This is a genomic window from Pedobacter sp. KBW01, from assembly GCF_003852395.1.
In the GTDB taxonomy this organism is placed as follows: Bacteria; Bacteroidota; Bacteroidia; order Sphingobacteriales; family Sphingobacteriaceae; genus Pedobacter.
The window spans coordinates 115,343-173,013 of the sequence record NZ_QAJQ01000001.1 but is presented as its reverse complement, the minus strand read 5'-3'; the positions used below and the strand labels follow the sequence as shown (position 1 = coordinate 173,013).

The window sequence follows — 57,671 nt, the reverse complement described above, 5'->3', positions numbered from 1 at the left end:
CGATATTTCGCCAGCAATGGTTACCGGTATATTAAATTTAACTTATCGCACAGCGGCGTACCGGTCGATCACCCACAGGATGTAACCGACCTCGAAACTTTTGCCAGCAACACCGTATCAAAAGAGCTGTTTGACTTGAATGCGGTACTGGATTTTATAGAAAAAGCCTATGGTACCGAAACAAAGGTGAATTTAATTGGTCATAGCCGCGGTGGTGGTTTATCGATTATTGAAGCTGCAAACGACTTAAGAATAGACAAACTGATTACCTGGAGTGCCATTGCTGATTTTAATAGTTTATGGAAAAAAGAGCAGGAAGCTGAATGGAAGAAAAACGGAAAAATCTTTGTAACCAATGCAAGAACTAAAGAGCAAATGCCACTAAACGTAACGCTGTTACAGGATTTGCAGGAAAACGCAATTACTCTAAACATTGTGGAAGCGGCCAAACGGATTAATATTCCCTGGTTAATTGTGCAAGGTGATGATGATGTAAATGTTCCTTTCGAAATGGCACAGCAACTGGCAGATGCCAATCCGGCCAGCAGACTGGTTAAAATTGAAGGCGCCAACCATGTTTATGGCGCCTCGCAACCTTATACGGGCGAAAACTTACCGCCACTTTTGTTTAAGGTCTGTGAGAAGGTTTTGATGTTTTTGGAGGAAGCGTAAATTACTTATCTTGGGCCATAATATTTTATGGCACAGGATAGAATTAACCTTTCGGATTTTAATAAAGCCACATTAAAGCAGACCATAATTGGCGTAACTTTATTTTTATGTTTGGTTGCTTTTCTGGATAGTAATTTTTCGCCGGTAAAATCAAACGTCGAATTTATTAGCGATTTTTGGGCTGATCGTTTAAACAGCGGAAAAGGATATAATTTCATTGCTCAGACACCTAATAAGAACTATAAGATTCCAGCCGAGCTCTTCAATGTAACCAATCCTAAAGATTCATTATTAATTTTTAAATCAAAAATAACGGGATTTATCCAATACTATGGCTTAAAAAAACCGAATGAGACGATCATCTGCAAATCACCGATAATTAAGGATTATTTTCTTGGACTAATTACAACAATCCTAGGTCTTTTGATTGCTACTATATTTTATTTCAATAAAAGATTAGCACAAAACACAACCCTCCAGGGAATTTTAGTCTTTTTAATTATTATTTCATTAATTTTCTTACGAAATTACTTCTTCAGAAATTACTAATTAGTTTTAACGCAAATACTAATCATCCCCTCTCCTAACAAAATTGCGCATATCGCTACCACTTGGGCTTTGGAAAATTTCTAGATCAAAATAAGGCACTGCAGCAAGTAAATGATCGAAAATATCGGCTGCTACCTCTTCAAATTTCTTCAGTCCTTTTTCTTTCGAAAACACATAAATTTCGATTGGTAAACCGTTTTCGGTAGCCTGCAGCTGGCGTACCATAAAAGTTAAATCTGTATTAATATAGGGATTGCTTTGAAGGTATTTCTCTGCATAAACCCTAAAAGTACCAATATTGGTCATGTGACGACCATTTACCAGGTTATTAGGGTTTACAGTATGTTCAGCATTAAAGGTTGCAATATGTTGCTGGGTTTCCTTTAAATAATCTTTCAAGAAATCGATGCTTTGCAAACGCCCAATTAGTTCTTCATCGCAGAACTTAATACTCGAAATTTTAATGTTAATATGTCGCTTAATTCTTCTTCCTTCGCTTTCTTCCATGGCCCTCCAGTTCTTAAACGATTCGCTAACAATGGCATAACTCGGTACAATGGTTACCGTTTTGTCCCAGTTGCGTACCTTAATGGTGGTTAAATTAATTTCGGTTACCTCGCCATCAGCACCATATTTTTCAACGGTAATCCAATCGCCTACCCGGACCAGATCGATAGCGCTCATTTGTACTGAGGCCACAAAACCTAAAATCGGATCGCGGAAAACGAGAATAAAAACAGCCGTTACAGCACCAAAACCACCAAATATATATAGTGGCGACTCATTCAGCAGAATAGATAGAATGAGTACAAAGCCCACAATGTAAAAAACAATTTTAGCAACCTGCTTATAGCTTCGAATGGGTTTATCAGCATACTTTTTCGATGCTTCCATGATGGAAACCAAAGCATTGAGAAAAGCATTTACAGCAAACATAACCGCCAAAACCATATAGATTTTAGCAAAAATCAGCGCATAAAAAAGCCAGTTTTTAAAATAAACAAATACATAAGGAACGGCATTGTAAATGATATAAGCACCAAAAATTAAGGCAAAGGCCCTGAATACCCTAAACTCAAACAAGGCTTTCTGCCAATCGGGTTTAGTTTTAGCGCTTTTAACCACGCCTATAAAAATTTGCCTGGTTAAGAAAATGGTTACGAATAAAAAAAGGACAACCCCAATAATGCCAATGAAAAAATATGAGTACACCAACTCGTTGCCAGAAAGGCCTCTGCAGGTAAGCCAATTTCGAAGTTCGTTAAACAAGGATTGAAACTCGGGAATATTCATCACAGCAATTTAGTATTTATTGATTAGAAAAGTAAATATTAGCTCAGTATGCCATCGACTGACTGGTACACTCAATTATAAAATTACTTTCGTATCTGCCAGTTTAATTTTCCCCGAATTTAATTCAGCCTCATTTGCAAAGGTATAACTGGCTGATTTTAATAAATGACGATCATCAAAATATGAAATGGTTATTAACGGATCCCTGAAGATGTTACCTTCATTAAAAGTTATAGCGTAAATATTCACCCTTGTGAACTCGTCGGGCTCCTCCCGCTTCAGAAATTTTAGTCGCAAATGAAAACATGCTTCAGTTAATAAAACATATCCCATAAAGAAATTAAAACCAAATAAAGAAAGTACTCCTATTGCAATCAAGCGTTGAAATAATAGAAACTTAAACTCAATTTTTGTTAATCTATTATCAGGCTCTTTAATACTTTCTAAAAAGATAATTAAACTAAGGGCAATCTGGATATAAATCATTAAATCGTTTAAAAATAAACTGAGGAAACCTACGCCTGCAATTACAAAAGGTTTCCATACGTGATCATAGCTAAAATCAGGACGATCGGTGATAAGAATCTTATCATCGTAAATCTGCATAACTTTCTTCTTCAGATCAACTTCAGGAGGAAGATAAAACTTACTTTTAGCGTCTTCAAACATTTAATTCTTATTAAACCTTCTCCACCCAGTTCCCATCATCTTTGATGATATCGATCAGCTCATCCAAAGCGTAGGCTGTGGTTACGTTTTTCTTTACTACTTCTTTACCACGATAAAGGGTAATTTTATCCGGACCGGTACCTACATAGCCGTAATCGGCATCGGCCATTTCGCCGGGTCCGTTTACTATACAGCCCATGATGCCAATTTTAATACCTTTCAAATGATCGGTACGCGAACGGATGAGTTGCGTAGTTTCCTGCAAATCAAAAAGTGTACGACCGCAACTTGGGCAGGAAATATATTCAGTTTTACTAATACGGGTACGGGTAGCCTGTAAAATACCAAAACTGGTTGAATTGATTAGTGCCAGGCTCTGTTTTTCAGCATCAATCCAAACCCCGTCACCGAAACCATCGGTAAGTAAGGCACCCAAGTCGGTTGCTGCATAAAGCATTAAATTATCTGCATCCAAATTTTGGTAAGTGCGCTTGATAATAACCGGAATTTGAATGTTCTGCTCTTGCAGGGCTACAAAAAATGCTCTTTGTTCGGCCATACCGTGTACAGCTGAAGTATTAAGTATCAGTACTACATGGGTTAAGTGGCTAACTGTTAAACTGGTTAACTGGTTGGCATCAACCTCAACAAAATTTAAAAATTCATCTTTATGATCAGCTTTACTAAATTCTTCCAGCGTAAACAAAGGGTGACAATTGTTCTGATCTTTCAGCTTAAGCCAGGTTTGGTAATTGTAAATCTGCTTTAAGTTGCCAGGGAAAGAAAATGAGGGCAGGTTATCGCCCAAATAAGCTAAATCGCAAGCCTGATCGGCTAAATTGTATTTATCTAAACCTGCACTGTAATTGTAACCTACAGCGCTTAGGAAATAAGGATCTTTTAAATTTTCTTTCGAAACATCAATCATCACTACCGGATGGTGATGCCCGCCAATATGCTGTACTGGTGTGGTAATGCGGCGGTTGTATTCATAAGGGGAATAAGTTTTGATGGATGGTGTATTATGTATGATGGAAGATGTGCCAATAGACTCAAGACTTGCAACTTCGGCCTTCTGACTCCTCAAACTATACCTATCAGCCAAAGCTTTTGCTACTGGTGCCTCAAATTCCGGATCTTCTGTTAACGAAACGCGAATAGTATCGCCCAAACCGTCTTCTAACAAAGTTCCGATACCGACAGCTGATTTAATGCGGCCATCTTCTCCATCTCCTGCCTCTGTTACACCAAGGTGCAACGGATAATTCATGCCTTCTTTAGCCATAGTGTCGACCAGTAAACGATAAGCCTGAACCATTACCTGGGTATTACTCGCTTTCATCGAAATGACCAGGTTGTAGTAATTCTGGTCTTCGCACATGCGGATAAACTCCATTGCCGATTCAACCATCCCCCGTGGTGTATCGCCGTAATGGCTCATAATACGGTCGGAAAGAGAACCATGGTTGGTACCGATACGCATAGCAGTACCGTATTCTTTACAGATTTTAACCAGCGGGATAAACTTTTTATAAATCCGGCTCAGCTCGGCATTATATGCATCCTGCGTGTATTCTATATTTTCGAATTTCTTTTTATCGGCGTAATTTCCCGGATTAACACGCACTTTTTCCACAATTCTTGCGGCCATTTCGGCAGCATTTGGTGTAAAATGGATATCGGCAATCAGGGGCACATTATAACCTCTAAAACGCAGTTCTTTTTTAATATTAGCCAGATTTTCGGCCTCTTTTATGCTTGGCGCAGTTATACGAACGTACTCACAGCCTGACTCTACCATGCGGATAGTTTGTTCAACAGTCCCCAGTGTATCCATCGTATCGGTTGTGGTCATCGATTGGATACGGATCGGGTTATGCCCGCCCAAAGCGATATCGCCGATATTTACTTCACGGGTTAAATACCTCGAATAGGTTGTTAAACTGTTGCAATATCCTCCTGCCAAATCGTGTTTTGCCAATATTTTTTCCATCTCGGTGCAAAGATAAGTATTGTAGGTAGGTTTTAATGTTGGAAAGTTTAGATTTATGGCACTAAAGAAATCGCTTTTTCCAGAATTTCATCTCTACCTTCTTTAATTCCGTTTACTGTAAGTTTAACTTTAAAATCAGGAACTATGCCAATTCTTTGCGTTTCTTTTCCGTTCGGATAATATACGCCAATTTGTGTAAAACCAGTACTTATCCCTCCCGGAAACGTTACAGGCATACCTACAGTACCGTCGGCGCCAGCTGTTTGACTACCTACAATTATAGTATTTGGTCTGGCACTTAGCGCCATTGCCGATAATTCAGCAAGGCTTTGGGTTTCTTCGTTAACCAAAACGATTACTTTTCCCGGATAAGGGGCATCTTTATTTTCCCCGATTTTTACATTTGCCATATATTCATCAGACATGTAGGTGAATAATCCAGGCGTTTCAACGCTTCCCTGCGTATATTTAGCTACATCCATAGGCTTTTGGAAAAGGTACTTACCGATATCCCACGCAAAACTTGTAGGGTTCGGATAGGTACGCATATCAATAATAATGGCTTTAGCCTTCAAAGCCTGGGGTATTACCGATTTAAGCTTCGTTTTAATCCGTCCTACGTTAAAGTAAGCAATATTATTAATCATTTTAAAACCACTATCTGCTGGCATGGGTGCGCGATAATTCATTCTGTTGTATGGAAAACATTTTAAAGTGGTGTTTTCAATTTTACCATTGCGACTATAAGTAACCCGCATTAAGGTATCATTTGTTCTTAAAAACTGTGACGCTAGCTTTCTATACTGGGTTGGCAGATTAGAGGCAGTAAAATAGGGCAGTTTTTCTTTAATCAGCTGCGTAACCGAAACCTGATTGATACTTTGGATAACATCACCTTTTTTAAGGGTATTTATTCCAACAATTTCATCGTTACTGTACTTAACAACTGGTAAATTATCAATAAAAATAATTTCCATATTTGGTTTAAACTTGCCATAAAACTCGATAAAAGCACGATCGTAAGGGGAAATATCTGAATGTGAATCTTTGGTTTCGGCAATAAATGCTGCCGCTGTAAGTTTGTAGTCTAGTTCATCTTTGGCCAATAAAAATTTGGGGACATATTCCTCCAATACATTTATCCAGGGTTTATCAATAACATTTTTGTAAGGAGAAAAATACTCATAAATGCTCCAGAACCTGAATAATGCTAGTAAACGATAACCATCATCAGGATATTTAAAACTGGCATAAGCATCTTCGTTTTTAAAAATAGCAACAGGTGTCTCTGTATCATACATCTTCACATAATAGCTTTCCGTTGTTCTATCAGCTTTTTTAATCAAATTTAACTGGTTAAGCAGTTTTTTACTAAATCCTGATTTATTGAACCAATCGAAATTAGGGTTGTATTTTACATTTCCCACCACAGTTTTTGTTTCAATGGTTTTAAAGACACCTAAACTACTAATCCAATTTGAAAATACTTCGTTTCTATCGTTATTCGTTTTGGCATCAAGTACTTTGGGAATAAGCCGAAACAGCTCAAAGTCCCAATTGTAATCTCCTTTGGCTACAGAGGGATGATAGTATTTTAAGAAACCCCATAATTTACCCAATGTTATTAAGCTTGTCGTTTGCGCAGAGGTTAAATTGTTTAGTTTAATTTTCGACCCTTCTATAAACGTTTTATCGAGTTTGGCTTTTTTATCTTTATCTACTGGGTTTTCTAACTGGGCAGTTGCCTTTATGGTGGTAAAAAGCAATAAGAGCATTAATAGTTTTTTCATTCCATTGAGATTAATTTACATATCGAAGATATAAAATAGCTCATTGATCTCCCCACCTTTAACAATCGTTAACAAATGCTATATCAATCTGTCTTTTATCACCAAAGTATTGGCAGTAATATCGTGCCAGCACTGGTTTTTCTTATTCAAAAAGCTGTAGAGATAACCAAAAAACACAGGGATTACCGATAAGATTTTAGAAAAATTACGGACTATGGAAATACCAAAAGAAACACGGCTCCCATCCATACCGGCCACCTTAATATTCAGCAGCTTTTTACCTATTGTAGCCTGACTTTTAGTTGCTTCGGCAATGCTGCCATAAATTAGCTTAACCACAAATATAATTGGGAAAGGAACTAAAAAAGTCATAATGCGCTGGTCTTTACCTTCAATAAAGATATAGCTGGTTAAAATAATAATGGTATAGAATCCAAAAATAATGAAATGATCGATTACTGAGGCCAGTAAGCGCTGATCGAATGCGGCAAAATACTGTGGGGCAGTTTTTTGATAACTGAAACCCAAAAGCTCACGCAATTCGGGGATTGCATGAGCTTCTTTATAATCATCCATCCCTGGTTTACGGATAAACGTATTCGGTTTTATATCTAAATCTTTAAGATCGGTTAAACTATATGGCCCTTGTGGCTTACCATTAATTACAACTGTGTACTCTTTATTGGGGTTCATTGGTTTTCAGGTTTGTTTGGATGTTAGGACTGTAAGATTAATGGCTAGGAATTTCCTTCCATTTTCCATCCCACATCTTCCATCCCCTAATATCTGCTCACCTCAAAGTTACTCAATCCACCATCTAAATTGATGAAGATTTTTTTGGTAGAGGTTTTATAGTTAGGAGTTTCGTATACTCCATCGCTCAGTTTTAAAAATCCATCAAAATCTTTGGCCGATAAACCTGTTTTTGTTTTAATTCTACAACCAGAGTTAGTAGGAACCTTAATTTTCACATCGGCAACGCCTGATTTTACCACCACATCTGTAATAGGTAACAAATCGCCAAAAGTTATATCAAGGGCTGCAGCACCACCATCAAAACGGAAAGTACGCACTTTATAATCTTTAAAATCGAAATTAGCTTCGCCTGCACCTAGTTTCATTATCACATCCCAATTGGCAGCTTTGTTTAATTTAAAGTTTACATCGTTACTGCCGTCTCCAAAATTCCATTTACCTTTTTTGTCGTCCATTTTAAAGGTAAGCACCGTAGCACTATCGGTTAGTAATTTCTTAAGTGAAAAATTGCCATGTTTTTTGGTGATATCGGCATTGATCAGTTCAGCCGTTTCGCCATCCAGGTTAAAAGAAATTCCGCCACCCGAAATATTTAAAATCGTTTTTTTTGCGTTGTCGGCTTCAACAAAAGGCTCTGTAAGTTTTAATTGGTTAAAAGCAGTATCATTGTTGTTGTCATCATCCCTATCGTTATCATCCAAATTAATATCTACATCTTTTTTAAAATGATGTCCCCACCAGTTACTCCTGTCAGGAACCTGCTGGCCCCTGTAAAACAGAAAAGATAAAGCCACCACTAAAACTGCAATCGAAATAATGCTTCCGGTTTGAGAGTTATTTTTGTTGAATAAAATATTTACACCTGCAATGATGAGAAATATTGGCCAGAAGCTCCAGATATTACGCCAGTAAAAATCAATAATACCAAAGTTTTCGAGTAGAAGTACACCGCCAATAAAAAGCAGTAAAATACCCCAAATTAATCTATCTAATTTCATTTTATTTATGCTTGAGGGTTAGGTGATGTTGAATTATCGTCGTTGCTGGCAGGTGTTTCGGGAGCTGATTCTACAATAGTTTCAGAGAAATCTGTTTTTTTCTGTTGTTCTGCTTCCTGTTGGGTTTGAAAAGCTGCCCAATCGTTTTTTCTTTTTGATTTAGCAATTACAGCAATACCTAAACCAATAAACACCAATGGCCACATAAATTTGAACAGATTGCGAAAACTAAACCAATAAGGTATAAAATCAAGTTCGCGCATCAGAAAAAAACAACCAATTACCAATAAAAGCAATCCGCCAATGGTGCGGCCAGTATCGTTTGATTTGTTAAAACCACTAAAATTGGCCTGAGTTTCAAATGGTGTTTTTTGTGTATCGCCAACAGGCTGTGTCCAGTTGGTATTTCCCGAGCCAACAGGACCGGTAAAAGAATCGCCTGTGCCAAATGGTGCACCTGGATTTTGTTTATTAAAATAATCGTTAAATTTCGAGAACCTTGCAGCCGGATCTGGATTTACCGGAACAATAATCCACATAATTATATAGGCAATTAAGCCGCCTCCAGCCATAAATATGGCCGATAGTGCAAACAATAATCTGATTATGGTAACCTCCACCTGCATGTAATCTGCAAGTCCCGAAGCTACACCGGCAATCATCTTATCGTGTTCGTTTCTAAAAAGCTTCTTTTCCATAACGCTGTTCATTTTTGTGTTTAAAAATCGAGCGGGGTAATTAAAACCTCATCTACGTTTACCCCTTTACTTAAGTTTAAAATGGTAAATAATGTTTCTGCAATATCTTCGGGTTGTACAAATTTTTCATCCGGAATGGTTGTCCCTTCCCAGGAAGAAGTTTTTGTTGAACCAGGCAAAAACGCAGTAACTTTAACGTTGTGAGGGGCTAACTCTTGCCGCAATACATGATTAAGACTTAACATCGCTGCTTTTGTTACACTATAACTGCCACCATTTTTTACCGGGGCTTTACTGGCTACTGAACAGATGTTAAATATATGGCCACGGCCTGCCGCACGCATCTTTTTACCTAAAAATTTACTGGTGTAGTAGCCTGCATTTACGTTCAAATTTTGCTGCTTTTCAAAGGTTTCGTCATCCTCATCGAGCATACTACCGGGTAAAAAAGTACCCACATTGTTTACCAGCACATCAATAAAACCTGCTTCGGCATCAGCCTGGTTTAAAAACTGATATACACTTGCCTTAACCGAAAAGTCGACCGGGTAAACAGCTATCGTTCTCCCGGCAGTCAACAAATCATCACGCAGGATTTCGAGTTCCTTCACATTCCGGGCGCCGAGTACCAAATCGAAACCATTTTCCCATAATTTAATGGCAATTGCCCTACCAATTCCTTTAGTTGCACCGGTTATTAAAGCTTTCATGTTTTTGTGGTTTAATTTTTGTTAACAAAAAACCATATTTATATTCAAAAGCACGAATATTTTTGCAATTAGCAAAGAGCGACAACTTTTTTATCGTTTCTTTGTAGTACTATATAATGATCATTTAAATTAAGCAACACCTACGGAATGAATTTTACCAATTTCGGCAGATACATCCTGCTACTCAAGTCTGTATTCAGAAAGCCGGAAAAGCTGAAAATATACCTTAAAGAGATCGTCAAACAAATGGATTATGTTGGCGTGGGTTCACTGGGGCTTATTGCCATTATCTCTACTTTTATCGGTGCAGTTATGACTTTACAGATTGCTTTCCAGCTGGTTAGCGATTTCATACCTAAAACCATCATTGGTTCGGTAAACCGCGATTCGAGTATACTGGAGTTAAGTCCAACCATTAGTGCAATTGTTTTGGCTGGTAAAATTGGTTCGGCCATTTCATCCGAAATTGGCTCAATGCGTGTAACTGAACAGATAGATGCCCTTGAAATTATGGGTATCAATGCACCGGGTTATTTAATACTTCCTAAAATTATTTCGGGAATTACCATGGTGCCTATGCTGGTTATTATTTCGATGTTTTTAAGCATTACCGGTGGATATATTGGTGGTTCTATTTCAGGTGCGGTAACTCCTGCAGAGTACATTCAGGGTATTACTACTGATTTTAACCCATATACCATCACCGTAGCACTGGTTAAAGCATTTGTTTTTGGCTTTATTATTACTTCGGTACCTGCTTACGAAGGTTTTTACGTTCGTGGTGGTGCATTAGAGGTGTCGCAGGCCAGTACAAGAGCCGTTGTTATCAGCTGTATTTCTATTTTAGCTTGCGATTATATCGTGACCCAATTGTTATTGTAATGATCGAAATTAAAGATATTTATAAATCATTTTCCGGAAACGATGTACTACAAGGCATTTCCGGCAAGTTTGAAGAAGGCGTAACCAACCTGATTATCGGTGGTTCTGGTTCTGGTAAAACTACTTTGCTTAAATGTATGGTGGGCTTGCACCAACCAGATTCGGGCTCGGTACTGTACGATGGCCGTGATTTTACACCAATGACCTACGAACAACGTATTGAGGTACGTAAAGAAATAGGTATGTTGTTTCAGGGATCGGCTCTTTTTGATAGTATGACTGTGGAGGATAACATTATGTTCCCATTGAATATGTTTACCGATCAAAGCCGTAAAGAGAAATTAGAGCGTGTAAATTTTTGCCTCGAAAGGGTTAACCTTGCAGGTAAAAACAAATTGTTTCCGGCAGAATTATCTGGTGGAATGAAAAAACGTGTGGGTATTGCCCGTGCCATTTCCATGAACCCAAAATATCTGTTTTGCGATGAGCCCAACTCTGGTTTGGATCCGAAAACCTCGATTGTTATTGATGAACTGATTCAGGAATTAACAGAAGAATACAAAACAACCACTATTGTAGTAACGCATGATATGAACTCGGTAATGGGAATTGGCGATTATATTTTATTCCTGCATGAAGGGAAAAAATTCTGGGAAGGCAGCAACAAAGAAATTGCCCATACCGACATTAAAGAGCTGAATGACTTTGTGTTCGCCAGCCGCTTTATGAAAGCTGCAAAAGATAAGTTTTAAAAAATTTGTATATTTGGGTATGACCGCGGCAACAAAAAATACCATTCATAAATTGGAAACCCTACCAGATAGCATGGTATACGAGGTAGAAGATTTTATTGATTTTTTAAAAGCCAAGCATGCCAAAAGCTTTCCCAAATCGGGAAGCAATGAAGTAAAATTAGTTGAAGAACCAAAAAGCTTGTATGGTGCCGCAAAAGGTCTATTTATCATCCCTAAAGATTTTAACGAACCATTAGATTTCTCTTAAAACCAAATCGTCATTGCGAGGCACGAAGCAATCTAATCACAAATCAATCGCATTAAGATTGCTTCGTACCTCGCAATGACGGCATACTATAAATTAAATGATACAATTACTTGCCCCCACCCACTGGAAAGATTACGAACTGATTGATTGTGGGGATTTTGAAAAATTAGAACGTTTTGGCAATGTTATTTTAATCCGTCCTGAACCACAGGCCGTATGGAAAAAAACCTTATCAGAGCAAGAATGGCGTAAAACCGCTAACATTACTTTTAAAGGCCGTTCGGCTACTTCTGGAGAGTGGGTAAAAAAAAACCTTTCTATTCCTGATCGCTGGCATGTAGAATACAAAAACAACGAAGCGGCCATTAAACTTCGTTTAGGCTTAACTTCTTTTAAGCATGTTGGTGTATTTCCGGAGCAAGCTGTAAACTGGGATTTTATTTCTTCATCGATCAAAAAGTTTAAAACGCCGCAACCTAAAGTATTAAACCTTTTCGCCTATACAGGTGCAGCTTCGTTAATTGCCAATGCTGCCGGTGCAGAAACTACACACGTAGATTCGATTAAACAGGTTGTAACCTGGGCCAATGAAAACCAGGAGCTATCAGGTTTAAAAGATACCCGATGGATGGTAGAAGATGCCTTGAAGTTTGTGAAAAAAGAGCTCAAAAGAGGCAAAAAATATAACGGTATTATCCTCGATCCACCTGCATATGGCCATGGCCCTAACGGCGAAAAATGGAAACTGGAAGACCATATACAGGAAATGATGCAGGATGTAGTACAGCTTCTAGATGAAAAAGAACACTTCCTGATCCTGAATACCTACTCTTTGGGTTTCTCTTCGGTAATTGTCGAAAACCTGATCCGTACTTCTTTCCCTGCGGTTAAAAACCTCGAAACAGGCGAATTATATTTACAGGCTACATCGGGAATTAAATTGCCACTGGGTGTTTTTGGTAAATTCTGTAATGTGTAAATGTTAATTACTTTATTTTAAACTACCAGATTTCCACCCTACTTTCATTCCAAAACAGAATCGGAAAACTGTCTAAACTTTAATTACCTTAATAATCTATGAAATTTCCTCAATTAGCAGGCACACTAATACTTGGTTTCGCCGCAATCAGCTTGTTTGCCAACTGTAATTCAGATGGTAAAACCAGCAGCAGTATCGGCAAAATATTTTCTTCTGATTCGACGAAGAAAAAAACCGATTCTACAGAGAACGTAATAAAACCTGTTGATCCTAAATTATATGACTCTTTAGCCAAAAAACTTGCCAATGGCGATACCACAGGGAGGTGGCCGGTAAAAAAACAACCCTATCCTTTAGCTGGTGCTATTTTACCTTTTAAACGTATTGTGGTTTATTACGGGAACCTTCACTCCAAAAAAATGGGTGCTTTGGGCGAGTATGCTCCAAAAGAAATGTGGCAACGCCTAAATGCCGAAGTTAAACACTGGGAAAAGGCGGACCCATCTACTCCTGTACAGCCAGGCTTACATTACATTGCAGCCGTGGCAAGCGGTACGCCAGGTAAAGATGGTAAATACATCAACAGAATGGGTAATAAACAGATCGATTCTGTTTTAAAAATCGCCAAAATGCAACCAAATACCATCGTGTTCTTAGATTTACAGGTTGCATTGAGTAACATTAAAGCTGAATTACCACACATCGAAAAATACCTTGAGCTCCCTTACGTGCATTTAGGTATCGACCCTGAGTTTTCGATGAAAGATGGTTCATTACCGGGCAAAAAAATTGGAACTTATGATGCTGCAGACATTAACTATGTATCGGGCTACCTTGCTGATATTGTAAAAAAATACAACTTGCCTCCAAAAGTATTTACCGTTCACCGTTTTACAAAGAAAATGGTAACTAACTCGCAAAACATCAAGTTGCGCCCGGAAGTTCAGATTGTAATGCACATGGACGGATGGGGTGAGCCTGAATTAAAAAAAGGAACATACAGGCACTTTATCCAAAGCGAGCCAGTGCAGTTTACAGGTTTTAAACTATTTTACAAAAACGACTTAAAAAAAGCACCTAACAGGCTAATGACTCCTGAAGAGTTATTAAAACTTACACCAAAACCGATTTATATTCAATATCAATAAATAAATTAACACAAAAGGCCCGTAATTTTACGGGCTTTTTGCTTAAACAGGTTTTTATCCATTATTTGCAATTCATATTAACCCTATTTAGTATCACATAACTACACAGGGTTAAAACTTTTAGGAATATTCGGCGAGCGACTATAATTAATATCAAAAAATATCGTTTTTTTGATTCAATTAATTAGTCGACTAGATTTTACAACAGGTAGGATATGCAAACAGCAACATTTGGCGGAGGCTGCTTTTGGTGCACCGAAGCCGTATTTCAGGCCCTGAGCGGAGTAACCAAGGTTACATCTGGCTATATGGGGGGAGATCTAAAGCATCCAACATACATGGAAATCTGCAATGGCGATACCGGGCATGCAGAGGTGGTTCAGCTCATTTTTGATGAAAACATCATTTCTTTCAACGAGCTTTTATTTATTTTTTTTAAAACCCACAACCCAACTACACGAAACAGGCAAGGCAATGATGTAGGCTCGCAATATCGTTCGGTAATATTTTACGAAAATGATGATCAAAAAACAAAAATTGATCAAATCATATCAGCCTTAACGCAGCAAAATGTTTTCGAAAAACCGATTATTACCGAAGTTATACCAACAACTGAATTTTATGAGGCCGAAGATTATCACCAGAATTATTTTAATGATAACCAGGGAAAACCTTACTGCTCTTTTGTAATACAACCCAAGTTAAATAAGTTTGCAATAGATTTCAGGAACAAAATCAAACCTGAGCTCCTCGAATAATTAAACCTCAAAAGTAAGCAACCCGTGTTGGCTGGCGGTGTGTATATCCCTCCATACCCGATTAATCTCCGATCCCTTTTTTGCCGCCTCTAAACCACAATACGGAAACAAAACACTTGCAGTACGCCAACAGGTATGAACCAATTTACGACTGATTGAACTGACCTTATTTAGTTTAGCATTGGTAATTTGACCATTGTTCATTAACTCAGTCCACGATTCATCAAATGCGGCATAGAATTGCGTTCTTAGTGTCTGCACCTCATGTTTGCACCGGTCTAACTCGGCAGTAAAGAACTGCATTTGTGCTTCGCTAAATCTCCGCAGGCTGGAGCGTGAATGGAATGATTGTTCTGCCAGTTGAATAAAATGGTTAGTCATCCCCAAACTGTTTACCGTTAGCGTGGTTTCTGCAAGCTGCAAAAACGGGTAGTCAAAGCCTGAATCCGCTACCAGGATATCTTTATTGATTATAAAGGTCCTGTTCTCTGGCACTTCGAGGTTTTTTACCTCAAAAGCATGGCTACCGGTTGCCATGAGACCGAAATAAGACCATCCTGGTAAAATATATACTTCTGCTTTTTTTAGGATAAATGATTTGATTACAGACTCGCCGTTTTCATCCAAAATATCCTCCCCATTTTCGTTTTTAAGGGTACAGTTGGCTGTAAATATGGTAGCGTGTAATGCACCACTGGCATAGTTCCATTGACCGTTTATAAGATAGCCCTTTTCCGTTTTCACAGCTTTGCCTCCTACTGCCCCACTTCCTGCGAAACAAACTTCCCGGTCGGCAAAAATATCGGCTGCCAGCTCCGGATTTAAAAAACCAGCAAACCATCCTGCTCCGGCGCATAAGGTAACCGTCCAGCCTAAACTGCCATCGGCTTCGGCCAACTGTTCTTCTAAACGCAGAATTTCAGGGAGCTTTTTATTCGCGCCGCCATAAACTTCGGGCACAAAAAGTTTGAACCAGTTTTCCTGGTAAGCCAGCTCCAGTATTGCGGGATGCAGTTTGCCCATTTCTTCTGAAAGGGCAGCATATTCGGCAACTTTTTCCTGCCAGGTAAAGGTTAAGGTATCTTCCATAATGCTGACAGCTTAAGATTGCGCCAATTTAAGTCTGCTTTTATTAATGATCTTCTTCCAGTCTAAAAAGCCGAAAATAGCCACAGTAAATAAAAACGTAGTTAAACAAGCCATTAAAGGCAGCTTTTTATGGAATAATAAGGGAATAGCTACAATGTTTGAAATATTTAGAAAAATCCAGTTTTCTATTTTACGTTTAGCCAGCAACCACATGCCCGCCCAGGCCGTAGCCGAAACAAAGGCATCGAAAAGAGGCACATCCGAATCGGTAAAATGCCGCAATACCAGATACAATACTACAAAACCAATTACCGAGATCGATACCGCAATGCTTAATTCATTGTTGTTTGACCACGACACCTGATTTTCGGCATCTTGTTTCCTTTTCTTCCAGATGATCCAACCATATACACTCATTACCAGATAATAGATGCTAAGCAGGGTTTCTGCATATAGTTTTACATTTAAGAGCAGAAACATAGACAAAAGAATGGAAATAATACCCGTAGGATAAAGCCAAATGCTGTTCTTTTTGGCCAGTAAAACTTCGGTCACACCAAAACCTACAGCCAGCCACTCGATAAAGGAAGTATGTGCAATCTGCTCCTGAAAAAGCTTAAACCAATCCTGAAAATTCATTTACAATATTTTGCTAATGCTAAAAATAATTGAAAACTGTTTTCGGGGCGAAACAGTATGGTAAAAGTTAACCTCCTTCCTACGTCGGTATTATCCGCATCAGGTACATGGTTTTAAAATTCCAATAAATATTTTAACAATAATCAAACGTCTGTACATTTTGATATTGATGTTTGGAATTTCTAAACCAACGGGTGTAATCTCAGCAAACTGGTTGAAAAGAATTTCTGAACCAATAAGCACCCCTTTGAGCAGGACAAATATAGGTTTAAAAACAGAAGGTTTTGTTTTTTATTCGATTTTGTGACGTTGAGGCTATTTGTTTTGGTTAACGATAAGTAGATCATCATTCCCAACTTGATTGGGAATAACGATCTACTGGAGTGTATGCCTCCGGTAATTAAAGTTTAAATGTGGTTAAAACAAACCAATTTGCCCTTTGTCATCAATATCGATGTCATCAGGGTTGGTAATTTCGAAGTCTACCTTTTTAACAGGTTTATCTTCAGTTTTCTCTTCTGCTTTAGCGCTTTCCTTTTGGGGTGGAGCCGGCGCAGGTTTTTCTGTTTTAGGTGCAGGAGCTTCTGTGCGTTCGAACTTTGGTTTTACCTTTTCTATAACAGGCTCATCGGCAGTTTTTTCTGCTGCTTCTGCAATTTCGTTCGTTTCTTCAGCAGCTTCTTCCTCACCTTCCTCATTGTTATTATCCTCTTCGGCAGGTATTTCTGCTACTTCCTCTTCTTCAATCTCAGGTTCTTCTAAAACAACTTTTTGTACATCATGTGGCGATAAACGATTACCGTTTGCCTTTAATCCTTTAACGTCAATCAGTTCGGCCAATACAAGATCCAGGGTTTCCGGAACCTGCGTTTTACCTTTCAATACATCGACTATAATTTTGGCGACAGGATTGGCAGTTAGGTGTAATAATCTCGATTTCTGCTCTTCGCTGATAAAAATCGTTTTCTTACCATTGGCCTGTAACTCGAATGCAAAACGCTTGATGAAATAATTCTGTGCTTTACCTTCAAAGTGAACTGCAGCAAAAACTCTTTCGGCATCAAACTTCTGAATCAACAACAGATTATCGTCAAAGTGGTTCGTTAAATCGAACGAACTCAACTCGTAGTAACCATCTTTGTGCACCTGTAAAATACGGTCGTCACCATCAAACTCGCCCAGATATTTACCACGTCCATCAACATTCAGGCGTTTTAACAAATCATCGTACCAAATTTTAAGTCCGGATAAGGTAGAAACACCTTTACTTTTTAAAATGATCTTTTTAACCGGATATTTCGATACAATATTACCTTGCGAACCACGGCCTTTAATGGCTACTTCAGCAAAATCCAGATCGAACTGTAGTTTACGTAATTTTGAATGTGGCTTTAAGGCAACATTTATAATTTCGGCTTCACCGTTAGGGTTAGCGGTAAAGTACAACACCTTCGAACCTTTTGATCCTTTGGTTAAATCGTATTCTTTATCGCGGGTTACCCCCACAACCGAAAAACGCTTAATGTACGATGTTCCACTGGCACCGTCTTTATAAACCATGTTATAAACGGTACGTTCATCGTTTTTCTTGAATACCTGTACGTGTATAATCCCCTTACCTACAAAGGTTTTATCGGCCACTTTAGTAATGGTGCATTTACCATCCTCGCGGAAAACGATAATTTCATCAATATCTGAGCAGTCTGCTACGAACTCATCTTTACGTAAACCAGAGCCAACAAAGCCATCAACACGGTTTACATATAATTTTACATTGGCTAATGCAACTTTCGAAGCCTCAACCCGATCGAACAAACGGATTTCAGTTTTGCGTTCTCTTCCTTTTCCGTACTTGTCTTTTAATTTTTGATACCAGGCAATGGCATAATCGGTAAGGTGTTTTAAATGGTTTTTAACCACTTTAATCTCATCTTCCAGATTTTTCATTTGCTCATCAGCCTTTTTCACATCAAAACGGGTGATGCTACTCATCGGCTTATCGATTAGTTTCTTAAAATCTTCGGGCAGGATTTCGCGGTAAAGCGAAGGTTTAAAAGGATCGAATAAAATATGTAAAACCTCTACTACCTTTTCAAAATTAGTTGAATTTTCGTATTCAGGATTTTTATACATCCCTTCCTGAATAAATATTTTTAACAGGGAACTGAAGAAAATTTTCTCCTGCAGCTCGTGTAAACGTATTTCAAGCTCCTTTTTAAGCAGGCTTTTTGTATGTTTTGTATTTTCGATCAGGATATCGTTCACACTTAAAAAGTGTGGCTTATCTCCCTGAATAATACAGGTATTGGGCGAAATAGAAACCTCGCAGGCTGTAAAAGCGTACAAGGCATCAATCGTTACATCCGGAGAAATACCAGGTGCCAGATGCACCACAATTTCTACATTGGCCGCAGTATTGTCTTCAATTTTTTTGATTTTGATCTTACCCTTATCGTTGGCCGATAAAATACTATCAATAACTGAACCTGTGGTAGTACTGAAAGGCACCTCACTAATCACTAAGGTCTTTTTATCCTTTTCGGTAATTTTTGCTCTTACGCGTATTTTACCACCCCGCTGACCTTCGTTATAGTTCGAAAAATCGGCCATACCGCCCGTAAAAAAATCGGGCATGATATTGGGGCGAACACCTTTCAATGCTTCTATTGATGCATCTAACAGCTCAATAAAATTGTGCGGCATTACTTTGGTAGCTAAACCTACGGCAATACCTTCGGCACCTTGAGCAAGTAATAAAGGAAATTTAACCGGCAAGGTAATGGGCTCGTTGTTACGGCCATCATAACTTAACTGCCATTCGGTAGTATCGGGATTGAACACCACATCGTTGGCAAATTTAGATAAACGTGCCTCAATATAACGTGGTGCCGCAGCACTATCACCTGTAACCGGATCTCCCCAGTTACCCTGCATATCAATCAACAAATCTTTTTGCCCAATTTGCACCATAGCATCGCCGATAGAGGCATCGCCATGCGGGTGGTATTTCATGGTGTTACCAATTACGTTGGCAGCCTTGTTAAAGCGGCCATCATCCATCTCCTTTAAGGAGTGCATGATGCGACGTTGAACGGGTTTTAATCCATCGTTAATGTGTGGAACCGCCCTGTCGAGAATTACATAAGACGCATAATCTAGAAACCAATTTTCGTATAAACCGTTAATTGGCGTTATGGTATGTTTGTGTTCTTCGTTGATGTTTGGGTCTAGTTCTTCACTCATTTATATACAAAAATTGGCAGCTGTAAATATAATAAAAAGGATAATACGGTTAAATATTGGTTATTCACATTTAGGGCTATGGCTATTCCGTCAGCTGGCGTCACACCCGTCGAATTTATACTTATCGGTCCTATTAGCCATATAAAATTTATAAGGCCATTTGCACTTACATTTCCTAAAATGCCTTATATGGTTAACAATATGAACCACATAAAAAGATCCTTCACTGCGTTCAGGATGACAGCGTAGTCGGTTATTCCGTACCCAGCAATACCCCTGAAACATTCCAGGCGCTTGAGCTCGATCCCTCAGGCTTACCCATAGGGATAGTAATTTTAATGGTGTGCTGACCGGCTTTTAAATCGCCAAGGCTAATCCAGTTGGGATTGGTAACTGTACCCGGGCACCAGTTAGACCGGCTTAAATCTGATGATGAAAGCCCTGTTTCGAAATTACCTGAAGCGGGGTTAGATAAGCGGTAAGAACCACAATCCTGTCGCCATGGGGTAAAAGCAAATGTTTCTTTATTATCCAACCATATTGTGTTTTTGCGGGGCACAAACTCATCGCCATTTCCCCAGCCACCATGGCCTGTGGTAATGTAACGCAATTTGGCATCTTTTACATCTTTATCAAGCGTGAAAGAAACTTCAAGCCCTTTTTCGCTGCTAAACATGGTGGCGTATTCTTGTCCGGCCATTTCCATTACATTGGTAGAATTGAATAGTGGCATAATTACTTCTTTTTTGCCTTCTCCACGACCGCCATTATGCAGCGTAATGTTCATCGAAACTTTGTGTCCGCCTTTATCGTAATTGCCGATAAAAACAGCAACCCAGGCTTCTTTTCCATTTACCAAAGGAAATAGCTCTGAAATATCCTGTCTGTAATACACCTTTTCGGCCCAGTTTTTATCTTTTAGTTTTAAAGTATTGTACTTGCCCACACCAAAAGGCGTAAAAAAGCGCATCAATTCAATTACCGGATTATAATTGGCCGTAGCCACTACGCCCTGGTATTTTTTCCCGTTTCCGTTATCATAAACCGGCAGTTCTTTTACCGAATTTTTCAGGGCATCCATCAAACTAATTGTTTTATCGGTTGGAATTACAAACACTGAACCCGTTCTGTCGTAGGCATCGCCATTTGATTGTTCTGTTAAATCAACAAAAACATTTGGGCTACCAGTATAAGCCGGAAATTTAACCTTTCGTGCAATAACGGTTCCACCGGCAAAACGGAAAACCGAATCGGTTGATAGAGGCTTATCGATAAAGTTGATGGTTTCGTTGTTAAACACATTTAAAGTGGTAAACCTGCTTTTCCACAAAAGGTCTTTATAAGTTAAACCATCACTTAGATTGGTACTTATTTTGGCTAAATCAATCTGTTTTACATTTTTAACAGTTTCGATTTTAGTTGCGGTAACATAACTGCTGCCATTGCGTACCTGCTCTAACACCAAACCCAGGTTTTGGCCTAAAACGGTAGGTGCGGCTTTAATGCTGGCATCGGTTGTGTACCATAAATCGATGCGGTTAGAGTTTACCACTGTGGTGGCTTTTTTACAGGTATACCCCAGTATCACTTTGGTATCGTTACTGTATTCAAAAACCTGTTTACCAATTGTTGCACTATCAACAGTTACAATTTGGCTGGCGGTGCTTAAATCGGCTATCTGAAACAAAATTTGCGCGGGTTTGGTTACCAGACTTTGCTCGTAAGGATACTTCGCCTTATTATCTAGAATATTGGCATTGCTGATTAAATTCTGTTTGGCATCTGCAATTACCACCGTAGCGTTACGGTCTTCCTTTGGTTTGCCATCGCCTGATCGGAAGTAAGTAATTTTATAAGTTGCGTTACTTTTTAGAACGCCCTGGGCCTGCAGGTTAAAAGATATAAAGGCCGAAAAAACGAGAATGTATAAATGTTTCATTGTGGTTAAAAAACCAAATATAATAGTTTGTACGATAAACGTTTGATTTTAACGAAATCCTATTTCCCCCCATCGACGGGGGCAGGGGAATGAAGCTGTAAACAATCAAATTAGAAAATCTAAAATTTCTATTCTATTATCATCCCCCTACCCCTTCAAAAGGGGGACTGAGTTTACCGCCTGACAATTAGAAACCGAATTTCTAAAAAATGTGCATCTAAACTTTCTCTTACCGCTCCAACCTATCTTCCGCAAAAGCAAAAGGCAATAAACTCTTTACGCTGGGCACTTTTAGTATCTCGCCGTTTAAGCAATAAAAAATCACATCAATCGGGCTTTGCTGTTTGCGTTCAAATTCGATCATTACCTGTAAGCAGCCTCCGCAAGAGGTAACCGGCTTTAAAATTTCGAAATGATCGGTTTGTGCGGTAATGGCCATGCTTTCGATAACCGCATCAGGGTATTTGGCACCAATTGCAAAAAGTGCTACACGTTCGGCGCATAGTCCTGATGGATAAGCCAGGTTTTCCTGGTTGCTGCCTAAAACTATTTCGCCCGAAGCCAAACGAATAGCCGTACCCACCCTAAATTTCGAATAAGGTGAATATGAGGTTGCCAAAGCCTGTTCGGCGTTTTGACATAATGTGCGGTCTTTTTCTATTAATTCATCAATACCCGCGTATTGTTCAAAAGATATATTTAGATTTATTGAATTCATTTTAAACTGTTTATTGCACCGCCTATGTTAAATTTTTATAGCGGGCGAACAATTTAGGTTATTTTTTGTATTAATTAGTAAAATGCCAGCTAAAATTAATTTAAACGGCATGCTTTTTGGCTTTTAACAAACACCAAACACACTCTGTTTTGAATAAATACGTACGCAAAAGTCTTAAAATTTTACTGTGGTTAATTGCCTCCATTATTATATTGGTGATTGGTTTAGCGCTGTCGCTAAATATTCCGGCCGTTCAAAATTTTGTTAAAGATAAGGCCATCAATTACCTGAAAACCAAAACCAAAACCGAAGTTAGCCTTGAAAGCATTAAAATAGCCCTGCCCAAAGATGTTGTACTCAACAAATTCTATATCGAAGACCGTAAAGGTGATACCCTGCTTTATGCAGAAAAACTGGCTGTAGATATCAGCTTATTTAAGTTGTTAAAAAACACTGTTGAGGTAAACAATATTGAGTTAAAAAATGTACGCGCAAATGTGAAGCGCATTAGCCCTGATACTACATTCAATTTTTCTTTTCTGGTTGATGCTTTTGCAAGTGATCAGAAAAAACCCGAAGAGAAAGTTAAAAAAGATACCACCTCTACCCTAAAATTTTCGGTCGATAAAGTTTCGTTTGAAGATATAGGCCTTAGCTACCGCGATGATGTGGCAGGCAACGATGTAAAGCTTTACCTGGGTGCCTTTAAAACCAAAATCAAAAATTTCGATCTGGCCAACCAGCACTATGTGATTAAGGAGCTGAGCTTAAATAATACGTCTTTACGGTACCTGCAGCAAAAACCTTTAGTTAAACTGGTGCAGCACATCACCAACAGTATGGATAGCAGTGAGAAGGAGCAGGGAAAACTGCCTTTAATAGAAGTGCAGAATTTTGTTTTCAGCAAGGTAAAAGTACATTACGACGATCAGATTTCGACTACCAAAGCTGTTGCCGATGTAAACGACCTTGGTTTGGTTAACTTAAAAGTAGATTTAACCAATAGCAAATACGCAGTTGATGATGCACATTTAAACAAATCGAACATCCTGTTTGCCTTTAAACCTGCGCCCAGTAACGATTTAAAAAAAGTAAAAGATACTGTATTACCCGAAAAATCGACCTTGGGGCTGCTGATCAAAAATATTAGCCTGGCCGATAATCAGGTGCAGTTCGATAACCTCGGCGCCAAACCTGCTGCAAAAGGAATGGATTTTAATCACCTCAAAATTGCCGGATTAAATTTAGGTGCGAGCGACGTATCTTACAGTGCAGCAGGGATAAAAGCCAATGTTAAAAATGGCTCGTTAAAAGAAAAAAGCGGTTTTGTATTAAATGAGTTGAAAGGCGATGCCGTGTACAATGACAAGCAGATTAAGCTGAGCAATTTTGTACTCAAAACCCCAAATACCACTATCGAAAATGCCACTGAGCTTAATTTTACTTCGATGGAGGATTTAACCAAACACCCCGAACGTGTAAAACTTAACCTGGCCTTTAAAAACACCACGATTGGTTTAAAGGATGCGGGCTATTTTAGCGATGCCATTCCGGCGAATTACCGTAACGAAAAAATAAAGCTCAATGCCGATGTTAACGGTTACTTAAATAACCTGAATATTCCACGCTTACAGGTTAGCGGATTAAAAAATACCCAGATCGATATCAGTGGAAAAGCAAAAGGCCTGCCCGATATCAAAAAAACCTTTCTGGATTTAAACATCAAAAAGCTCCATGTTACCAAAAGCGATATTTTGGTTGCCGTAACTAAAAAATCGCTCCCGCCTACCATCGAACTGCCCAATGTAATTGATGCAAAGGGTAATTTTAAAGGATCGATGACTGATTTTAACACCAACCTAAACATCCTAACCGATATGGGTGGTGCCAATGTAATAGCAGGAATGAAGGGGCCAAAAGGTAGGGAAAGTTACCAGGCCGATATTAGCCTGAACAATTTTAATGTTGGCCGTTTGTTAAAAATGCAGCCCAAATTGGGTCGCGTTTCAGCAAAAGCCAGGGTGGCAGGTACCGGTTTAGATCCCAAAAAAATCAATGCTAAATTTAATGCAAAGGTGTTAAGCGCTTACTACAATAAATATACTTACCGCAATTTAAATGTAGTCGGTACGTATGCCAACCAAAACGTTGTGGTAAAAAGCAGTATGCCCGATAGCAATGCCAACTTTGCCCTCGATGCTAAAGTGAACCTGGCCGGAAAATACCCAAGCATAAAAGCTGATTTGAATTTAAAACAGGTTAATCTACAGGCTTTAAATTTTAGTCCAACCGTATTAAGTGCAGCAGGTGTAGTTAAAGTAGACCTGGCTACCGCCGATGCCGATTATTTAAACGGGTCGGTTGATGTTACAGGCCTGCAGGTGGTAAAAGATAAACAGCGGATTAATGTAGATACCATTTCGGTACGCGCCAAAACAACGGCTACTGAAAATGAACTTACGCTGAATTCGGAAATTCTATCGGCCAAAATTGATGGTAAATATCAACTAACCAATATCAGTAGTGCCATTATAAACGAAATCAATAAATATTATGCTTTCGGTACCGTTACCAAAGTTCCCGATCAGCGTTTAAGGTTCTTTGTGCGTGTGTACGATTCAAAACTGTTAAAGAGTTTTGTACCCGAATTAACGGTGTTTAAACAATCTCAGTTTTACGGCTTAATTGATACCCAAAAAGACAGTCTTCAGATTAAAGGAAATTTCCCACAGGTTGTTTATGGCGATTTCAAAGTAGACACCACGGTTTTAAACATCAACAACGACAACAATAAACTCGATTACAGTTTAACTGTTAAAAGTTTACAAAGTCCATCCATTGCCCTTTTTAATACGGAGGTTACCGGCGATGCAGCCAACAATAATTTAGGCATAAACGTTTTCTTACGCGACAGGCAACGTAAAAACAAATATGTAATCGGTGGTAATTTCCAATCCATTAACAAAGATTTTAAATTTACCCTCGATCCGCAAAAACTGTTGCTCGATTACCAGAAATGGGTGGTTTCGCAAGATAATTACATCCAGTTCGGGGCTTCGGGTATTTTGGTCAACCAGTTTCAGATCAGTAATAGCGGCCAATCGCTGGCCATAAACAGCAACCCAACCGAGCCCAATGCACCTTTAGCAGTTGAGTTTAAAGATTTTCAATTGGAAACCCTTACCAAATTTGCCGAAACCGACACCACTTTGGTAGGCGGTCGTTTAAATGGAACAGCCAATGTGAAAGACCTGGCTACTACCCCGAAATTTGAGGCCAATCTCACCATCGATCAGTTGCGTTACCAGAAAGACCAGTTGGGTACCTTGCGCTTAGCCGTAAACAACAATACCGAAAATGCTTTTGAGGTAAACCTCGCATTAACCGGCGTGCACGAATTAAGGGCAAACGGTTTTTATTATACTGCACCACAAAGTGCATTAGATTTGACCGTAAATATCGATAAGATTGAAATGAAAAACATTGAGAGCTTATCGGCCGGACAGCTTAAACGTGGCACAGGCACCTTAACAGGAGCACTAACCGTTAAAGGGGCATTAACGGAACCAAAAATACTGGGCGATTTAACCTTCAATAATGCCGGATTTAACGTGGCCTATGTAAACTCTTATTTCCGGATGCCAAACGAAAAGATTTCGTTTACCGAAGAAGGGATCAGCTTTAACAACTTTACATTGATCGATTCTTTAAACCAGAAAGCCACCATTAACGGAAAAGTTTACACCAGCGATTTTAAGAATTACCGCTTCGGTTTGGATATTAAAACCAATAATTTCAGGGCACTGAATTCGACCGCAGCCGATAACGACATGATTTACGGAACGGTTTTCTTAACCAGCGATATCAAAGTGCGTGGCGATTTGAACCAGCCCGATGTAAACATGAACATTAAGGTAAACAAGGGCACCAAGTTTTTCTTTGCCTTGCCTGCCAACGATCCATCCATTATCGACCAGGAAGGTATTGTTCAGTTTATTGATGAAGACGCCCCGCCATTTAATGGCAAAAAGGCACTGAATGTAGATAGCATCAGCAAAGCGCCTATTAAAGGCTTAAACTTAGTTGCCGCAGTAAATATCGACCCTGAGGCTGAACTCAATGTGGTAGTAGATCCGGCCAGTGGCGATAACCTGAATGTAAAAGGCGATGCCGATTTAAATGTAACGATGGATCCCAGCGGTAAAATCAGCATGACAGGCCGTTACGAAATTGTAGATGGTTCGTACAACCTTACCCTTGCCGTGGTTAAGAAAGAATTTAAACTCGTAAAAGGTAGTACCATTATCTGGACTGGCGAACCAACATCGGCTAATGCCAATATAACAGCTTTGTATGAGGTGAATGCAGCTCCTATCGATTTGCTCAATCAGCCAGACCTTTACGAAGCCAGAACCAAATTACCTTTTCAGGTTTATTTAATGATGAAAGGCGAATTATTAAAGCCAACCATTTCATTTAAACTCGATTTACCCGAAAATGAGCGTGGCGCACTGAGCGGCCAGGTGTATACCAAGCTGATTAACGTAAACCGCGATGAAAGCGAACTGAACAAGCAGGTTTTTGCCTTGCTGGCTTTAAACCGGTTTATTGCTAATAATCCGTTCCAGAGTTTGGCTGGTGGTGGCGGTGGGGTTTCTACCCTTGCCCGCTCGAGTGTAAGTAAATTGCTAACTGAGCAGCTAAACAATTTAACTTCAGATTTGATACAAGGTGTAGACCTCAACTTCGGGGTAAATTCATCAGAAGATTACTCTACAGGTTCAATGCAGCAAAAAACCGATTTAGAAGTTGGTTTATCTAAAAAACTACTGAATGATCGCTTAACGGTTACTGTAGGTAGTTCGTTTGCGCTGGAAGGTCCGCAGGCACCAGGAGAAAAATCGACCAATATTGCCGGAAACGTAAATGTAGAATATGCACTTTCGGCGGATGGCCGCTACCGGTTAAGGGCTTACCGCCGCAACCAGAACGATGTGATTGTGCAAGGTCAGATTATCGAAACCGGCTTAGGGTTTACTTTGGTGGTAGACTACAATAAATTTAGAGAGATATTTCAGAAGAAACGCATTAGAAGAATAAGAAACATTGAACAGAAAGCACAAGATGAAAAAACTAACTAGACCGCTTTTATTTTTACTGGCCTGTTTAGTTTGGGCTTGCAGCAGTACCAAATCTTTAAAACCAGGACAGATTTTGTACACCGGTGCTGAAGTGAAAATCAATCCGGATTCTTCTGGGAAGATTGATAACGAAAAGCAGATTAAAAACGATCTCGAGGCTAAAACAAGGCCTCGTCCTAACAGTTCAATCCTGGGGATCAAATTCAAACTTGGCCTTTACAACCTTGCCGGCGAACCTAAAAAGCCAAAGGGTTTCAGGAACTGGCTACGCAAAAAAGGAGAAGCTCCGGTGCTGTTGAACGATGTAAAACTGAAATACAATAACGATGTACTTACCAGTTATCTCATTAGTGAAGGCTACCTGCAGGCCAATGTTACCGGCGATACCATAGTGAAAGAAAAAAAAGGTAAAGCCATTTATACCGCAGTTACTGGCCAGCGCTATAAAATCAATAAAGTAACTTTCCCGCCCGATACAGGTATTTTAACCAAAAACATCAATGTTAACAAGGATAAAACCTTGTTAAAAGTGGGTGATTTTTATGATATTGACACCTATAAAAACGAACGGATCAGGATTGATAATGACCTGAAAGAAATTGGTTATTTCTATTTCAGTCCCGATTACCTGATTATACAGGTTGATAGTACCATCGGCAAAAACCTGGTTAACATTAAGGTAAAAGTTAAAGATATTGCGCCTGATGCGGCGATAAAGCCTTACACCGTTAAAAACATCAATATTTACCCTAACTATTCGTTGCGGAGAGATAGTGCTTTAAGGAAGCTAAATCCGTTGGTATATAACGATTTTAACATTTACGATAACCGCAATACGTTTAAACCTAAACTTTTCGACCGTCTGGTATTTTTTCAAAAAGGAGAAGCCTATAACCGTAAAGATCATAACCAATCGTTAAACAGGATGGTAAATGTAGGTGCATTTCAAGATGTTAGGGTGGAGTTTTTGCCTGTAGATAGTTTTAGGAACAATCAACTTGACCTGAATATCTATTTAACCCCTTTAAAGAAAAATTCGCTTACTTTCTCGGTTACCGGAACCAGTAAATCAAATAATTTTGTTGGTTCTGAAGTTAAGGTTACCCAAACCACACGGAACCTGTTCAGAAATGCAGAACAGCTTGATTTAAGCGTTAGTGGCGGCTTTGAAACTCAAACTAAAGGAACCTCACTGAGCAAAAATTCGTTGTCGTTTACGGCCGAAGGAAAACTAACTTTCCCCAGGTTAATTGTTCCATTCTATAAACCGAACAGCACCAATGCCTTTATTCCTAAAACCATCACCTCGCTGTCTTACCAGATGCTAAATAGGGGTTCGGAATATACTTTACATGCTATAAAAGGCGAATACGGGTATAATTTTAAGGAAAATCAGTACAAAGAGCATAATTTTAATCCGATATCGATTAGTTATGTAGCTACAAGTTTCCCTGATACCAATACCAGAGATAGCCTTTTTAAAAATAATCCGCTTTTAAGATCTACACTTGAAAACCAATTCATCGTCGGTAGCAATTACAATTTTACCTATACCAACCAGATGGAAGATAGCCGTCGGAATAATGTATACTTCTACGGCGCTTTAGAAACCGGAGGAAACGTTTGGGGTTTATTTACTTCTAAAAATAATGAAGGCAAGCGAACCATTTTTAATGTTCCCTTAACCCAGTTTATGCGCGTAGAAGCCGATTTAAGAGATTATTATAAAATTACCAAAAACCTGATCTGGGCTAATCGGTTAAACTTAGGCTATGGTTATGCTTATGGCAACAGTAGCTCATTACCCTTTGTTAAACAGTTTTTTGCAGGCGGCAGTAATGATGTAAGGGCCTTCCCTGCCCGTACATTGGGCCCAGGCACCTATAAAGTTCGCGATGATGCCATTTTCGCTGATCAGGGTGGTGATATTAAATTAATGCTGAATTCAGAACTGCGTTTTAAAATTGTGAGTATATTCTATGGCGCGTTATTTGTTGATGCTGGTAATATCTGGCTCAGGAAAGAAGATCTCGGAGAACCTGGCAAACCAGAAACTGCCAGGCTTGGCTCTGGCTTCAGGCTAAAGAATACATTTAATGAACTTGCTGTAGGCACAGGTGCCGGCTTAAGGGTAGATGTTAGTATTTTTGTAGTGCGCCTGGATGTAGCTTTCCCTGTGCGTAAACCATATTTGCCTGAGGGACAACGTTGGGTATTCAACGATATCAATTTTGGAAGTAAAGACTGGCGCAGGCAAAATTTAATTTTTAATATTGGGATAGGATATCCATTTTAGTTTTTTGATGAAAAGAGTAAGAGTAATACATAAAATCAAATATTTTTTTGTTGCCATTTATCACCTTTTTATAGCCGCCGGAAAAGGCTTTATGGAAGATAGGGTAATGAAATTAAGTGCCTCCCTGGCTTACTATACTATCTTTTCGCTTACACCACTCATTATTATTGTACTCTCGGCAGCCACGCTGTTTTTTGGCGATAAAATGAAAACCCGCGATAAGTTTTTTATCGAGGTTACTGAGCTGGTTGGAAAACCAGCAGCTACCCAGATACAGGGTTTTGTTGAGCATGCAAACAAAACGGGCCAGTCTACCTTGGGTTTAATTATTGGTATCGGTACATTAATTGTTGGTGCAACGGCCATTTTTATCGAAATACAAGACAGCATCAATCTGATCTGGAAAGTAAAGGCTATGCCTAAAAAAGGCTGGATAAAAATGCTCACCAACCGATTGCTTTCTTTCTCACTCATTGTGTCGATGGGCTTCTTGCTCCTGGTATCTTTAGTAATTAACAGTGTTGTTGTTGGTTTGGGCGATAAACTGGTTTCCCTAATTTCGGAAAGTAAGGTTGATGATGTGATACCTGTGGCAAACGATACCATGGCCTTAATTATCTACATCTTAAATAATGCACTTACGCTTACCGCTGTTACGGCCGTATTTACCATTATTTTTAAGGTACTGCCCGATGTTAACATTAAATGGAAATCGGCTATAATTGGTGCATTATTCACTGCCCTGCTGTTTAGCCTCGGCAAATATTTAATCGGTATCTACATCGAAAAAGGAAGTACGGTTTCGGCATTTGGTGCAGCAGGTTCTATTATCATTATCCTCCTGTGGATTTACTACACTTCCATTATCCTTTATTTTGGTGCAGAATTTACACAAGCTTATGCCGAAAAGTTCGATGGCGGTATTTCACCCAGTAAATATGCCGTATTTACTAAAATTACGATTGTAGAGAAAAAGGTTGATGTATTGCCACCACAACACCCTGAAGATACGGTTAACCTGCCGAAAGAATAGCGAACTTAGTTTCTCATTCAGATCATCTCATTCCCAAATCTTCTTACTGAAATACCCGTCCGGGCGGACGGGTATTTCAGCATCTCTTAACTTATTGGTTGGTATCCCAGCGGCTGAAAAAAGAGTACCTAAGCTGGTTGGTGAGACACCGACCAGTAGATAAACAAAAAAGTCAGGCCTTTTAAAACCTGACTCTCTTTTTATGCTACTTCCGTAATTACTTTAGGCTCTTCTGCAACCTCATCCTTCTCTATACGTAGGTTCCGGATAATGTGCTGCTGCCTGTCTGGAGTATTCTTACCCATATAATATTCTAACAGGCTCTTAATTGTCTGATCTTTTAAAATCACAGGGTCCAATCTGATATCTTTTCCGATAAACAGTCCAAACTCATCAGGAGAAATCTCACCTAAACCTTTAAATCGGGTAATTTCAGGCTTGTTACCTAATTTTTCTATCGCATTTCTACGCTCCTCATCGCTATAGCAATAAATCGTTTCCTTTTTATTACGTACCCTAAAAAGTGGCGTTTGCAAAATATACACGTGCCCAGCCTTTACCAGATCGGGAAAAAACTGGAGGAAGAAAGTCATCATTAACAAACGGATGTGCATACCATCCACATCGGCATCAGTAGCGATAACGATATTATTGTAGTGTAAGCCCTCTAATCCGTCTTCGATATTTAAAGCGTGCTGCAACAGGTTAAATTCTTCATTTTCGTACACCACTTTTTTGGTCAGTTCGTAGCAATTAAGGGGTTTACCTTTTAAGCTGAAAACTGCCTGACAATCTACATCACGTGATTTTGTGATAGAACCGGAGGCCGAATCTCCCTCGGTAATAAATAAAGTAGTTTCGTAACGTTTTTCGTGCGTGCTGTTGAAATGCACTTTACAATCGCGCAGTTTTTTGTTGTGCAACGAAGCCTTTTTAGCCCTGTCGTTAGCCAGTTTTTTAATCCCTGCAATATCCTTACGCTCACGCTCCGATTGCATAATCCTTTTCAGCAAAGCATCGGCAACATCAGGGTTTTTGTGTAGATAATCGTCAAGTTCTTTTTTAACAAAGTCGTTAATAAAAGTAGGCACTGATGGTCCTTCGGGGCCCATATTCTGCGAACCCAGTTTTGTTTTGGTTTGCGATTCGAAAACCGGCTCCTGCACACGGATAGAAATGGCCGCGATAATGGATGAGCGTACATCAGCAGCGTCAAACTCTTTCTTAAAAAACTCACGAACGGTTTTCACTACCGCGGCTCTGAAAGCAGCCTGGTGGGTTCCACCCTGTGTGGTGTGCTGTCCGTTAACAAAAGAATGGTAATCTTCGCCATATTGCTGACCGTGGGTCATCGCAATTTCGATATCGGGCCCAACCATGTGGATAATTGGGTATCTGATTTCTTCTGGCTTATTAAATTTAGAAAGCAAATCGTAAAGACCTCTTTCTGAAAAATATTTCTGGTTATTGAAATTTACCGTTAATCCTGTATTTAAGAAAACGTAGTTCCAAACCATGCTCTCTACAAAATCAGGAATGTAATGGTAGTTTCTAAAAATAGTTTCGTCAGGGTAAAAAGTAATGGCAGTGCCGTTACGCTGGGTAGTATCAATAACCGGGTTTTCGGTTACAATTTCACCTTTAGAAAACTCAACTTTCTTCGTTTTTCCATCGCGGTACGATTGCACGGTAAAACTGGTCGACAAAGCATTTACCGCTTTGGTACCAACACCATTTAAACCCACCGATTTTTGGAAGGCATTGCTATCGTATTTACCGCCGGTATTGATTTTGCTTACACAATCGATTACTTTACCCAAGGGAATACCACGGCCATAATCGCGCACGTTTACTTTTTGCTCTGAAAGAGTAATTTCGATGGTTTTTCCTGTTCCCATCACAAACTCATCGATAGAGTTATCTACAATTTCCTTTAACAAAACATAAATACCATCGTCCTGTGCAGAGCCATCACCAAGTTTTCCGATATACATACCGGGACGCAACCTGATGTGTTCTTTCCAATCTAATGAGCGGATACTGTCGTCGTTATAAATTACTTCTGCCATAATGTGTTTATTCTGTTCCTCAATGAAAAACCCTGCATTTTTGATTTGCCGAGCGATGAAGAGTTTGTAGAAATAACCCTGATGATTGAAATAAAAACATTTTCAGATCACCTCTTCAGAATTATCTTACAATAATAAATTTATTATGTGAGGCTAGCAAAATAAAGTTTCAACACAATGATGGAAAATGGATGATGAAAAGCATACCGTTCATGGCTTTAAGAATTAACTAAATCACCTCTTCCATCTTCCCTCCTCCATTTTACCTCCTCCATCTTCCCTCTCCCCTATTTACATAATTTCCCTATCTTCATCCCACATTAACAAATTATTCATGCAACAGAAAAAGCAGCTTTCGTTATTCGATTTATCCATGATTGTGGTAAGTTTGGTTATTGGCATGGGGGTTTTCCGCACACCAGTAAATGTTGCAGCTAAAGCGCAAATCCCCGAACTGTTTTACCTTGCCTGGTTTATTGGCGGTTTTGTAGCTTTTTGTGGTGCATTAACTTATGCAGAAATCGGATCGCGTTTCCCAGTAACTGGTGGCTATTATAAAATATTTTCGGCGGCTTATCATCCGTCCATTGCCTTTGCCATTAATTGTATTGTGATCATTTCGAGTGCAGCTTCGGTAGCGGCCATATCTATTATCGGTGCAGAGTATCTGAGTAAGATTATTTTGCCTCCAGCCATGCAAAACGAAACCTACCGGGTTGCCATTGCCATTACTACCATACTGGTGTTTTATTTCATCAATCTGCTTGGTTTAAAAGCCAGTTCGAAAACGCAGAATGTATTAACGGTAATTAAGATCGGTATGATTTTAACACTCATCTGCGCCGTGTTTTTTGGAGGAGGTACACAAACTGCAGCGCCCGTTTTTAAAACCACCAGTGGAGCATTACCCAACTGGGCCGATTACGGCAAAGCCCTTGGCCTTTGTTTAATTGCAGTTTCGTTCTCTTATGCAGGTTATGCACAAACTATTAATTTTGGCGGTGAGGTTAAAGAAGCAAAAAAGGTAATCCCACGCGCAATTATTATTGGCTTAACCATTATCGTCATCCTGTATCTGGCCATTAACTATGTATATGTTCGGGTTATCGGCTTCGAAGAACTGAAATCTGCAGAAAGCATTGCTGCAATCCTGGCTGCTAAAATATTCGGCCCTGCTGGCTTCAACGCGCTTTCGGTTATTATCTTTTTTTCGGTAATGGGCTATGTAAATGTAAATTTATTGAGTAACCCCAGGGCTATGTTTGCCATGGGCGAAGAAGGTGCTTTACCCAAAGTTTTTAGTCGTATGAATAAAAAAACGGAGGTAATTACCTTGAGCTTAACCGTTTTTACAGTGGTTGCAGTGGTAATTATTTTCTATGCCAAAACTTTTGATAAGATTTTAAACTACACCATTTTTTTAGAAAGCATTAGTATGGCCAGTTCGGCAGCAACTATTTTCATTCTGCGCAAAAGAACTGCACATCTTGATAAAAAAACCATCTATACTGTTCCTTTATATCCTATATTGCCTATTATATTTATAGCAGCATATACCTTTGTGGCCCTAAGCATTTACGCCGACGATCCCAATGCTGCACTGAATGGTTTATATATCTTTATTGGCTTTCTGGCAATTTATTTTGTGAGCAGATGGTTTAATAAGAAATAAGTAAACTACGAATAGAAATTAAAGGAAATTAATGAACAAAACACTCTCGCTAAAACAAGAAATTGCTTACGCTGCCGGTATGATTGGCTGGAGCACGATGACGAACATTATCATCGTAATGCTGCCCTTTTTCTACCTGCCGCCCAGCAACGCCGGCCTCCCCCCACTTGTACCGCAACTTGTTTTATTCGGAGCCTTTAATATCCTATCTATTATTGCTGCCTCAGGCCGTTTGGTCGATGCTCTTTACGATCCGTTTATTGCAGCCAAAAGTGATGCCAGTAACAATAAGAAAGGCCGACGCATGCCTTTTATGAAATGGGCTATAATTCCGGCCATGCTTTTTTGCGGCCTGGTTTTTTACCCGCTTCAAAAAACCGAAAGCCTGCACAATGCTTGGTGGTTAACCATTACACTTTGTTTATTCTTTGTATCGGTTACCACCTATATCATCCCTTACAACGCTTTACTTGCCGAAGTGACCAACACGCCAAGGCAAAAAGTAAAACTTTCCAGTTACCAACAGGTGGGTTTTGTAATTGGCATTATTTTATCGGCCTGCACCAATAATTTTGCCGATCTGGTACAAGATAATTTTCAGGTAACCAACCGTAGCGAAGCCGTTCAAATGGCCATTTGGGGCTTATGCGCGCTATCCGGACTTGTGATGTTACTACCTGTTTTTTTCATCAATGAAAAAGATTTTTCGGTAGCCAAACCTTCACATGTTCCTCTTTGGGCGGCGATGAAGAATACCTTTAAAAACAGTAATTTTAAATATTACCTGATTTCAGACTTTGCCTTTTACACTGCCTTGAGCATCATTTCGAGTGGTCTGTTATACTTCTGCACCGTTTTGCTGGGCCTGCACGAATCAGAGGGAGGGAAATTTATGGCATCGATGGTATTGGCTTCGTTGTTATTTTACCCACTGGTTAACTTTGGTTCGGCTAAAATAGGTAAGAAACCCTTTGTACTCTTCGCTTTTGGGGTACTGTGCCTCATTTTTGTCACCATATTTTTCCTGGGCAAATTACCGTTTGGTCCGCATACCCAAATTTACATGTTGGTTTTATCGGCCTCATTTCCATTGGCTGCGCTAGGTATTTTACCTACGGCTATCCTGGCCGATATTGCCCAAAGAGATACTTTAGCAACCGGCGAAAACCACGAAGGAATGTTCTTTGCGGTAAAATATCTTTTTGTAAAGCTAGGCCAAACCCTGGGTATTGCTATTTTTGCGATGCTTACCATTTACGGTAAAGATCCGGGTAATGATTTCGGATTACGCCTGAATGGAATTGTAGGTTTTGGGCTCTGTTTAATCGCATTGTTGTTTTTCAGCAGGTTTAAAGAGGAAAAGTAATAGTCAAATGTAGAGCAGGATTGAATGTGAGTTTGAGCCGCTCCGATCATTCAAAATTCAATTATTCGATCATTCCATAAATTTAGCTATCTTTGCAGCGAAGCAGGAATAAGGGCTTGTCATTCTGAATGGCATATTCTCTCCGCAAGTTAGTCCTTCAACAAATGATTGTTCTAGCTTCTTCAATACATATTACATAAAAACATACATGTTATTCAAAGAATTAAACCTCATTGAGCCGATTTTAAAGGCACTTGAGACTGAGGGTTACACGCAACCTACGCCTATACAGGAGCAATCCATCCCTACTATATTAAAAGGAAAAGATTTATTGGGCTGTGCACAAACTGGTACCGGAAAAACTGCAGCTTTTGCTATTCCGATGCTACAGTTATTGCACGAAAAACACATCAATACTAAAGCCACAAAAAACATTAAAGCTTTGGTTTTAACGCCAACACGCGAGCTGGCCATCCAGATTGAGGAAAGCTTTAAAGCTTATGGCAAAAACTTAAACCTTCGCCACCTGGTAATTTTTGGTGGGGTAAACCAGTTCTCGCAGGTAGAAGCACTAAAAAAAGGTGTCGATATTTTAGTGGCTACCCCAGGCCGTTTACTGGATTTAATGAACCAGGGCTTTATCAGCCTGAACACCATCGAGCTTTTTGTTTTAGATGAAGCCGATCGTATGCTGGATATGGGCTTTATACACGATGTAAAAAGGGTTGTGGCTAAATTACCTGCAATGCGCCAGACTTTATTTTTCTCGGCTACAATGCCTGATGAAATACAGAAATTGGCCAACACCATTTTATCGAACCCTACCAAAGTTGAGGTTACACCTATCTCTTCTACGGCAGAAACCATCGTTCAGTCGGTTTATTTTGTAGACAAGCCTGATAAAAAGAAATTACTGATTCATCTTTTAGAAGATAAAGATATTCAAACTGCGCTGGTATTTACCCGTACCAAACATGGTGCAGACAGAATTGTAAAAGATTTAGGTCATGCAGGTATTAAAGCAGCTGCCATTCACGGTAATAAATCGCAAAATGCCAGACAAAGAGCCCTAACCGATTTTAAAGACCGGAAAATACGTGTTTTGGTAGCTACTGATATTGCTGCACGTGGGATAGACATCGATCAACTATCACATGTTTTCAATTTCGAATTACCCAATATTCCTGAATCTTATGTGCATAGAATCGGCCGAACAGGTCGTGCAGGAGCAAACGGAATTGCCATTTCATTTTGCGATGCAGAAGAAAACGAATACTTACTGGATATACAGAAACTGATTAAAATTACCCTGCCGATTGTTGATGACCATCCTTACCCGTTAAGCTGGGAAAACATGCTGGCCAAAAACCAGATCAAACGCAAGCCGCAAGCGCAATCGAAAGGTGGCGGAGGCGGTGGAGCCAGAAAAGGTGGTGATGGTAATATGAGCGGCAAACCGCGTAATGCAAGCAATAACAGACGTTTTGGCGGCAACAGGAGGAAGAGAGACTAGAAAGGCGGAAGGCTGAAAGGTAGAAAGCATAAGGCTTAAAATCTACACTTCTATACAACGATTAAGTTTATAAAGAAAAACCCAGGTTGCAAAATGCAACCTGGGTTTTCTATTTTCAGTTTAGACTAAGGCAAGAGAAAGAAAACCTTCTACCTTTAAACTACTACATTAATAATCTTTCCCTTTACGAAAATGATTTTCTTAGGTGCTTTTCCATCTAAAAACTTTTGGAAGTGCTCATCTGCCAATAAAATACTTTCAACCTCTGGTTGAGCAAGGTTTAAGCTCAAATTCAGGTTCATTTTCATTTTACCGTTAATAGAAACCGGATAAGCGAATTCATCTTCTACCAGGTATTCTGGCTTAAACGTTGGGAAAGCTGTGTAAGAAAGTGTTCCGGCATCGTTACCCAATAATACCCATAGCTCCTCGCAAATATGCGGCGCATAAGGCGAAAGGATAATTACCATATCTTCCAGAATCTGACGGTTCTTACATTTCAGATCGGTAAGTTCATTTACAGCAATCATAAAGCTCGATACAGAAGTATTGAATGAGAAACGCTCGATATCATCCTGAACTTTTTTAATGATTTTATGTAACGATTTATGTTCTGCTTTTGTTGGTACGGCATCGTTTACATGAAATACCCACTCTTCGTTGTGGAACAAACGCCAGAATTTACGCAAGAACTTAAACACACCTTCAATACCATTGGTATTCCATGGCTTGCTTTGTTCTAACGGGCCTAAAAACATTTCGTACATGCGCAAGGTATCGGCACCGTAACGCTCAATCAAATCATCGGGGTTAACCACGTTGAACTTCGATTTCGACATTTTTTCCACCTCTATACCGCAAATGTATTTCCCACCTTCCAAAATAAATTCTGCATTGGCATATTCCTCTCTCCAAGCCTTGAATTTATTTAAATCCAGTGTATCGTTCTCAACAATATTTACATCAACATGCAGTGCCGAAGTTTTATATTCTTTTCTTAAGCCCGCTGAAACATAGGTATTGGTTGGTTTACCGTTCTCATCGTTAATGCGGTAAACAAAGTTACTCCTGCCCTGAATCATGCCCTGGTTAATCAGTTTTTTGAAAGGTTCTTCTTCTTTGGTATAACCCAAATCTTTCAAAAATTTATTCCAGAAACGGCTGTATAACAAGTGTCCTGTAGCATGCTCAGAACCTCCGATATATAAATCAACCGCCTGCCAGTAATTAACAGCCTCTTTCGAAGCAAATTCTGAATCGTTATTGGCATCCATATAACGGTACCAATACCAGCTACTACCTGCCCAACCTGGCATGGTGCTCATTTCATAGTGTCCACCTGCGGCAGGCATCCAGTCTTCGGCCCTCGCCAAAGGTGGCTCTCCTGTTTCAGTTGGTAAATATTTATCAATTTCGGGTAGCAATAAAGGCAATTCTTCTTCCTGTACCAGATAAGGCAATCCATCTTTGAAGTACACCGGAATTGGCTCACCCCAGTAACGCTGGCGACCAAAAATCGCATCGCGCTGACGAAAGTTTACTTTTGCTTTCCCTGCTCCTTTTTCTTCTAACCAGTTATTTAAAAACGGAACAGCTTCCTGATAGGTTAATCCGTTTATAAAACCCGAATTAATATATTTTCCTTCTTTGGTTGGATCTGCCTGAACGTCGATATCTTTTTGCGCATCTAAAATCTGAACAATAGGTAAGTTAAAGTGCGTAGCAAATAACCAGTCGCGCTGATCGCCACTTGGCACACCCATTACCGCACCTGTTCCATACCCAGCCAGCACGTAATCTGCAATCCACAATTGAATACGCTCGCCATTTACCGGATTAATTACATAAGTACCGGTAAAAGCACCCGAAACGGTTTTAGTATCGGCCATACGGTCTAACTCCGATTTCTTTTTGGTTAAGGAGATATAATCTTCGATAGCCTGTTTTTGTGCTGGAGTAGTTAATTCGGCAACCCATTCGTGCTCTGGTGCCAATACGAGGTAAGAAACCCCAAAAATGGTATCTACACGGGTAGTAAAAACTTCAATCTGTTTATCGCTACCTTCAACCTGAAACTTCACTGATGCCCCTACACTCTTGCCAATCCAGTTGCGTTGCATTTCTTTAATTGGCTCTGGCCAATCGATGGTATCCAAACCTTGCAAAAGACGATCAGAATAGGCCGTAATGCGCATACTCCATTGCATCATTTTCTTTTGTTCAACCGGAAAACCGCCACGCTCAGAAAAACCGTCTTTTACTTCATCATTTGCTAAAACGGTACCCAGGGCAGCACACCAGTTTACAGTACTTTCCCTTAAATAGGTTAAACGGTATTTTAATAATTCCTCTTGTTTTTCCTCTTCGGTAAAAGTTGCCCAATCACTTGGCAGGAAAGATTTCACATCATCATCGCAAACAGCTTTCACATCAGCCGATCCTGAAGCATTGAACTTCTCAATCAAAGTGGTAATATCCTCAGCCCTGTCGTTTTCGTTGTTGTACCATGAGTTAAACAGTTGCATAAAAATCCACTGCGTCCATTTGTAATAAGATGGCTCACTGGTACGCACTTCCCTGCTCCAATCGAAAGAGAAACCGATCTGATCGAGCTGGCGACGATAGGTTGCAATATTGGCTTCTGTGGTAATGGCCGGGTGCTGACCGGTTTGTATAGCGTATTGCTCTGCAGGTAAACCAAACGAATCGTAACCCATTGGATGCAATACATTAAAGCCTTTAAGGCGTTTGTATCTCGAAAAAATATCAGATGCAATGTAACCCAGTGGATGGCCAACATGTAAACCTGCACCCGATGGGTACGGGAACATATCTAACACATAATACTTTGGCTTTTCAGAATTGCTTTCGGCTTTGAAGGTTTGATTGTCTGCCCAAAATTTCTGCCACTTTTGTTCTATTTCTTTGAATTGGTAATCCATTGCAGGTTTTAAAATTTTTAATGCGCGAAATTACGCAAATAAAGGGGTTTAGTAAAACATAAATTTTGGATGAAAATCAAAGACCTCACAGCCCTTAAAAATCTGTGAGGTTTGTTTTTCAGATAAAAAAAGCGCCATCAGTTAAAAACCAATGGCGCTTTTAAATAATAAGGAGATCCGGGTTTTATCTCGACAGGTAATAAACCTTTTTAATTCTATTGTTTATGGTTGCCGTAAACTGAAATTTGTTTCCGGTAATACTATTTACCGCACAAAAATTGCTTCCATCGTTCAAATCCATGGTAAACTGATCTGAATAAATGATAATGTAGGTACCGATGGTTCTGTTACCTGATAAACTCACTTCTACCTGATCATCGTTGTTTGCTTTATAGTCAACATAATCGCTGGTTTTACCATAAGTTACATCACCATTAATTTTGGTAGGATCTTTTAAGGTTTCTTCAGCAGTATATCCAGTAGTAACAATTTTATCCAATGTCCATCTTCCTAACATCTGCGCTTTTAATGAAGTTGTGTCCTTTTTACAAGATATAATCGTGCTAGTAACAATTAATAATAGCCCTAGTAAAGTAATTTGCCTTTTCATAGTTAAAATTTTAGTCTTAAGTTTTATGATTAACGGCGTTTCAACAAATTTCGTACCGTATTTTGACAAAATGATGAATTAATTAAAAAATTCAATCTTTGGACTAAAACCTTATCCCATCCGTTAATGTTCATTTAGGCCCCTTTTAAATTGGTGTTTATCAGGTATAATTTATATTTTCGCAGAAACAAAAATGAAATACATGGAAGAATTCGAAGTAAGTGACGCATCTAAGAAAACCAAAACCGTATACATCTCTACGATCATTAGTATTGCTTTGGTTTTGTTAATGCTGGGGCTGCTTGGGTTGGTACTTGTACATGCCAAAAACCTGTCTAACTACGTTAAAGAGAACATCGTTTTAAATATTATTGTGGATGAAGGCGCAAAAGAAGCCGATGTACTGGCCTTTCAGAAAGAGTTAAATGCTAACCCTGCCGTAAAGCAAACGCAATACGTAAACAAAGAACTTGCAGCAAGAAATTTAACACAGGATTTAGGCGAAGATTTTGTTAACTTTTTAGGTTACAACCCCTTGACTTCTACTTTCGATGTGTATTTAAAAGCAGAATATGCCAACAATAAAAGTATCGATGCTTTAAAAGCCAGTATTTCTAAAAATCCTGTGGTTAAAGAAGTGGTTTACCAGAGCTCATTAATTGATATGGTAAATAAAAATATCAGCACCATTGGTTTAATTATTTTAGCATTTGCTATTTTGCTATTAATCATATCTATAGCACTGATAAACAATACAATACGACTAGCCATTTACTCGCAACGCTTTTTAATTAAAAGTATGCAGCTGGTTGGTGCAACGAAAAATTTTATCAGACGTCCTTTCTTACTGTATGCTGCCCTGCACGGTTTAATTGCGGCCTTTATTGCCATTATTATCCTTTTGGCCACATTGATATACGCCCGTAAAGAAGTACCCGAAATTATAATTTTAAATAATTATACTGAATTTGGTTTCGTATTTATAGGCCTTTTAATTGTGGGCATTTTTATAACGGGTATTAGTACCTGGTTTGCAGTAAGTAGATATTTACGTTTAAAATCTTATCATCTTTATAGATAATGGCAGAAAAAAAAACAAGTCCGGTTGTTAAGGACGTTAAAAGCGAATTGGTTTTTACCAAGAAAAACTATCAGTTATTGTTAATCAGCATTGCTATTGTAGTGGTTGGTTTTATTTTAATGATGGGCACCACAGGTGATATTTACGATTTCAGAAGAACATTACTGGCACCTGTAGTTGTGCTTTTCGGCTTCGCTTTCGGGGTTTACGCCATTCTTAAAAAATAACATCCATTACAGGAAGATATCTGGAAAACGCTTAATTTTTAGTTGAGCGTTTTCTTTATTTTTTGCTATTTCAAAACAAATATGAACTCTTTTGAAGCCATTGTCCTTGCTATTGTTGAAGGATTAACTGAATTTTTACCTGTTTCGAGTACCGGACACATGATTATTGCATCATCTTTTATGGGTATTGCATCAGATCCATTTGTAAAGTTATTTACCATTGCCATTCAACTTGGGGCCATTCTATCGGTTTTAGTACTCTACTTTAAAAGGTTCTTTAAAACAATAGGCTTTTACATTAAATTATTGGTTGCATTTATCCCTGCAGCCATATTTGGATTGTTATTAAGCAAAAAGATAGATGAACTTTTAGAGAGTCCAATGGCTGTTGGCATTTCTCTTTTAACAGGTGGTATAATTTTGTTATTTGTTGATAAATGGTTTAACAACCCTACAATTAACGAAGAAGAAAATGTAAGTTATTTAACAGCTTTAAAAATCGGTTTTTTTCAATGTATTGCTATGATACCAGGCGTTTCGCGTTCGGGAGCAACTATAGTTGGTGGTATGAGCCAAAAATTGAGCAGAACGGTTGCTGCTGAGTTCTCGTTCTTCCTTGCTGTACCAACCATGTTTGCGGCTACTGCTAAAAAACTTTACGATTTTTATAAAGAAGGTCATACCATTACCCACGAACAAACCAATCTGCTAATTATTGGTAACGTTGTTGCCTTTATTGTAGCACTTTTAGCCATTAAGAGCTTTATTGGTTATTTAAACAAAAATGGCTTTAGGGTTTTTGGCTGGTATAGAATTGCTGCCGGTTTGGTTATTATCATCCTTTTGCTAAGTGGCCACAGCCTACAAATTATTTAAGCCTAAAATACCTTAAGCACAGATAATAAGCATCTGTTACATCTGCGGTAAAAAAAATTAAGCAAACCACATTGAATCTGTATCTTTGCGCAAAAAAGATTTGTGAGCACCGAAAATCCAAAGTTTAAAGATTTCAAATTTGCTGAAGGCGAATTGCTGTTGATTAATAAGCCATACAAATGGACTTCATTTGATGTGGTCGGAAAAATCCGTAATTCGTTAAAACCATTAAAGCTAAAAGTTGGCCATGCCGGCACGTTAGATCCCCTTGCAACAGGTTTATTGATTATTTGTACAGGTAAATTAACCAAACAAATTGATACCTTTCAAGCAGAAGAAAAAGAATATACCGGCACCATGATACTAGGCGCTACTACCCCATCATTCGACATGGAAACTGAGGTAGACGAAACCTTCGATATCAGCCAGATTACCAACGAAGAAATTTACGCGGCTTGCAAGCCATTTATTGGCGATATTGAGCAGTACCCACCTGCACACTCTGCAGTAAAGGTAAATGGCGAGCGTTTATACGTTAAAGCCAGGCTCGGCGAAGAAGTAGAGCTGCGCAAACGCTTTGTAAGTGTTCCCGAATTCGAGATTACCAGAATAGAACTGCCCGAAATCGATTTTAGGGTTGTATGCAGCAAAGGCACCTACATCCGTTCACTAATATCCGATTTTGGTAAACAACTTAACAACGGCGCCTATCTTTCTAAACTCACCCGTACCCGCAGCGGAAACTTTTTGCTTAAAGATGCGTTTGAGGTATTAGAACTTGTTAATTATATTCGTAGCAAGAAAGAAGAAGCAAAAACCCAGGCGGAGGTATGAACCACATTAAAAACAGGAACACCAGATTTGTAAAAGAAATCTTTTTAATCGTTGCAGGTGTAACTTCGGCATGTTTTGGCTTAAAAAGCTTTTTAATGCCGAGCCATTTTATAGATGGAGGCGTAACCGGTATTTCGCTTTTACTAAGCACCCTAACGGGTTGGAATTTATCTTACCTTATTGCCCTCATCAACATTCCGTTTGTGATATTAGGCTACCGGCAAATTGGTAAGGGATTTGCATTTAAAACCGCCATTGCCATTGCAGCACTTTCACTGGCCTTAATTTTTCTACCCTTCCAACCCATTACCCACGATAAATTGTTAATTGCCTTTTTCGGCGGGTTGTTTTTGGGCGGAGGCATTGGTTTGGCCATGCGCGGCGGTTGCGTAATCGATGGCACCGAGGTACTGGCACTTTACATCAGTAAAAACAGTATCCTTACTGTTGGCAATATCATTCTCATTTTAAACATCATCATTTTTGCCTTTGCAGCGTATTTTTTAAACATCGAAACAGCGCTTTATGCCATTTTAACCTATTTATCGGCTTCAAGCACTATCGATTTTATTGTAAACGGCATAGAACAATATACCGGCGTTACCATCATCTCCGAGCATCAGGAAGAGATTAAAAACTTCATTATTAAAGAGATGAAACGCGGCGTTACCATTTATAAAGGCGAGGGTGGCTATGGCGAAAAGAAAGATATAGATATTATTTTTACCGTAGTAACCAAGCTAGAAATGAGCAAATTACAAACTGCTATCAGGCAGATAGATGCTGATGCTTTTGTGATACAACAACAAATTGCTGATTTAAAAGGCGGAGTAGTAAAAAGGCACACTCTGCCTTAAGCTTTTGGTCGCAAATTTGCGTTGATTTAGTTTTGCTGTAATGGCAATGATTTTAATTTAATAACATTGAAAATATACCATAACCTATCCGAGTTTTCGAAATTAGATAATGCTATTGTAACCATCGGCACCTTTGATGGCGTACATTTCGGGCACCAGAAAATTATTAAACAACTGGTTGAAAAGGCAAAAGCCGATAACGGTGAAAGTGTAATCCTTACTTTTTTCCCGCACCCGAGAATGATCATCGATCCTGAAAACCAGGAGCTAAAAATGATCAACACCATTAACGAGAAAGCCGATATTTTGAAAAACCTGGGGGTAGATCATCTAATTATTACCCCGTTTACCCGCGATTTTTCTAATCAACTGCCCGAAGATTATATTAAAAACACTTTGGTTGATAATATTGGTACAAAACACATTATCATTGGTTACGATCACCGCTTTGGCAAAGACCGTTCGGGCAATTTAACTGATTTGAAAGCCGCCGGACTGCATTATGGCTTTACGGTTGAAGAAATTATGGAGCAGGATATTCACGATGTGGCCGTAAGTTCGACCAAAATACGTCAGGCGCTTTTAGCGGGCGATGTAAGTTTGGCCAGCGATTATCTGGGCTATCCCTTTTCTATTTTCGGCAGGGTAATTAAAGGCGATAAAATTGGCCGTACGATTGGTTTTCCAACGGCGAATATCTTTGTAGAAGAAACCTATAAACTTATTCCCGGCGACGGTATTTACGCTGTAACGGTAGAAATGAGTTCGGAGTTTAGCGTTGAGAATTTAGAGGCTAAGCAACTCCAAACTTCAAGCCCCGAACTCAAAACTGTCTACGAAGGCATGGCTTATATTGGACAACGACCTACCATAAACGGTATGACCAGAAATATTGAGGTTAATATTTTTGATTTTAACCAGGAAATTTATGGCCAGGATATTAAAATGAACTTCCTAAAATTCTTACGCCACGACGTAAAATTTACCGGCTTAGAAGCTTTAACCCTTCAGTTACAAAAAGACAAGGAAGCTACTTTAGCTTTTTTTGAAACGATTAGTTAAAAGCATGAAATCACGTTTTTTCTTTCAAAAAAGCCTCATTTTCGTTATATTAGCAGCAATGAGGCTTTTTTATATTATTTTCTTTTGTGCCATTTCTATTCCTTTTGCGGTACACGCATCGCAGAAAAAACAAGATGATGTCTTGCCCAAAAATCAAAAAATAAGTTTCATAACCAGCAAAAAGATTAAGAAAATCACCAGCGATTTTCAACCCGACAATGATAGTCTGCAAAAAGACCTGATCAATAACCCTATCGTTAAAATATCTTCATCGGCTTTTTTGCTACTTATTTTTTTAGTGTTTCTTTTCTTTAAGTACAACACTGCCTATACCAAAGCTGTAATCAAAAGATTAAATTATAATTATTGGTGCCTTTTTAAAATGCTGTACCCAAAACATGTTTTTTGGTAAGTAATTTCATTTTTTAACCGCAGCAATGTGGTACAATTAAAAATGTCGGGTTTTGGCCCGAACATAAATTATTTAATATCATTACTCATTTTTATAGATGCATTTACCAGATTTAATTGCCGATTTAGGGTTAATTCTTGCTGCCGCAGGGATAACCACACTTATATTTAAAAAAATTAAACAGCCCCTTGTTTTGGGCTATATACTTGCGGGGCTTTTGGTTGGCTCGCACCTTGATTTTTTCCCTTCTGTTACCGATACCAAAAGCATTAACATTTGGGGCGAAATCGGGGTAATTTTCCTGCTTTTCAGTTTAGGTTTAGAGTTCAGTTTTAAAAAACTTGTTAAAGTTGGCGGTTCTGCTTCCATTACAGCCATTGTAAAAGTACTGTTTATCATTTTGGCCGGTTACTTTGTAGGTAAAGCCATGCGCTGGTCTGATATGGACAGCCTGTTCCTGGGTGGGATTTTATCAATCTCCTCTACTATGATTACCATCAAGGCCTTTGAAGAGCTTGGCCTCAAACATAAAAAATTTGCCGGACTGGTTTTCGGAGTCTTAATTGTAGAAGATCTGGTGGCTATTTTACTGCTGGTGCTATTTTCTACCCTGGCCGTAAGCCAGCAATCGGCAGGTACCGAAATGCTTTATTCTATCTTAAAACTGGCCTTTTTCCTAGTTTTGTGGTTTTTGGGCGGTATATTTTTGGTCCCGTCTTTTTTAAAGGCTACCCGAAAGTTAATGAACGATGAAACCATGCTCGTGGTTTCGCTTGCCTTATGTTTAGTTATGGTATTACTGGCCGATAAGGTAGGCTTCTCTCCTGCTTTGGGAGCGTTTATCATGGGCTCTATTTTAGCCGAAACCACCCAGGCCGAAAGAATCGAACATCTTACCAAATCGGTAAAGGATCTATTTGCAGCAGTGTTTTTTGTTTCTGTTGGTATGCTTATAGATCCCGCCATGCTGGTAAAATACTGGGTACCTATTTTGTTCGCTACCCTGGTAATTGTTATCGGTAAAATTATCTTCACCATTTTAGGTGCTTTATTGTCTGGCCAGCCTTTAAAAACTTCGGTACAATCGGGTATGAGTTTGGCCCAAATTGGTGAGTTCTCCTTTATCATCGCATCGTTGGGTTTAACACTTAAGGTTACCAGCGATTTCCTCTATCCTATTGCAGTAGCTTCCGCGGCTATTACCACTTTTACCACACCATACCTGATTAAACTATCAGAACCATTTTATGAGTTTTTAAAACGTGTTTTACCTCAAAAATGGCAGGATGGAATTGAACGCTACAGTTCGAGTACCGAGGGTATTACTACTTTAAGCGACTGGAAAGTTTTATTACGGTCGTATATTTTCAATACCATTATCCATTCGGTTATTATCATTGCCATTATATTTCTGGCTTACCGTTACGTACAACCTTTTATTGTGCGCAATATTGCGGATAGCCTAATCTCTATTATTATCAGCGTAATCGCTTCATTTATACTCATGTCGCCATTTTTATGGGCATTGTCTATCCGGAGAATTCAAAAAACAGCCTACTCCCACTTGTGGCTGAATAAAAAATATACCCGCGGGCCACTAATTGCCATTGAGTTTTTCAGGATTGCATTGGGAATATTTTTTGTTGGCTTTTTAATGTACGAATTCTTCGATACCTGGATTGCAGCCGTTATTGCGCTTGGTCTGATTATTTTCGGTATGGTTATTTTTTCGAGAAAACTGCAATCGTTTTACGATAAACTGGAAAGGCGCTTTATTTTAAACCTAAATGCAAGAGAAAACCGGAAACCCGATATCTTACCTTGGGATACTCACTTAACTGAATTGACCGTTTCGGCTGAATCGGAAGTCGTAGGCAAAACGCTTACCGAATTAATGATCAGGGAAAAATACGGAGTAAATATTGCACTGATTGAGCGTGGTAGAATCAATATCCCTACTCCGGGCAGAGACGAAAGACTTTATCCTAATGATAAATTGCTACTAATCGGAGCTGACGACCAGCTGGCAGCTGTAAAAGCTATTTTAGAAGTAGATAAGCCCGAAACGGTTGAGGAAAACAATTTCCCAAACAAAGAAATGACCTTGCAAAAAGTAGTTGTACATGCCGAATCGCCGGTATATGGTTTGAGTATTAGAAATGCCGGAATCCGTGAGAAAGCACAGGCGCTGATTGTGGGTATTGAACGTGGTGCCGACCGCATCTTAAATCCTTCGTCTGATTTTGTTTTCGATACGGGTGATGTAATCTGGATTGTAGGAAACAATAAGAAGATTAAAGAGGTTATTTAAAAGCCAGGATTCATTAGTCCCGAGCTGGAAGTCAATACACTTAGCTTCGTAACTAAAAACTTCGGACTAATGAATTAAAAACATATCTTCGTACAGAACCTAACCTATGAAAGTCGACAGAGAAAAGAGTGAATTTCTGGATGATATGATTGAGCAATGGCAAAGCGATGGCTTGATTACCGAAGATACAGGCAACAAGCTACGTAAAAGTTATGAAGCCAAAAATTTCGACTGGTTACGCCTCGCGCAGTATGCCTTTTGGGTGGCACTGGCCTGTGGATTTATTGCCTTGGGCTCTTTACTGATAGATAATTCGATTTTAGATTACCTGAAAAGGGTCTACAATACACCCAACATTGTAATCGCCATTGTTTCGGGCGGTTTGGCAGGCTGGTTATATATTTTAGGTTTCAGGCGAAAAAAGAAATTACCCCATTTAAAATTCAGCAACGAAGCCATTGTCTTTTCAGCTATTTTACTAACAGCAAACGCCATTGCTTATTTTGGTAAAGCGCTGGATAACGGATCGGGCAATTTTTCTATTCTTATCCTCATTTCTGTTTTTATCTACGGCGTATTAGGTTATATCTTTAATTCAAGGCTGATCTGGATTTTTGCATTGATCTCTTTAGGGGCCTGGTTTGGTACCGAAACAGGCTATCTCAGCCGCTGGAATTACTATTTCCTCGGCATGAACTATCCCCTGCGCTTTGTTGTTTTCGGAGCCACATTAACTGCTGCATCTTTCATCATGAAAGCGATTCCTAAAACTCAACAATTTTTTCAGGTAACTTATCTGGCCGGCATGGTATACTTATTTGTATCGCTATGGGCGCTATCAGTATTTGGCAATTTTGCAAGTCTGGATGAGTGGTATAAAATAAGACAGCTTAGCTTATTTTACTGGGCATTAATTTCGGCTGCGATTTGTGTAGTCAGCACCTTATTTGGTTTAAAATACCGCGATGATATTGCCCGCGAATTTGGCATCACATTTTTATTCATTAACCTCTATACTCGCTACTTTGAGTACTTTTGGGATAGTTGGCACAAAGCATTATTCTTTTCGGTTCTTGCGGCCTCTTTTTGGCTTATTGGACGAAAAGCAGAAAAGATATGGAATGTGGAGTTTTTAAAATAAAATGCTTTCGCTTTAAAACCTATGAAAATATATCAGCAAGCCCTAACACTCAGAGAAAGAAAAAGAGGCTTCCATATCATTACCAGCGAAATTGAATACGCCTTACCCCAGATTGCCGAAATTTCTGTAGGATTATGCCAGGTTTTTATTCAGCATACTTCTGCATCACTTAGCATCAACGAAAATGCCGACCCTACTGTGAGAATAGATTTTGAAATGTTCTTTAATAAAACAGTAAAAGAAAACGATCCTGATTATGAACATGATTACGAAGGATCGGATGATATGCCCGCACATTTAAAAGCTGTACTTTTAGGTAGCTCGGTAACAATCCCTATTCGTAATGGCCGGTTGGCTCTGGGTACCTGGCAAGGTATTTACCTATGCGAACACCGTAATTATGGCGGGAAAAGAAACCTGATTATTACCGCCTGGGGCACTTAATCCTGCCTTAAGCTTTTTTTACTTCTTCTTTAATTTCCGGGTGATTATCCTGAACAGAATTATTTCCGGTTTCTATTTCAATTTCTTTTGTGGTCACAGCATAATGTGAGGGGTAAATTTCCGATCCAAAAGCTACAGCATAGGCTTTGGTAAATTCGGCACCAAAATATAGGATAATAGAAGAATAATAAGTCCAGAGTAATACCACTACCAACGAACCCGTTGCACCATAAGTACCGCCAACATTGCTTTGCCCAATGTAAAGGGAAATAGCAAACTTACCGATCATAAACAAAACGGCGGTTACGATTGCTCCTGCTGCAACATCTTTCCATTTAATGATGGCATCAGGTAAAACTTTAAATATTACACCGAATATTAATGAAATCACAGCAAGCGTAACAATCTGATTTAAGATATAAAAAACGACTATCGATACATCTTCAAACCTTGCCTGTAATCCTTTGCTAAAAGCATCAAGCACCGAAGTAATAGCCAGCGATACCAACAATACAAAACCTAGGCTAATAATTACCGAGAACGATAAAAAACGGTTTTGCAGCATTTTTACCCAGCCTCTTTTAGGTTTGGGTTTAAGCCCCCAAATGGTATTAATCGAATCCTGGATATCGCCAAAAACTGTTGTTGCTCCAATTAAAAGCGTAATGATACCAATAATTAGCGCTATGGTACTTTTTCCATCCAGATAAGCGTTTTTAATCAACTGCTGCAAGGAAACGGCCGACTCGCGACCTAAAAAACTTTCGAGCTGGGCATACACCTGCCCCTCGGCAATTTCGCGTCCTAAAAATATGCCGCAAAGCGAAATAATTACGACTAACAGTGGTGCCATCGAAAATACGGTATAATAAGCCAAAGAGCCGCTTAGCTTAGTTACCTTATGGTCGGTAAAACCTGTAAATGATGCTTTCAAAACGCACCATATTGCCTTTAAAGTAATTTTGTTCTTAGCCATATGCAGTTCAAAGATGATACGTTAGTATTTAAACCGCCGTTTTTTCGAATTGTTTGGTAGTTATATTTAGGCCTAAACCACAAAGCCCCAGTTTAAAACCAGGGCTTTGTAGTCAATTCGCTTGATATAAGTTACTTGGCTTTAATCCATTGAACAATATCGTTCACTAAAGTTTCTGATACACTTACCGCCGCCTGGTATTGTGCCATAGTACCTTTTTCGGTTTGCGAGCTTAAAAGGTGATTTAAATCCGGGTAGAATTTCAGCACCACATTTTTCTTCTTAGCTAATGCTGCACTCCAAACATCGAAATCGGCTTTACCCACCTGAAAATCATTTCCACCTTGTAAAACATAAATTTTAGGTTTGCTTAAGGACTTCGCAACCGTAACCTGGTTGTATGAATTTAAGTCGGCCCAATACTTTGCAGGTAGGCCCAGAATAATAGAATCGGGTTTTATGGTTGTTCCTAATTGCGTAATCCTGCTCTTGTCAATCTCCACCATGGCATCAGCAAGCTGCTTTTTAAATGCGACAGTGGTATCGTTTGCCAGGTTAAACATATAATTATTCTGATCAACAATAATATCGGTTAGCTTTCTGGCAGGTGCTGCAGCCAAAATAATTCCAGCCAAATCAGGCGTAAGTGTTGCCATTTTAGGTGCCAGCATACCGCCCAAACTATGACCAAATAAATAAACACTTTTTGGATCTGCACCGGTAACGGTTTTAGCCACAGCGATAGCAGCCGCAGCATCATCCAATACTTCTTCTTTTACGGTATAGGGTGCTGCAAACTCGTTTGGATAAATTAAAGTCCGCTTTACATAACGAATAGAACCAACACCTTTTGAAGCCAAACCACCAGCTAAATCTTTAAACGGTTTATTGGCACCGACAGTTTCATCCATATCACCCGGCCCTGAGCCATGTACAAAAACAACAACCGGAAAGTTTTTGGCATTTTTTGGCGTGGTTACAATTGCCGCCAGTTGTTTGCCGGTAGGGCCAATATATACCGATTTTTCACGGTACAGACTGGTATCTACATAACTAGGTTTTAAATAAGTAGCTATTTTTTTTGAAGGTGCGAGAAATATCCCCACTATCTTTTGCTGTTTATTGAAACCCAGGATAAAATTCTGGTCACCGTTGGCAAATTTACCTTCAACAGTAACCGAAAAAAATTCGCCTTGCATTTTGCTTTGAATGGCATCGAATGATTCGGCTTTACCAAATTTGGTTCCAATATCACCCCAAAGTTTTTTAAGACTTTCCTCAGGTAGTTTTGTTTTTAGTGTATCGTCAAAAAAGGCGTGTGCCTGGGTAAATTTCTCTTCCTGTAAGAGTTTAAAAAAGTCGTTGGCACTGTTAAATAACTGTATTACATTTTGAGAAAATGCAGTGGTAGTAAACAGTAAGGCAATTATAAATAGGATGCTTTTCTTCATGCTTGGTTTGTTTGTTTGAGTTGCAATGTACCAAAGTTAATAATATTTGGTATGCAAAAGTTTGTAAACAAACGACCTATTTAGTTTTAACTATTTTTAACATTTTCCTGCATCCTTTTCCATAAAACGTAGGGGATAAACATGATTACAAGTGCTACAAGCGGCGGTATTAAAAGTGCAACGCCATCGCCAACAAAGGCACGCGAGGCAAAAGCGCCTATAAAATTAATGGCAAAACCTGCAAAAGCCCATTCTTTGATAGCTGTAAACTTTTGCTGCAAAATGGTTAAAGCGCCAAGCAGCTTTGCAATGCCCACAATAATGAGGAGATACATGGGGTAGCCCAGGTGTTTTAGTACTTCTTTACCTGCTTGCTGTTGTGTTACCCCACCAAAGCCATCCATCAGCATCATTAGGGCAAAAATAATTGTGACCACCCAGTACCATGTCTTTAATTTTTTCATTTTATTGGTTGTTATCGTAATTAATTAGCCAGTTGTTACCATATCGATCGGTTAAATCGCCGAAAATAGCACCCCAAAATGTTTCCTGTAAAGGGTGTACCGCTTTGCCTCCTGTTGAAAGTTTATGGTAAAAAATTTGTGCCTCTTCTTCCGAGCTGCAATTGAGCATCATCGAAACGGCATTTCCTTTAATTAAACCCACCTCTTCTACCATATCAGTGGCCATAATTACGAGGTCATCTTTAGCCAAAACCGCATGCAAAATGCTTTTCTCCAAATAATGGGGCATCTTAGGGGCTATGGGTGATTCGCCGATGGTTTGCAGCGTTAATTCGCCACCCAGACAATCCTGATAGAAAATCATCGCCTCACGACAATTGCCGTTGAAGGTTAAATAAGAGTTAATATGCGCCACGTGATTCTATTTTTGGATGCCCACCATACAGCGCACATCGGTTTCATTTAAATACATTTCCAGACAATAACCATTGGGATCGATGTTGGGTTCATTCAGCAATTTTTCGAAAGTTTTTCCAACCTGCGAAACATCTTCCATGAAATCCGGGATCAGCTCGCTGATGTAATCGCCCTTTTTTATCGTAAAATATTCCAGGTCTGGATTTTTCCCCGCTTCTTCTGCCATTTCTGTAACAGCAGCCTTATATATAACCTTTCTGGTTGCATCGGGCCTGCTAATTCCAAAATACATGCGCTGTTTATTTGGCGGGAACAATGCGTGTAATTGTTGATGTGCAGCCAAAACACCATCAGGGAAAGAACTGGCAGTAATGCAAAGCACTTTAATATCTTCTTCTATAATGTAGGTTTCCATAAATTAACAGTTAACAGTACAAACATACGGGCAGAAACCGATAGCTTAAACCTGCAGAAACGACAATTGAAGGGGTTGTTTACGACAACACACCTTGTTATATTTGTAATGGCTCCCAACCCGGGAGATTTACCTAACCAATAAAACAAGAATAGACAGATGAAACATGTATCTATCTTAATTCCCGAGACTGCCGTAATTGAAGCCATTGCCGACCCGCGCTACCTGTTTACTGCGGTTAACGAATTTTTACAGGCATCGGGCAAGCTGCCTTTGTTTAAAGTAGAGCTTGTGGCCATGACTAAAGAAGTACGCTTAAACAACAGCCTTTTTTCGGTACATGCAGATAAGCTTTTGCACGAAGTTGAAAATACAGACCTTATTTTTGTTCCGGCCATTAGTGGTAATGTTGATTACGCAATGGATGTAAACAGGGATTTGCTGCCCTGGATTACAAAACATCATGCAAAAGGTGCAGAAGTAGCTTCGTTGTGTCTGGGTGCTTTTTTACTCGCTGCTACAGGCTTGTTAAATGGCCGTAAATGTTCTACCCACTGGTTATTTGCCAACCAGTTTAAAGAAATGTTTCCTGATGTTGAGCTCGTAGATGGTAGCATAATTACCGATGCACAGGGCCTATACTCAAGTGGTGGTGCAAATTCTTACTGGAACCTGCTTTTGTATCTGGTAGAAAAATATACCGACCGTGATACCGCTATTTTGGCGGCCAAATACTTTGCTATTGATATAGACCGCGAAAGTCAGCTGGCTTTTATGATGTTTCAGGGGCAAAAAGGGCATGAAGATACTAAAATTAAAAAAGCACAGGAATTTATTGATGGAAATTATCAGGATAAAATCACTGTCGATCAACTGGCGGATATGCTGGCTTTAGGGAGAAGAAGTTTTGAGCGACGATTTAAGAGTGCTACGAAAAATACAGTAATCGAATATATCCAGCGGGTTAAAATTGAAGCTGCAAAGCGAAGTTTCGAATCGAGCAGAAAAAATATTACCGAAGTGATGTTCGATGTTGGCTATACTGATACCAAATCATTCAGAGATGTTTTTAAAAAAATTACAGGTTTAACGCCAATTGAATACCGCAATAAATACCATAAAGCCACTCCAGTATTACAGCAGGTTTAATTTAAGAACTTTAATTCAAAACCATGAATTATAAAAAAAATTAACTTTCACACAATATATTCCGTTTATAGCGTTTATGTATGTGAGAGCGTTAATTTAGATGACGGGGATGCTGCCTTAGGGTGGAATCCCCGTTTCTTTTTTGCATAGGCGACAGCCGTCTCCAGGCTCCATGCGCCCGTGCAATTTACGTCATAAAAAAAGGGACACCTGTTAAAAAAATGTCCCTTTTTAAGATATATGATGGAGTTATGATTTTTATTCTGCTTTATCAGTAAAATCAACTGGTTTTTTATCAAAATACTGATCGAAGTTTTGCACTTTTTTAGGTTTTAAGATTACATACAAACCTAATCCGATCAATACCAGCGCCGTGCTGATTCTTGACACGTCGAAATCGAAAACAGTTATAGATTTAAGGGTAAATAAACCACCAATGATGGTTAAAGCCAGCCAGCCGCTACCGGTAAAATCTTTGCGATAGCCCAACCACAAACCAATACCTAACATGATGGTATGCCATTTTAAGATCCAGTGCGGAATATCTATTCCCGAATTTCTAAGTAAGCATACCGAACCGATTACTAAGATTAAAATGCCTAAACCAAATTGTTTATCAGCGTGATTTTTTTTGATGAAAGTTTCCATGACCTTTTGTTTTTATACTTCAAATGTAGCCAAGAAATGCAGGCCGACGAATGGCTTTTCCTCTAGTTAAGCGGTTTTATCGGTGAGTGAAATAAAAGCGTCGGTAAAAATTTTCGAAGATTTTTTGAGAAAGGAATTTTATCGGTGAATGTAGCGCAAGCAGTTATCAGTTTTCAATGACCAGTTGGAAAATAATCAAGAACCAATTATCAGCTTTCAATAAACAGTTGGCAGACAATAAAGAATCAATTTTCAATGACCAATAAACAATGGATCAATCACCAATTAACTTATGAACAACTAAACCTATAACGAATTAGGCTATAAACCATGAACTATTGACCAATGTACAATTGAGCTAATGAACTACCTATTCAAAAACGACAATCTCCATCCCTTCGCTCATAATTACTTTTGAAGTGATATTAATAAATAAGCCATGGGCTAGGATGCCGTTAATCTGATTGAGATCAGAAGCCAGCTTGGCAGGGTTATTAATCAGGCCAAAATCAGCATCAATAATCAGGTTTCCGTTATCGGTAATGAAGTTTTTATTCTCTTTTACCCTAAGCGTGCCTTGCCCTCCTAATAATTCGATCTGGTCGAAAACATACTGGTAAGCCAGTGGGATAACCTCTACAGGTACTGTAAAAGCGCCAAGTTCTTTAACTTTTTTCGAAGTATCGGCAATTACGATGGCATTTTTACTTAATGAAGCTATAATTTTCTCTCTGAAAAGTGCACCACCGCCACCTTTAATCAGATCGAGCGATTCGGTAAATTCATCTGCCCCATCAATACTGATATCGATCTTGCTTAAGCTACCCAGATCAAGAATTTCGATACCGAAAGATTTGGCTAGTTTTTCTGTGGCAACAGAACTTGCTGCAGCTGTAATGTTTAAACCTTCCTGCACACGCTCGCCCAATGCTTTAATGGCAAAGGTAGTGGTAGAACCTGTGCCCAAACCCACAACATCGCCATCTTTAACATATTTTACAGCGGCAAGCGCTGCAGCCTGTTTTTCGGCATCTTGTTGGTTTTGCGTGGTCTTTTCCATAAAGTAAAAATAGGAGTTAAATGATAAAGATTACAAAAACGAAAAAAATTTATAACTCAGGCAATAAATCCTATTTACAGCGTTTATGTATATGAGAGCGTTAATTTAGATGATGGGGATTCTGCAATTGTGGAATCCTCATTTCTTTTTTAAAGTGGATTCTGCTATCATATGCGGAAGACCCTGAAATAAATTCAGGGTGACGTACAAATTGCAAAAAAAACGGCTGATGTTTCCATCAACCGTCTTATTACTAATTTAAGCTATTTTTATTTTAAAGAATTAATCCAACCAGCAATTTTTAAAGCTTCGGCTTTAGTTACTTGAGGCATTGGAGGCATCTCAGTTGAGTAACCCGGCCAGTTTTGTGGCTGTGGATTGTGGATCAACTGAAATATTTTCTCAGGTGAATATTTACGTTTTGCAATTTCTGCGAACGGCGGGCCAATTTGTCTTTTGGTTTGGTTGTGGCAAGCCAGACAAGTATTTTTAGTTAATAAACCTTCTACTTCTTTAAAAGTTGGTGCTTTTGCCGTAGCTGCAGTTGTTGCAGGCGTTTTTGTTTCAGCTGTTTTTTTTGCTGGTACCGTTTTTTTAGCTGGTGCAGATGCTGCCGGTACTGCTGCTGAGTTTTTAATGCTCACTTCACTCATGGTAAGTTTAGTTCCATCAGGGATCT

48 protein-coding genes (2 of these 48 running past the window's edge) are annotated in these 57,671 nt (G+C 39.1%); 24 read left to right on the top strand and 24 right to left on the bottom strand.

What is annotated here, in order from left to right:
* Positions 1-672 carry the 3' portion of an alpha/beta hydrolase family protein gene (locus DBR40_RS00700; protein ID WP_124557893.1) on the top strand. The gene continues 156 nt to the left of window position 1, outside the view, so 672 of the gene's 828 nt are visible here — the last part of the coding sequence; the start codon falls outside the window, past its left edge; it ends in the stop codon at positions 670-672.
* A 567-nt stretch (positions 673-1,239) separates the two neighbouring features.
* Here the strand turns inward: DBR40_RS00700 and DBR40_RS00695 are convergent.
* From DBR40_RS00695 to DBR40_RS00660, 8 genes are all read right to left on the bottom strand, one after another.
* A complete protein-coding gene (locus tag DBR40_RS00695; RefSeq protein WP_124557892.1) occupies positions 1,240-2,514 on the bottom strand; it encodes a mechanosensitive ion channel family protein in 1,275 nt (424 codons plus the stop codon).
* Positions 2,515-2,589: 75 nt separating this feature from the next.
* Positions 2,590-3,183, bottom strand: coding sequence for a hypothetical protein (locus tag DBR40_RS00690; RefSeq protein ID WP_124557891.1), 594 nt, complete (start codon positions 3,181-3,183; stop codon positions 2,590-2,592).
* 10 nt (positions 3,184-3,193) lie between these two features.
* On the bottom strand, positions 3,194-5,176 hold the full coding sequence (gene ispG, locus DBR40_RS00685; protein ID WP_124557890.1) for a (E)-4-hydroxy-3-methylbut-2-enyl-diphosphate synthase: 1,983 nt from the start codon (positions 5,174-5,176) through the stop codon (positions 3,194-3,196).
* Between the two features lie 53 nt (positions 5,177-5,229).
* Positions 5,230-6,966, bottom strand: coding sequence for a S41 family peptidase (locus tag DBR40_RS00680; protein WP_124557889.1), 1,737 nt, complete (start codon positions 6,964-6,966; stop codon positions 5,230-5,232).
* Between the two features lie 78 nt (positions 6,967-7,044).
* Positions 7,045-7,659 (bottom strand): RDD family protein, encoded by a 615-nt coding sequence (locus DBR40_RS00675; protein WP_124557888.1) that lies wholly within the window; start codon positions 7,657-7,659, stop codon positions 7,045-7,047.
* 86 nt (positions 7,660-7,745) lie between these two features.
* On the bottom strand, positions 7,746-8,720 hold the full coding sequence (locus DBR40_RS00670) for a LiaF transmembrane domain-containing protein (protein ID WP_124557887.1): 975 nt from the start codon (positions 8,718-8,720) through the stop codon (positions 7,746-7,748).
* 5 nt (positions 8,721-8,725) lie between these two features.
* Entirely contained in the window at positions 8,726-9,418 is a 693-nt protein-coding gene (locus tag DBR40_RS00665) for a PspC domain-containing protein (RefSeq protein WP_158673971.1), read from the bottom strand.
* 20 nt (positions 9,419-9,438) lie between these two features.
* Complete coding sequence (locus tag DBR40_RS00660; RefSeq protein WP_124557885.1) at positions 9,439-10,128, bottom strand: SDR family oxidoreductase; 690 nt, start codon at positions 10,126-10,128, stop codon at positions 9,439-9,441.
* A 147-nt stretch (positions 10,129-10,275) separates the two neighbouring features.
* Here DBR40_RS00660 and DBR40_RS00655 point away from each other — a divergent pair, with 147 nt between their 5' ends.
* The 6 genes from DBR40_RS00655 to msrA all read left to right on the top strand — a co-directional run bounded on the left by DBR40_RS00655 (position 10,276) and on the right by msrA (position 14,897).
* Complete coding sequence (locus DBR40_RS00655) at positions 10,276-11,010, top strand: MlaE family ABC transporter permease (protein ID WP_124557884.1); 735 nt, start codon at positions 10,276-10,278, stop codon at positions 11,008-11,010.
* Positions 11,010-11,762: an ABC transporter ATP-binding protein gene (locus DBR40_RS00650; RefSeq protein ID WP_124557883.1), complete on the top strand. Its 753-nt coding sequence runs from the start codon at positions 11,010-11,012 to the stop codon at positions 11,760-11,762. The genes DBR40_RS00655 and DBR40_RS00650 overlap by 1 nt, the downstream gene beginning before the upstream one ends.
* A 19-nt stretch (positions 11,763-11,781) precedes the next feature.
* A complete protein-coding gene (locus tag DBR40_RS00645) occupies positions 11,782-12,012 on the top strand; it encodes a DUF2281 domain-containing protein (RefSeq protein ID WP_124557882.1) in 231 nt (76 codons plus the stop codon).
* Positions 12,013-12,109: 97 nt separating this feature from the next.
* Positions 12,110-12,991 (top strand): class I SAM-dependent methyltransferase, encoded by an 882-nt coding sequence (locus DBR40_RS00640; RefSeq protein WP_124557881.1) that lies wholly within the window; start codon positions 12,110-12,112, stop codon positions 12,989-12,991.
* Between the two features lie 98 nt (positions 12,992-13,089).
* Positions 13,090-14,139, top strand: a complete 1,050-nt coding sequence (locus DBR40_RS00635; RefSeq protein WP_124557880.1) for a hypothetical protein — start codon at positions 13,090-13,092, stop codon at positions 14,137-14,139.
* Positions 14,140-14,354: 215 nt separating this feature from the next.
* Entirely contained in the window at positions 14,355-14,897 is a 543-nt protein-coding gene (gene msrA, locus DBR40_RS00630) for a peptide-methionine (S)-S-oxide reductase MsrA (protein WP_124557879.1), read from the top strand.
* On the opposite strand, the gene DBR40_RS00625 is transcribed toward msrA, so the two are convergent.
* The 5 genes from DBR40_RS00625 to DBR40_RS00605 form a co-directional block, all read right to left on the bottom strand.
* Positions 14,898-15,986 (bottom strand): acyl-CoA dehydrogenase, encoded by a 1,089-nt coding sequence (locus DBR40_RS00625; RefSeq protein ID WP_124557878.1) that lies wholly within the window; start codon positions 15,984-15,986, stop codon positions 14,898-14,900.
* 12 nt (positions 15,987-15,998) lie between these two features.
* Positions 15,999-16,625 (bottom strand): nicotinamide riboside transporter PnuC, encoded by a 627-nt coding sequence (gene pnuC / locus DBR40_RS00620; protein WP_124557877.1) that lies wholly within the window; start codon positions 16,623-16,625, stop codon positions 15,999-16,001.
* Between the two features lie 417 nt (positions 16,626-17,042).
* A complete protein-coding gene (locus DBR40_RS00615; RefSeq protein ID WP_124557876.1) occupies positions 17,043-19,868 on the bottom strand; it encodes a DNA gyrase/topoisomerase IV subunit A in 2,826 nt (941 codons plus the stop codon).
* A 253-nt stretch (positions 19,869-20,121) separates the two neighbouring features.
* Entirely contained in the window at positions 20,122-21,807 is a 1,686-nt protein-coding gene (locus DBR40_RS00610; RefSeq protein ID WP_124557875.1) for a PNGase F N-terminal domain-containing protein, read from the bottom strand.
* A gap of 229 nt (positions 21,808-22,036) precedes the next feature.
* Positions 22,037-22,525, bottom strand: coding sequence for a cytidine deaminase (locus DBR40_RS00605; protein WP_124557874.1), 489 nt, complete (start codon positions 22,523-22,525; stop codon positions 22,037-22,039).
* A 149-nt stretch (positions 22,526-22,674) separates the two neighbouring features.
* Between DBR40_RS00605 and DBR40_RS00600 the strand changes: the two genes are divergently transcribed.
* From DBR40_RS00600 to DBR40_RS00590, 3 genes are read left to right on the top strand one after another with little or no spacing between them, the layout of a single operon-like run.
* Positions 22,675-27,666 (top strand): translocation/assembly module TamB, encoded by a 4,992-nt coding sequence (locus tag DBR40_RS00600; protein ID WP_124557873.1) that lies wholly within the window; start codon positions 22,675-22,677, stop codon positions 27,664-27,666.
* Entirely contained in the window at positions 27,650-29,962 is a 2,313-nt protein-coding gene (locus tag DBR40_RS00595) for a BamA/TamA family outer membrane protein (RefSeq protein ID WP_124557872.1), read from the top strand. Before DBR40_RS00600 ends, DBR40_RS00595 begins: the two co-directional genes overlap by 17 nt.
* A 7-nt stretch (positions 29,963-29,969) precedes the next feature.
* A complete protein-coding gene (locus DBR40_RS00590) occupies positions 29,970-30,995 on the top strand; it encodes a YihY/virulence factor BrkB family protein (RefSeq protein WP_124557871.1) in 1,026 nt (341 codons plus the stop codon).
* A 200-nt stretch (positions 30,996-31,195) separates the two neighbouring features.
* Here DBR40_RS00590 and DBR40_RS00585 read toward each other — a convergent pair whose 3' ends face one another.
* Positions 31,196-33,064 carry a DNA topoisomerase IV subunit B gene (locus tag DBR40_RS00585; protein ID WP_124557870.1) on the bottom strand — a complete coding sequence of 623 codons (1,869 nt, stop codon included), beginning with the start codon at positions 33,062-33,064 and terminating at the stop codon, positions 31,196-31,198.
* Between the two features lie 334 nt (positions 33,065-33,398).
* On the opposite strand from DBR40_RS00585, the gene DBR40_RS00580 reads away from it, so the two are divergent.
* The 3 genes from DBR40_RS00580 (at position 33,399) to DBR40_RS00570 (ending at position 37,615) form a co-directional block, all read left to right on the top strand.
* Complete coding sequence (locus DBR40_RS00580) at positions 33,399-34,736, top strand: APC family permease (RefSeq protein WP_124557869.1); 1,338 nt, start codon at positions 33,399-33,401, stop codon at positions 34,734-34,736.
* A gap of 31 nt (positions 34,737-34,767) precedes the next feature.
* Positions 34,768-36,102, top strand: coding sequence for an MFS transporter (locus DBR40_RS00575; protein ID WP_124557868.1), 1,335 nt, complete (start codon positions 34,768-34,770; stop codon positions 36,100-36,102).
* A 208-nt stretch (positions 36,103-36,310) separates the two neighbouring features.
* Positions 36,311-37,615 carry a DEAD/DEAH box helicase gene (locus DBR40_RS00570; RefSeq protein WP_124557867.1) on the top strand — a complete coding sequence of 435 codons (1,305 nt, stop codon included), beginning with the start codon at positions 36,311-36,313 and terminating at the stop codon, positions 37,613-37,615.
* Positions 37,616-37,770: 155 nt separating this feature from the next.
* On the opposite strand, the gene leuS is transcribed toward DBR40_RS00570, so the two are convergent.
* Positions 37,771-40,557: a leucine--tRNA ligase gene (gene leuS / locus DBR40_RS00565; protein WP_124557866.1), complete on the bottom strand. Its 2,787-nt coding sequence runs from the start codon at positions 40,555-40,557 to the stop codon at positions 37,771-37,773.
* Positions 40,558-40,741: 184 nt separating this feature from the next.
* Positions 40,742-41,167 (bottom strand): hypothetical protein, encoded by a 426-nt coding sequence (locus DBR40_RS00560; protein WP_124557865.1) that lies wholly within the window; start codon positions 41,165-41,167, stop codon positions 40,742-40,744.
* 202 nt (positions 41,168-41,369) lie between these two features.
* On the opposite strand from DBR40_RS00560, the gene DBR40_RS00555 reads away from it, so the two are divergent.
* From DBR40_RS00555 to DBR40_RS00510, 10 genes are all read left to right on the top strand, one after another.
* A complete protein-coding gene (locus tag DBR40_RS00555) occupies positions 41,370-42,248 on the top strand; it encodes a cell division protein FtsX (RefSeq protein WP_124557864.1) in 879 nt (292 codons plus the stop codon).
* Positions 42,248-42,475, top strand: coding sequence for a DUF3098 domain-containing protein (locus tag DBR40_RS00550; RefSeq protein WP_124557863.1), 228 nt, complete (start codon positions 42,248-42,250; stop codon positions 42,473-42,475). The genes DBR40_RS00555 and DBR40_RS00550 overlap by 1 nt, the downstream gene beginning before the upstream one ends.
* A gap of 81 nt (positions 42,476-42,556) precedes the next feature.
* Positions 42,557-43,351: an undecaprenyl-diphosphate phosphatase gene (locus tag DBR40_RS00545; RefSeq protein WP_124557862.1), complete on the top strand. Its 795-nt coding sequence runs from the start codon at positions 42,557-42,559 to the stop codon at positions 43,349-43,351.
* Positions 43,352-43,453: 102 nt separating this feature from the next.
* Entirely contained in the window at positions 43,454-44,185 is a 732-nt protein-coding gene (gene truB / locus DBR40_RS00540) for a tRNA pseudouridine(55) synthase TruB (protein ID WP_124557861.1), read from the top strand.
* Complete coding sequence (locus DBR40_RS00535; RefSeq protein WP_124557860.1) at positions 44,182-45,042, top strand: YitT family protein; 861 nt, start codon at positions 44,182-44,184, stop codon at positions 45,040-45,042. The genes truB and DBR40_RS00535 overlap by 4 nt, the downstream gene beginning before the upstream one ends.
* Before the next feature lie 66 nt (positions 45,043-45,108).
* Entirely contained in the window at positions 45,109-46,104 is a 996-nt protein-coding gene (locus tag DBR40_RS00530) for a bifunctional riboflavin kinase/FAD synthetase (protein ID WP_124557859.1), read from the top strand.
* A gap of 4 nt (positions 46,105-46,108) precedes the next feature.
* Complete coding sequence (locus DBR40_RS00525) at positions 46,109-46,516, top strand: hypothetical protein (RefSeq protein WP_124557858.1); 408 nt, start codon at positions 46,109-46,111, stop codon at positions 46,514-46,516.
* A 97-nt stretch (positions 46,517-46,613) separates the two neighbouring features.
* Positions 46,614-48,827 (top strand): cation:proton antiporter, encoded by a 2,214-nt coding sequence (locus DBR40_RS00520; RefSeq protein WP_124557857.1) that lies wholly within the window; start codon positions 46,614-46,616, stop codon positions 48,825-48,827.
* Positions 48,828-48,933: 106 nt separating this feature from the next.
* Positions 48,934-49,968 (top strand): DUF2157 domain-containing protein, encoded by a 1,035-nt coding sequence (locus DBR40_RS00515; RefSeq protein ID WP_124557856.1) that lies wholly within the window; start codon positions 48,934-48,936, stop codon positions 49,966-49,968.
* A gap of 21 nt (positions 49,969-49,989) precedes the next feature.
* Positions 49,990-50,412, top strand: a complete 423-nt coding sequence (locus DBR40_RS00510) for a secondary thiamine-phosphate synthase enzyme YjbQ (protein ID WP_124557855.1) — start codon at positions 49,990-49,992, stop codon at positions 50,410-50,412.
* 7 nt (positions 50,413-50,419) lie between these two features.
* Here DBR40_RS00510 and DBR40_RS00505 read toward each other — a convergent pair whose 3' ends face one another.
* From DBR40_RS00505 to DBR40_RS00485, 5 genes are all read right to left on the bottom strand, one after another.
* Positions 50,420-51,388: a YihY/virulence factor BrkB family protein gene (locus DBR40_RS00505; protein WP_124557854.1), complete on the bottom strand. Its 969-nt coding sequence runs from the start codon at positions 51,386-51,388 to the stop codon at positions 50,420-50,422.
* A gap of 131 nt (positions 51,389-51,519) precedes the next feature.
* Positions 51,520-52,839 carry a DUF3887 domain-containing protein gene (locus DBR40_RS00500; protein ID WP_124557853.1) on the bottom strand — a complete coding sequence of 440 codons (1,320 nt, stop codon included), beginning with the start codon at positions 52,837-52,839 and terminating at the stop codon, positions 51,520-51,522.
* Positions 52,840-52,925: 86 nt separating this feature from the next.
* The gene (locus DBR40_RS00495) at positions 52,926-53,303 is read right to left on the bottom strand and encodes a DoxX family protein (RefSeq protein WP_124557852.1); all 378 of its coding nucleotides are present in this window, start codon (positions 53,301-53,303) and stop codon (positions 52,926-52,928) included.
* 1 nt (position 53,304) lies between these two features.
* Complete coding sequence (locus tag DBR40_RS00490) at positions 53,305-53,718, bottom strand: VOC family protein (RefSeq protein WP_124557851.1); 414 nt, start codon at positions 53,716-53,718, stop codon at positions 53,305-53,307.
* A gap of 6 nt (positions 53,719-53,724) precedes the next feature.
* Positions 53,725-54,135, bottom strand: coding sequence for a transcriptional regulator (locus DBR40_RS00485; RefSeq protein WP_124557850.1), 411 nt, complete (start codon positions 54,133-54,135; stop codon positions 53,725-53,727).
* A gap of 159 nt (positions 54,136-54,294) precedes the next feature.
* Here DBR40_RS00485 and DBR40_RS00480 point away from each other — a divergent pair, with 159 nt between their 5' ends.
* Positions 54,295-55,284, top strand: coding sequence for a GlxA family transcriptional regulator (locus DBR40_RS00480; protein ID WP_124557849.1), 990 nt, complete (start codon positions 54,295-54,297; stop codon positions 55,282-55,284).
* Positions 55,285-55,542: 258 nt separating this feature from the next.
* Here DBR40_RS00480 and DBR40_RS00475 read toward each other — a convergent pair whose 3' ends face one another.
* From DBR40_RS00475 to DBR40_RS00465, 3 genes are all read right to left on the bottom strand, one after another.
* On the bottom strand, positions 55,543-55,932 hold the full coding sequence (locus DBR40_RS00475) for a LiaF transmembrane domain-containing protein (protein WP_124557848.1): 390 nt from the start codon (positions 55,930-55,932) through the stop codon (positions 55,543-55,545).
* Between the two features lie 370 nt (positions 55,933-56,302).
* Entirely contained in the window at positions 56,303-56,992 is a 690-nt protein-coding gene (rpiA, locus tag DBR40_RS00470) for a ribose-5-phosphate isomerase RpiA (protein ID WP_124557847.1), read from the bottom strand.
* 269 nt (positions 56,993-57,261) lie between these two features.
* Positions 57,262-57,671: the end of a c-type cytochrome gene (locus DBR40_RS00465; protein WP_124557846.1), read on the bottom strand. It continues 1,534 nt past the right edge of the window; 410 of the gene's 1,944 nt are visible here — the last part of the coding sequence; its start codon lies beyond the right edge, outside the window — the gene reads right to left on this strand; the stop codon is at positions 57,262-57,264.

Coding starts and splice junctions, on each gene's coding strand:
- DBR40_RS00695 (WP_124557892.1), bottom strand. CDS start 2,514: ATGAATATTCCCGAGTTTCAATCCTTGTTTAACGAACTTCGAAATTGG.
- DBR40_RS00690 (WP_124557891.1), bottom strand. CDS start 3,183: ATGTTTGAAGACGCTAAAAGTAAGTTTTATCTTCCTCCTGAAGTTGAT.
- ispG (WP_124557890.1), bottom strand. CDS start 5,176: ATGGAAAAAATATTGGCAAAACACGATTTGGCAGGAGGATATTGCAAC.
- DBR40_RS00680 (WP_124557889.1), bottom strand. CDS start 6,966: ATGAAAAAACTATTAATGCTCTTATTGCTTTTTACCACCATAAAGGCA.
- DBR40_RS00675 (WP_124557888.1), bottom strand. CDS start 7,659: ATGAACCCCAATAAAGAGTACACAGTTGTAATTAATGGTAAGCCACAA.
- DBR40_RS00670 (WP_124557887.1), bottom strand. CDS start 8,720: ATGAAATTAGATAGATTAATTTGGGGTATTTTACTGCTTTTTATTGGC.
- DBR40_RS00665 (WP_158673971.1), bottom strand. CDS start 9,418: ATGGAAAAGAAGCTTTTTAGAAACGAACACGATAAGATGATTGCCGGT.
- DBR40_RS00660 (WP_124557885.1), bottom strand. CDS start 10,128: ATGAAAGCTTTAATAACCGGTGCAACTAAAGGAATTGGTAGGGCAATT.
- DBR40_RS00655 (WP_124557884.1), top strand. CDS start 10,276: ATGAATTTTACCAATTTCGGCAGATACATCCTGCTACTCAAGTCTGTA.
- DBR40_RS00650 (WP_124557883.1), top strand. CDS start 11,010: ATGATCGAAATTAAAGATATTTATAAATCATTTTCCGGAAACGATGTA.
- DBR40_RS00645 (WP_124557882.1), top strand. CDS start 11,782: ATGACCGCGGCAACAAAAAATACCATTCATAAATTGGAAACCCTACCA.
- DBR40_RS00640 (WP_124557881.1), top strand. CDS start 12,110: ATGATACAATTACTTGCCCCCACCCACTGGAAAGATTACGAACTGATT.
- DBR40_RS00635 (WP_124557880.1), top strand. CDS start 13,090: ATGAAATTTCCTCAATTAGCAGGCACACTAATACTTGGTTTCGCCGCA.
- msrA (WP_124557879.1), top strand. CDS start 14,355: ATGCAAACAGCAACATTTGGCGGAGGCTGCTTTTGGTGCACCGAAGCC.
- DBR40_RS00625 (WP_124557878.1), bottom strand. CDS start 15,986: ATGGAAGATACCTTAACCTTTACCTGGCAGGAAAAAGTTGCCGAATAT.
- pnuC (WP_124557877.1), bottom strand. CDS start 16,625: ATGAATTTTCAGGATTGGTTTAAGCTTTTTCAGGAGCAGATTGCACAT.
- DBR40_RS00615 (WP_124557876.1), bottom strand. CDS start 19,868: ATGAGTGAAGAACTAGACCCAAACATCAACGAAGAACACAAACATACC.
- DBR40_RS00610 (WP_124557875.1), bottom strand. CDS start 21,807: ATGAAACATTTATACATTCTCGTTTTTTCGGCCTTTATATCTTTTAAC.
- DBR40_RS00605 (WP_124557874.1), bottom strand. CDS start 22,525: ATGAATTCAATAAATCTAAATATATCTTTTGAACAATACGCGGGTATT.
- DBR40_RS00595 (WP_124557872.1), top strand. CDS start 27,650: ATGAAAAAACTAACTAGACCGCTTTTATTTTTACTGGCCTGTTTAGTT.
- DBR40_RS00590 (WP_124557871.1), top strand. CDS start 29,970: ATGAAAAGAGTAAGAGTAATACATAAAATCAAATATTTTTTTGTTGCC.
- DBR40_RS00585 (WP_124557870.1), bottom strand. CDS start 33,064: ATGGCAGAAGTAATTTATAACGACGACAGTATCCGCTCATTAGATTGG.
- DBR40_RS00580 (WP_124557869.1), top strand. CDS start 33,399: ATGCAACAGAAAAAGCAGCTTTCGTTATTCGATTTATCCATGATTGTG.
- DBR40_RS00575 (WP_124557868.1), top strand. CDS start 34,768: ATGAACAAAACACTCTCGCTAAAACAAGAAATTGCTTACGCTGCCGGT.
- DBR40_RS00570 (WP_124557867.1), top strand. CDS start 36,311: ATGTTATTCAAAGAATTAAACCTCATTGAGCCGATTTTAAAGGCACTT.
- leuS (WP_124557866.1), bottom strand. CDS start 40,557: ATGGATTACCAATTCAAAGAAATAGAACAAAAGTGGCAGAAATTTTGG.
- DBR40_RS00560 (WP_124557865.1), bottom strand. CDS start 41,167: ATGAAAAGGCAAATTACTTTACTAGGGCTATTATTAATTGTTACTAGC.
- DBR40_RS00555 (WP_124557864.1), top strand. CDS start 41,370: ATGGAAGAATTCGAAGTAAGTGACGCATCTAAGAAAACCAAAACCGTA.
- DBR40_RS00550 (WP_124557863.1), top strand. CDS start 42,248: ATGGCAGAAAAAAAAACAAGTCCGGTTGTTAAGGACGTTAAAAGCGAA.
- DBR40_RS00545 (WP_124557862.1), top strand. CDS start 42,557: ATGAACTCTTTTGAAGCCATTGTCCTTGCTATTGTTGAAGGATTAACT.
- DBR40_RS00535 (WP_124557860.1), top strand. CDS start 44,182: ATGAACCACATTAAAAACAGGAACACCAGATTTGTAAAAGAAATCTTT.
- DBR40_RS00525 (WP_124557858.1), top strand. CDS start 46,109: ATGAAATCACGTTTTTTCTTTCAAAAAAGCCTCATTTTCGTTATATTA.
- DBR40_RS00520 (WP_124557857.1), top strand. CDS start 46,614: ATGCATTTACCAGATTTAATTGCCGATTTAGGGTTAATTCTTGCTGCC.
- DBR40_RS00515 (WP_124557856.1), top strand. CDS start 48,934: ATGAAAGTCGACAGAGAAAAGAGTGAATTTCTGGATGATATGATTGAG.
- DBR40_RS00510 (WP_124557855.1), top strand. CDS start 49,990: ATGAAAATATATCAGCAAGCCCTAACACTCAGAGAAAGAAAAAGAGGC.
- DBR40_RS00505 (WP_124557854.1), bottom strand. CDS start 51,388: ATGGCTAAGAACAAAATTACTTTAAAGGCAATATGGTGCGTTTTGAAA.
- DBR40_RS00500 (WP_124557853.1), bottom strand. CDS start 52,839: ATGAAGAAAAGCATCCTATTTATAATTGCCTTACTGTTTACTACCACT.
- DBR40_RS00495 (WP_124557852.1), bottom strand. CDS start 53,303: ATGAAAAAATTAAAGACATGGTACTGGGTGGTCACAATTATTTTTGCC.
- DBR40_RS00485 (WP_124557850.1), bottom strand. CDS start 54,135: ATGGAAACCTACATTATAGAAGAAGATATTAAAGTGCTTTGCATTACT.
- DBR40_RS00480 (WP_124557849.1), top strand. CDS start 54,295: ATGAAACATGTATCTATCTTAATTCCCGAGACTGCCGTAATTGAAGCC.
- DBR40_RS00475 (WP_124557848.1), bottom strand. CDS start 55,932: ATGGAAACTTTCATCAAAAAAAATCACGCTGATAAACAATTTGGTTTA.
- rpiA (WP_124557847.1), bottom strand. CDS start 56,992: ATGGAAAAGACCACGCAAAACCAACAAGATGCCGAAAAACAGGCTGCA.